Raw genomic sequence first — 45,611 nt, 5'->3', positions numbered from 1 at the left:
GGTGCTGCGGCGCCGCCGCGGCCGCGCTGCTCCTCCCTGCGGCGGCCGCCGCGACGACCGGCCGGAGCGCACCGGTGCTGCTGCTGCTGGCGGGGGCGCTCGGGCTGGAGCGCTGCGCCGCCGCCGTGGCGCTGCGGGTGCCGGGGCGGGAGCCCGTCGACGAGGTGGTGCGCGCGGCCGGCGTCGTGCTGGTCGCCGTGGCCGGGTGGGCGCTCGTCGTCCTGGTCGTGGCGGACCCGGTGGCCCTCCGGCCCGGCGGGGGGCCGGCGCTGCTCGTGGCGGCCGGCGCGGGGGCCGTGCTCGGGGGGCTGGTCCTCGCGGGATTCCTGCGCCCGGGCTGGGCCGCGCTGGTGGCCGGCGCCGCCGCGAGCACCGCGGCCGCGGTGCTGGGGGCCGTCGGGGCGCTGACCGATCGGCCCGGCGCGGGGGCCGCAGCGGCCCTGCTCGGCTGGGCCGCGGTGCTGTGGTGGGCTCCACAGGAGCCGATGCTGCGCACGTGGGAGCGCTCGGAGGAGCTGCGTCCGCCCGGTGGCCGGCGGGCGCGCGGATAAGCTGGGGGCGATGAAACTCCTCGAAGCCCTCTCCCCCGAGCTCGGCACCCCGGGCCGTCCGTACTACCGCGGCGACTTCGCCTCCAACCCGCTGTCCGGGGACGAGGTGTACGAGGGGTTCCTCGGCTGGATCGCCTCCCGGGACATGGAGCTCTATCCCGCCCAGGACGAGGCCGTCCTGGAGTTCGCGAGCGGGTCCAACGTGATCCTCGCGACCCCGACCGGGTCCGGGAAGTCGACCGTGGCGGTCGCCGCCCACTTCGCCGGCCTCGCCACCGGGCAGCGCTCCTACTACACGGCCCCGATCAAGGCCCTGGTCTCGGAGAAGTTCTTCTCCCTGGTGGAGATCTTCGGCGCCGAGAACGTCGGCATGGTCACCGGGGACTCCGCCGTCAACGCGGACGCCCCCATCGTGTGCTGCACCGCGGAGATCCTCGCCAACGTGGCCCTGCGCGAGGGCCGGGACGCGGACGTGGGCCCCGTGGTGATGGACGAGTTCCACTTCTACTCCGACCCGCAGCGCGGCTGGGCGTGGCAGGTGCCGCTGCTGGAGCTGCCGCAGGCGCAGTTCCTGCTCATGAGCGCCACCCTGGGGGACGTCTCCCGCTTCGAGAAGGACATGACGGAGCTCACCGGGCGGCCGACGACGACGGTCTCCTCCGCCGAGCGCCCGATCCCGCTGCACCACTACTGGTCCGAGGACCCGATCCACGAGGCGCTCGAGGAGCTGCTGCGCACCAACCAGGCCCCGGTCTACGTGGTGCACTTCTCCCAGCTGCAGGCCATGGACCAGGCCCAGAACCTGATGTCCGTCAACGTGCTGTCCAAGGAGGAGAAGGAGCGGATCGGGGAGCTCATCGCCGGGTTCCGCTTCTCGGCCGGCTTCGGCAAGACGCTCAACCGGCTGGTCCGCCACGGCATCGGGGTCCACCACGCGGGGATGCTGCCCAAGTACCGCCGGCTCGTGGAGCAGCTCGCCCAGACCGGTCTGCTCAAGGTCATCTGCGGCACGGACACCCTCGGGGTGGGCATCAACGTGCCCATCCGCACCGTGGTCATCACGGCCCTGTCCAAGTTCGACGGCGAGCGCACCCGCCGGCTCAACGCCCGGGAGTTCCACCAGATCGCCGGGCGGGCCGGGCGGGCCGGCTACGACACCGCGGGCACCGTGGTGGTCCAGGCGCCCGAGCACGTCATCGAGAACACCAAGGCCATGAAGAAGGCCCACGCCAAGTTCGGCGACGACCAGAAGAAGCTGCGCCAGGTGGTGAAGAAGAAGCCGCCGCAGGGCTTCGTCTCCTGGGGGAAGCCGACGTTCGAGACCCTCGTGGCCGCGGAGCCCGAACCCCTGAGCTCCTCCTTCACCGTGACCCACTCGATGCTGCTCAACCTGCTGCAGCGGCCCGGGGACCCGGTGCTGGCCGCCTGGCACCTGCTCACGCACAACCACGAGACGCGGCAGCGCCAGCGCGCACTGCTCAAGCAGGCGATCGGGATCCTCAAGGAGCTGCGGGCCGCCGGCGTCGTCGAGAAGCTGGACGCCCCGGACGAGGAGGGCCGCACCTGGCGGCTGACCGTGGAGCTGCAGGAGAACTTCGCCCTGAACCAGCCGCTGTCCCCCTTCGCCCTGGCCGCTTTGACGCTGCTCGACCGCGAGGCCCCCGGCTACGCGCTCGACGTCGTCTCCGTCATCGAGGCCACCCTCGAGAAGCCGCGCCAGGTGCTCAACATGCAGGAGAAGAAGGCCCGCGGGGAGGCCGTGGCCGCGATGAAGGCGGAGGGGCTGGACTACGAGGAGCGGATGAAGGAGCTCGAGGAGGTCAGCTACGCCAAGCCCCTCGAGGAGCTGCTGACGCAGGCCTTCGAGACCTACCGCACCGGGGCCCCGTGGGTGGCCCAGTTCGAGCTGACCCCGAAGTCGGTGGTCCGGGACATGTACGAGCGGGCGATGACCTTCGGCGACTACGTGCAGTTCTACGGCCTGGCCCGCTCCGAGGGGATCCTGCTGCGCTATCTCTCGGACGCCTACAAGGCCCTGCGCCAGACGGTGCCGCTGGACCTGCTGCGCGAGGACCTCGAGGACCTGGTCGAGTGGCTGGGCGAGCTCATCCGGCAGACCGACAACTCGCTGCTGGACGAGTGGGAGAAGCTCGCCGCCGGCGAGGAGTCCCCCATGGGCACCTCCGCGGACTCCCTGGAGGAGCTCATCGACGAGCAGCCCCCGGTGATCACGGCCAACCCGCGGGCGTTCCGGGTCATGGTCCGCAACGCGCTGTTCCAGCGGGTGGAGCTGTTCGCCGACGAGAAGGACAAGGTGCTCGGGGCCCTGGACGGCGCGCACGGCTGGGACCGGGACCGGTGGGCGGACGCCATGGACGCCTACTTCGACGAGCACGAGGACATCTACACGGACCCCCAGTCCCGGGGCCCCGGCCTGGTGCGCATCGACGAGCGGCCCGAGGGCCTGGACGGGTACTGGACCGTGGTGCAGGTCTTCGACGACCCCGACGGCCACCACGACTGGGGGATCAACGCCCGCATCGACCTGCGCGCCTCCGACGAGGACGGCTTCCCCGCCGTGCTCGTGGACAACGTGGGGCCGGTCACCGAGACGGGGCGCTGACCGCCCGCACCGGTCCCCGGACCGGAGGAGGCCCCCGTCCGCGCGAGCGGACGAGGGCCTCCGTGGTCGGGCGCCGGGTCAGGAGGAGCGGCCGGTGCTCCCGCCCCGCGGGGCGTCCGGCGTGGTGGTGCCGGCGGCGTCCTGCGTCTCGACGTGCTCGCCGTGGATCGCCTCGGCCTCCGGGGCCGGGACCACGTCGGGCTCGGGGCCCACCCCGGTGCGCTCGAACTCCCGGTGCTTGCCGCGGGCGCGGTCCAGCAGCTCGTGGAAGTGCTTCTCGGACTCGAGCAGCTCCTCGCGGTGCTTGTCGGAGATCTTCGGCATCTGCCGCTGATACTTGGCGGCCTTGTCCGCGAGCTTCTGGCGCTCCTCCGGGGAGGCGTCCTGGGGCAGGGTGACGTACTGCTCGGCGACGGTCTGGAGACCGTTGAGCACCCGCAGCGCCCGGCCCTTGGGGCTGAACAGCGAGGCGAGGACCGTGACGACCAGCACGCCCACGATCACGGTGAGGGACAGGGCGATGCTCACCTCGACGACCTCCACGTGCTCGCCGTTGTTGATGAACGGCAGGTTGTTCTCGTGCAGGGCGTGCAGGATGAGCTTCACGCCGATGAAGCCCAGGATGATGGCCAGGCCCCAGGAGAGGTAGATGAGCCGGTCCAGCAGCCCGTCGATGAGGAAGTACAGCTGGCGCAGGCCCATCAGCGAGAACGCCACGGCGGTGAACACCAGGTAGGTCTGCTGGGTCAGGCCGAAGATCGCCGGGATCGAGTCCAGGGCGAAGAGGACGTCCGTGCCGCCGATCGCGACCATCACCAGCAGCATCGGGGTCATCGCCCGCTTGCCGTTCTGGATGGTGAAGAGCTTGTCGCCGTCGTAGTGGTCCGTGGTGTGGATGAAGCGCTTGGCCAGGCGGACCACGAAGTTGTCGGCCTCGTCGTGCTGGGAGTCCGAGAGCTCGCCCTTGATCAGCGACCCGGCGGTGAGCAGCAGGATCAGGCCGAAGAGGTAGAACACCCAGGCGAACTGGTTGATCAGCCCGGCGCCCACGAAGATCAGGGCGGTGCGGGCGATCAGCGCGAAGGTGATGCCGAAGAGCAGCACCTTCTGCTGGTCCTCCCGCGGCACCTTGAAGGACGCCATGATGATGAGGAACACGAAGAGGTTGTCCACGGACAGCGCCTTCTCCGTGATGTACCCGGCGTAGTACTCCCCGGCGTAGCGACCACCCCACTCGATCAGGACGAACAGGCCGAACAGGAGGGCGAGGCCCACGTAGATCGCCGACCAGATCGCGGCCTCCTTCAGCTGGGGCTCGTGCGCCTTGCGCACGTGGAACACGTAGTCGAAGAGGAGCAGGCCGAGGATGGCCGCGATCGTGACGATCCAGACGGTGAGTGAGACTTCCATGATTCTGCTTTCGGGGGTCGGGTACGGGACAGCCGTAAGTCTCTCCGCCGAGCGCGCCGCACCGTTCGGGTGCGCCGCGCTGGGACCGGCCGCTGCGTCCGGCCGGGTCCGGGGACCCGACGTGCTGACGTCCACAGCGCTGAGGGATACTCCCCTAGGCTGGGCTCAGTCTATACAGCCGTCCGGGCGGAACCATGCGCAGGGCCCGTGCCGCCGGTCGGCGGTACGGGCCCTGCGCACGTCTCACCGGTCCCGCTGGACCGGACACCCCGGAGCCGGCGGGCTCAGCGCCCGTCCGCCCGGCGGGGGTCCGACGACGCCGTGCCGCTCTCGGTCCGGTGCTGCTCGACCGACTTGCCGGTGCGCTCGGCGAGGTCCGGCAGCTCCACGGAGGACCGCTCGGCGGCCGCCACGGCGGCGTGGTACTTCAGCACGAGGTCCGCCTGCACCGCCCGCATCTGACCGGTGCTCGTGTCCTCGCCCGGGCTGCGATACGTCTCGATGGCCCGGTGCAGCTCCGCCGCCGCGTGGGCGGAGCGGCCCTTGGGGCTGAGCATCGACGCGACCGTGGCGACCGCGATGATGGCCACGATCACGCCCAGGGACACGAACGTGGGGATCTCCGGGGCCCAGGCGATGTGCTCGCCGCCGTTGATGAACGGCACCTCGTTCTCGTGCATGGCGTGCAGGATGAGCTTGACCCCGATGAACGCCAGGATCAGCGACAGGCCGTGCTTGAGGTAGATGAGCCGCTCCATGAGCCCGCCGAGCAGGAAGTAGAGCTGGCGCAGGCCCATGAGCGCGAAGATGTTGGCGGTGAAGACGATGAACGGGCTCTGGGTGAGCCCGAAGATCGCCGGGATGGAGTCGAAGGCGAACATCAGGTCGGTCACGCCGATGGTCACGAACACCACGAGCATCGGGGTGAACACGCGCTTGCCGGCCACCGTGGTGCGCAGCTTGTTCCCGTCGTAGTGCTCCGTCATGGGCACCACGGTGCGCAGGCGGCGGATGAGCCCGTTCTCCTCGGCCTCGTCCTCGCCGTCGTCCTTGGCCTGCTGGTAGGCGGTCCAGAGCAGGAAGACGCCGAACAGGTAGAAGACCCAGGAGAAGTTCGCGATGATCGTGGCGCCCAGCAGGATGAACACCCCGCGCAGGACCAGCGCGATGATGATGCCCACCATCAGCACCTCCTGCTGGTACTTCCGGGGCACGGAGAAGCGGGCCATGATCACGATGAACACGAACAGGTTGTCGATGCTGAGGCTGTACTCGGTGATCCAGCCCGCCACGAACTGGGTGCCCTGCTCGGCGCCGGCGAAGACGAACATCAGGCCCGCGAACACCAGGGCGAGGGCCACGTAGACGCCCACCCAGGTGCCGGCCTCCTTCATGGAGGGTTCGTGCGGGCGCTTGGCGACCATGATCAGGTCGAAAAGAAGGATGCAGCCGAGAACGACGAAGGAGCCGATCTCGAACCACGCGGGTAGCTGTGTGTGCACGCGAGTTCTTTCGCTTGGAGATGGGTGAGCCCGCGGGCCGGCGTCGTCCGTGGAGCGGGGCGGACCGGGGCATCACGATGAGCCGCAAGTCTCTCCACCGCTCCTGGCGGGCTCCGGGCCCGGATGCCGAGGTGCGGCCGCTGCGACCGGCCCGGCTCCGTTGCCCGGCGTGCTGACGATCGCAGCGCTGAGGGATACTCCCCTACGCGGGGAGCACTCTACCCCAACCTGGGAGAACGCCGGGAACCGGTGTCACCGCGGGTCGCGGTCCCGGCGGGACGGGCTCAGGCGTGCCCGGCCTGCTGCATCTGCCGCAGCTCCTTCTTCAGGTCCGCGAGCTCGTCGCGGATCCGCCCGGCGAGCTCGAACTGCAGCTCGGCGGCGGCGGCCTGCATCTGCTCGGTCATCTGCGCGATGAGGTCCACCAGGTCCTCCGCCGGGGCGGCGGCGACCCCGTCCCGGCGCAGCTTCTGCTCCGCGGCCGCCACCGCGTCCCGACCGCCCCGGCCCGCGGTCGGGGCGGTCTTCTTCCCGGCGGCCGCCCGCCGGGCCAGCAGCTCCTTGGTGTCCTCCTCCTCGCGCTGGAGCTGGTCGGTGATGTCGGCGATCTTCTTGCGCAGCGGCTGCGGGTCGATCCCGTGCTCGGTGTTGTAGGCGACCTGGATCTCCCGGCGCCGGTTGGTCTCCTCGATGGCCGTGGCCATCGAGTCGGTGATCCGGTCGGCGTACATGTGCACCTGGCCGGAGACGTTGCGGGCGGCGCGGCCGATCGTCTGGATCAGGGAGGTCGTGGAGCGCAGGAACCCCTCCTTGTCCGCGTCGAGGATCGCCACGAGGGAGACCTCGGGCAGGTCCAGGCCCTCGCGGAGCAGGTTGATGCCCACCAGGACGTCGAACGTGCCCATCCGCAGCTCGCGCAGCAGCTCCACGCGCCGGAGGGTGTCGACGTCGGAGTGCAGGTACTGCACCCGCACCCCGTGCTCCATGAGGTACTCGGTGAGGTCCTCGGCCATCCGCTTGGTCAGGGTGGTGACGAGCACCCGCTCGTCGCGCTCCACCCGCACGTTGATCTCGTCGAGCAGGTCGTCGATCTGGCCCTTGGTGGGCTTGACGATGACCTCGGGGTCCACGAGCCCGGTGGGCCGGATGATCTGCTCCACGTAGCCGTCCGCCTGGGACAGCTCGTACTTGCCCGGGGTGGCGGAGAGGTAGACGGTCTGGCCGATCCGCTCCAGGAACTCGTCCCACTTCAGCGGCCGGTTGTCCATCGCGGAGGGCAGCCGGAAGCCGTGCTCCACGAGGGTGCGCTTGCGGGACATGTCGCCCTCGTACATGCCGCCGATCTGGGGGATCGTCACGTGGGACTCGTCGACCACCAGCAGGAAGTCGTCCGGGAAGTAGTCGATCAGGCAGTGCGGCGCCGAGCCGCGCGGGCGGCCGTCGATGTGCAGCGAGTAGTTCTCGATGCCGTTGCAGTAGCCCATCTGCTCCATCATCTCGAGGTCGTACGTGGTGCGCATGCGCAGCCGCTGGGCCTCGACGAGCTTGTTCTGCGACTCGAGCTCCTGCAGCCGGGCGGCGAGCTCGTCCTCGACGGACTTCACGGCCCGGGCCATCCGGTCCGCGCCGGCCACGTAGTGGGAGGCCGGGAAGACGTACATCTCGGTCTCCTCCCGGATGATCTCCCCGGTCAGCGGGTGGAGGGTGTAGATGGACTCGATCTCGTCGCCGAAGAACTCCACGCGGATGGCGTGCTCCTCGTACATCGGGATGATCTCCACCGTGTCCCCGCGGACGCGGAAGGTGCCGCGGTGGAAGTCGACGTCGTTGCGCGCGTACTGCATGTTCACGAACCGGCGCAGCAGCTCGTCCCGGTCCATCTCCTCGCCCTGGCGCATGGTGACCATCTGGGCGACGTACTCCTCCGGGGTGCCCAGGCCGTAGATGCAGGACACGGTGGCGACGACCACGACGTCGCGGCGGGTCAGCAGGGCGTTGGTCGCGGAGTGCCGCAGCCGCTCGACCTCCTCGTTGATCGAGGAGTCCTTCTCGATGAAGGTGTCCGTCTGCGGGACGTAGGCCTCGGGCTGGTAGTAGTCGTAGTAGGAGACGAAGTACTCGACCGCGTTGTTCGGCAGCAGCTCACGCAGCTCGTTGGCCAGCTGCGCGGCGAGCGTCTTGTTCTGCACCATCACGAGGGTGGGCCGCTGGACCCGCTCGATCAGCCACGCGGCGGTCGCCGACTTGCCGGTGCCCGTGGCGCCGAGCAGGACCACGTCCTTCTCCCCCGCCTCGATGCGCGTGGCCAGCTCCTCGATGGCCCGGGGCTGGTCGCCCGCGGGGACGTAGTCGGAGATGACCTCGAAGGGTGCGACCACACGGTTGATCTTCTGCGCCAGGCTCATGGATCCAGGCTACGCTCCGCCCCGGACACGGAGAGCGGGTTCCTCCGGAGGCGATCAGCCGGCACCCGGGACGCCGTAGGCTCTCCCTCACGTGCCCCAGGACGACTCCGCCGCGCGGGCGGACCGGGCGCGCGGACAGGGGGACAGCGTGACCGACAACCTGCGGCGGACCGGCAGCCACCAGGACCGGTTCCTGGGCGAACAGGACCTCACCACCTGGCGGACCCGCCTGGGGCGCTTCCTCGTCCGGTGCGTCCGACGGCTGGCCCGGTGGCTCGGACCGCACGCGGCGGTGCTCGTGCCGCTGGTGATCGGACTGGGCGTCGCGGTGACCATGACGGTCGCCTCCGCGGAGGTCTACGAGGCCGTCATGGACCAGGACGACGCCGCGGCGCTGGACCGGCCCCTGCTGCAGGCCGCGATGACGGTCCGCTCGCCGTGGCTGGACACCTTCGTGACCGCCTACACCCACGTGGGCGGGGTGATCGGCATGCCGATCCTGGCGGCGGTGGCCATGGTCTGGCTCGCCCTCAGCCGGCGGTCCTGGACCCCGGTGCTGCTGGTGACGGTGGCCGCGGCCGGTTCGCTGCTGATGACCGTGGCCGGCAAGCCCCTGATCGGCCGGGCCCGTCCGGACCTGGCCGACGCGGTCCCGCCCTACGAGTACTCGGCGTCCTTCCCCAGCGGCCACTCCCTGAACTCGTTCGTGATCGCGGGCACCGTGGCCTACCTGCTGGTCCTGCGGCAGCGCACCCGCGTGGCCCGCGTCCTCACGGTCGCCGCCGCCGCGGCCTTCGCGGTCAGCATGGCGCTGAGCCGGGTGTACCTGGGCCACCACTGGTTCACCGACGTGCTCGTGGCCCAGACCCTCGGAGCGGCGTGGCTGGCCCTGGTCATCACGGCGCACCGGCTCCACCTCACCGTCCGGCGCCGCGGCCCCGCCTCCCCCGACTCCTGACGGGCGGCGCCCGGACCCGGTCGGGTCCGGGACGGGCTCACATGCGCTGGTACTTCGCGCGGACCACCAGGTACAGCCCGTAGCAGATCAGCCCCACCGCCACGGCCCCGAGGAGCCACGTGCCGAACGGCTGCCCCTGCAGGGACTTGAGGGCGCCGTCCAGGCCGGTCGCCTCCTCGGGGTCGTGCTGCAGGGTGGCCACCACGAAGAGCGCGCCCAGCACCGCCAGGGCCACCCCCTTCGCCACGTAGCCGGCCACCCCGAGCGCGACCACCGCCGAGCCGGTCCCGCCCGGGGGCAGACCCTTGAGCGTCTGCGTGAACGTGCGGGTCACGCCGCGGTAGACGAAGTAGCCGCCGGCGACGACCAGCCCCAGCCCCACGGCCACGAGCAGCACGGTGCCGGCGGGATGGGCCATCAGCCGGGCGCTGATCGACTGCGTGGACCGGCTGCTGTCGCTCGACCCGCCCAGGGCGTAGGTGCCGAAGACCGCGCCGATCGCACCGTAGACCACGGCCTGGCCCCCGCTCTTGAGCCGGTGCTTGAGCTTCTCCCGGTCCGAGCGCTGCGTCGCGCCGAAGACGGCCTCGCTGAGCAGGAACACCGCCAGGGCCGCGCAGCCCAGGAAGCACGCCCACAGCAGCACGGTGCCGCCCGGGGTGCCGGCGAGCGCGGCCACGGCCCCCGACTGGTCCGCCGACCCGGACCCGCCACGGGCCACCCGGAGGGCGATCACCCCGATCATCGCGTGCAGCAGGCCCGCGGCCACGAAGCCGGCCCGGGCCGCGAGGACGAACCCGCGCGAATCCGTGGCATCGTCGGCGGCATCGGCCGCCCTGGTCGCCCGGCGTCCGAGCTCGCCCATGGTTCCTCCCGAGGATAGGGCTTCATCGTGCGCCCCGCGGCGGCTCCTGTCCACGCCGCCCTTCGACGGACACCGGGCAGCCGGCGTGCCGGGCGCCCGCGCCGGATGCCTGCGCGGACACTCGCCACGGACGACGCATGACCGACGATTCCTTGACGGATTAGTTAATACTCTTTACTTTTAGGGCGTCCGATCCGCTTCTCCCCCACCCCTCTCCCACCCCTCCGCCGCCTCAGCCGCTCCCGGGCACCGATTCCGGGCCGGGCCGCGCCCCTCGCCGGCCGTGACGCCTCCACCCGCCGTGACGCCCCTGAAAGGATTCCCCCATGACTCCACCGTCCGCACTGTCCCCCCGGTTCGCCCCCGCCGCACGCCGCCTCGTGGCCGGGGCCGCGGCCCTGGCCACCGCGGTCTCCGCCGGCATGGTCACCGCCCTGCCCGCTCGGGCCGACCAGGCGACCCCCGCCGTCGTGGACTCGACGGTCCACGACGGCCGGTACCTCAGCCTCACGTTCGACGACGGACCGGACCCCGTCAGCACGCCGGCGCTGCTCGCCGTGCTGAAGAAGCACCACGTCAAGGCGACCTTCTGCCTGTGGGGCGAGCACGTGCAGCAGCACCCCGAGGTGGTCCGCCAGATCGCCGCCGACGGGCACCGGCTGTGCAACCACACCATGCACCACGACGACATGGCCGACCGGGACGCGGACGCGATCCGCCAGGACCTCGAGCAGACCAGCGCGGCCATCCGCGCCGCCGTGCCGGGAGCGCGCATCGACTACTTCCGGGCGCCCTACGGCAGCTGGGGACGGACGCCCGAAGTCGCGGCCGAGCTGGGGATGCAGCCGCTGGGCTGGCGGCTCACGATCGGCGACTGGGCGCCTCCGGGCACGGCCGAGCTGGTGCGCCGCATCGAGGAGGGCGTCACGCCCGGGGCCGTGGTCCTGCTGCACGACGGCGGCGGCGACCGCAGCCAGACCGTCGAGGCCGTGGACCAGGTGATCCCCCGGCTCCAGGCCGAGGGCTGGCGCTTCGACAAGCCCGCCCGGCGGGGTTAGGCCCGCCGGGCGGGCGGTCGGTCCGTCCGCAGGCGCCCGGACCCCCGGCTCCACGTCGTCCGGGCGCCGCCCCCGGCGCTCTGACGACGGCCGGTGCCGCTCACGGCGCCGATCGGCCGGCACCGGACGCGGTGGGGCGCGGTGGCCGGGCGCCGTCTACTGCTGGAAGGCGGCGTCGAAGGAGGCGCCGGCGGGACCGAAGTCAAATCGCTTCAGGAAGGCGAGCGCCTCGGGCGCGCCCTGGAGGCGGTCCATCCCGGCGTCCTCCCACTCCACGGAGATGGGCCCGTCGTAGCCGATCGCGGTGAGGGCCCGGAAGCTGTCCTCCCAGGGCACGTCGCCGCGCCCCGTGGAGACGAAGTCCCAGCCCCGGCGGGGGTCTCCCCAGGGCAGGTGCGAGGACAGGATGCCGTTGCGCCCGCCGCCCATCCGCATCTTCGTGTCCTTGCAGTCCACGTGGTAGATGCGCTCGGCGAAGTCGGAGATGAAGGCGACCGGGTCGATCTGCTGCCACAGGAAGTGGCTGGGGTCCCAGTTCAGCCCGAAGGCCTCACGGTGCCCGACGGCCTCCAGCGCCCGGTGGGTGGACCAGTAGTCGTAGGCGATCTCGGACGGGTGCACCTCGTGGGCGAAGCGCACGCCGCACTCGTCGAAGACGTCGAGGATGGGGTTCCACCGGTCCGCGAAGTCCTGGTAGCCGGCGTCGATCACGTCCCGGGAGACCGGGGGGAACATCGCGACGTACTGCCAGACGGAGGACCCGGTGAAGCCGACCACCGTGTCCACGCCGAGCCGGCGCGCCAGCCGCGCCGTCAGCTGCATCTCCTCGGCCGCGCGGGCGCGCACCCCCTCGGGGTCGCCGTCGCCCCAGACCCGGGGTCCCACGATGGCCCGGTGCCGGAAGTCGATGGGGTCGTCGCAGACGGCCTGGCCCTTGAGGTGGTTGGAGATGGCCCAGACTCCCAGCCCGTGGCGTTCCAGGATCGCCAGCCGGTCCTGGACGTACGCGTCGTCGTCCCACCGCCAGGCGTCGAGGTGCTCCCCGGACACGGCGATCTCCAGGCCGTCGTAGCCCCAGCCGGCGGCGAGCTCGGCGACCTGCTCGAGCGGGAGGTCGGCCCACTGGCCGGTGAACAGGGTGTAGCGGTGTCCCATGGCAGTCCTCGGTGTCGTGGAGAGGCGGTCTCCGGTGGATCGGGCGGCGGTGGTGGGTTGGTGGTGGTGGGTCGGGGGTCAGAGCCGGACGGTGGCGCCGTCCCGGGCCGCGCTGTCCGTCACGGCGTGGAGCACCCGCTGCACGGCCAGACCGTCGTCGAAGTCGGGCGCGGCCGGGACCCCCGTGTCGATGGCGTGCAGGAAGTCGGCGGCCTGGCTGGTGAACGTGTGGTCCCAGCCGAGGGTGTGCCCGGGCGGCCACCACGCCCCGATGTAGGGGTGGGAGTCCTCGGTGACGAGGATCCGGCCGTAGCCCTGGACGTCTCCCGGGACGGTGGTGTCGAAGAACTGCAGCTCGTTGAGCCGTTCCAGGTCGAAGCGCAGGCCCCCGCGCGAGCCGTAGACCTCGATCTGGAGGGCGTTCTTGCGGCCGGTGGCGCAGCGGGAGACCTCCAGGCTGACCACCGCCCCGGAGGCGGTGCGCAGGGTGGCCCAGGCGGCGTCGTCGACCGTGACGGGCTCGGTCCCGTCCGGGCCCTCGCGGGTCGCCACGAACGTGTCGGTCGTCCCGGAGACGGACGTGACCGGGGAGCCCAGGAGGAAGCGCACCTGGTCGACGGCGTGCGAGGCGAGGTCCCCGAGGGCCCCGGACCCCGCGGTCTCCCGCCGGAGACGCCAGGTCATGGGCGCGCGCTCGTCGGCGAGCCAGTCCTGCAGGTAGCTGGCCCGCACCTGCCGGACCTCGCCCACCCGCCCGTCTGCGATCATCGTGCGCGCCAGTGCCAGTGCCGGGACCCGGCGGTAGTTGAAGCCCACCATGGCGTGCACCCCGCGGGCCCGGGCGGCGGCCGCGGCGGCCGCCATGCGCTCGGCCTCGGCCACCGTGTTGGCCAGCGGCTTCTCCACGAGCACGTGCTTGCCGGCGTCGAGGGCGGCCACGGCCATGTCGGCGTGCAGGTGGCCGGGGGTGCAGATGTCGACGACGTCGACGTCGGGCCGCTCCAGCACCGACCGCCAGTCCGTGCCGCTGTCCTCCCACCCGTACCGCCGCGCGGCCGCGGCCACGTGCCCGGCGTCCCGGCCGACCAGCACCCGCTGCGCGACGCGCGGCACGGGATAGAAGGCGTTGACGTTGCGCCACGCGTTGGAGTGGGCCTTGCCCATGAAGGAGTAGCCGAGCACGGCCACGCCCAGGACGGCCGGTGCGGGACCCCGGTCGGTGCGGGCGGCCGGCTCGGGTGCGGGGCTGGTCATGGGTGTCCTCCTCGGGTCCGGTCACGGGCGGCGCGCAGGAACGCCAGGCCCTGCTCCGCGAGCTGGTCCTGGGTCGGGGCCAGCGCCCGCCAGACCGCGGCGGCGGTGGCGATGCTGGCGTTGTGCGCGGTGAAGCTCTCGATGTTCAGGGCGCCGGTGTAGCCGACGGCGTCCAGGGCGTCGAAGATGCCCGTCCAGTCGGTCTGGTCCTCGCCGGGGGCTCCGCGGTCGTTGCCGCAGACCTGCAGGTGCACCAGGTGCTCCCCGGCCGCGCGGACGGCCTGGGCGGAGGAGCGTTCCTCGAGGTGCAGGTGGTAGGTGTCCAGGGCCAGGCCCACGCCGTGCCCGAGCAGCGGGCCGAGGGCCTCGAGGGCCTGTGCGGTGGTGTTGAGCAGCGAGGTCTCGTACCGGTTGAGCGGTTCGATGCCCAGGACCACGCCGGCGGCCTCGGCCTCCGCGGCGAGCGGGGCCAGGTTGCGGCGCAGCTGCGCGTAGGCCTGCTCCCGTTCCGCGGCGTCCATCCGCCACAGCCGTCCCGTGTGGGAGTAGAACGGGCCGCACACCGCGGGGGCGCCGACGTCGTGGGCCAGCTGGATGCAGGCGCTGAGGTAGCGCTGGGTCCGCAGCACCACGTCGTCGTCGGCCAGCACCAGCTCCCGCCCGGGGGCCATGGCGCCCACGATCCACGGCCGCAGCCCGGCGAGCGCCTCCCGCACCGTCCCGGCGGTGAAGTCGCCCTCGTGCTCCAGGGGAAGCTCGACGGCCTCGAAGCCCAGGTCCGCGATCTTCGCCAGGAGCGGGGGCAGGTTCGCGTCGGTGAGCGGGGACTCCCACACCCAGGTGTTGACGCCGATCGGGCGGTGCATGGGCGGCTCTCCTTCCAGTGCGGTGTGGTGGGTGGGCGCCGCGCCCGCCGCCGGAGGGCCCGGGGGCCTCCGGCGGCGGACGGGGCGGCCGTCGCGCGGCTCAGGGGATGACCCGGTCCCGCCACACCTCGGGGTAGCCCGGCAGGTCCTCGCCGCCGAACTTGGCGTAGTGGCCGTCCGGCATCCCCTCGTTGTCGGCCAGGAAGCCGGCCCGCTGGTCCTCGGTGATGGGCTCCTGCGGCAGGACCCACTCGGCGGGCACCTCCTCGCCGGCGAAGATCTGCTCGAGGGCCAGCAGCGGGGTGCGCCACTGGAAGTTCGAGTACACCGGGGCGATGCCGGTCAGGCCGGTGTCCTCCCACTTGCGCAGGAAGCTCATCTCGTCCTCGCCGGTCATCACGGGGTAGTCCGCGCCGGCGTCCTCGAAGGCCTCGATGGCGGCGACGGCGCCGTCACCGGCGTCCATCCACACGCCCTGCACCTCGCCGGTGGCGAGCTCGTCGGAGATGATCTTCTTGATCTCGGTGGGGTCGGCCCCGGTGAAGTAGTCCGTGGCCTCGATCCCGTTCTCCTCGAAGATCTTCTCGGCGGCCGCCCAGCGCTGCTCCAGCACGTCGACACCCGGCAGGATGCGCAGCGCCACGACCTTGTCGCCCTCCTGGAGGTTGTCCACCAGGAAGTTCGCCGAGTCGATGCCCCAGGCGAAGCCGCCGATCGGGTGGATGAACGTCGTGGCGCAGTCGGTCTCCACCCCGCGGTCGAAGACCACCACCGGTTTGCCGGTCTCGCAGGCGCGCTCGACCGCCGGGGTGAGGGCGGCGGTCGAGTTGGGCGAGATGATGAACGCGTCGCAGCCGCCCTCGGCGATGAAGTAGTCGATGTCGGCGATCTGCGTGTTGTCGTCGTCCTGCGCGTCGCGGGTCTCCATCTCCGAGATCACCCCGGACTCCTGGAGCACCTTCAGCTGCTCGTTCATGGTGATCCAGCCGGTCTGGCGCCACGGGTTGGAGATGGAGGCGTTGGAGAAGCAGACCTTCTGCGGCCCCTCCGCGGCGTACTGCGCGGTCGGGGTCATCTCCCCTTCGATGTACTGCCTCCAGGGCTGCTCGGGATCGCCCTGGAAGTCGGCCGACCGCTGTGCGGACTGCTCGTCGTACTCGGCCTGGTCGAACCACTCGTCACCACCTTCCGGGGCGGGCGTCGCGGCCGCCTGCTCGGCGCCCTCGGCGCCCTCGGTGGCCGGTGGGTTCTCGATCGATGAATCGGTGGTGCAGGCGGTCAGCCCCAGCAGCGCTGCCGCTGCCACCACGGTGACCTGTGACTGGATGCTTCGGCGCATCATGTTCCTTCCTCGTCGGTGCCCGGGGCGGGCTGTGCTGCGATGGCACGCTGTGGAGCGCGGGCCGGGTCCGCGCGGCCGCGCCGGCGGCGCTGCCACGTCCGGGTGCCCGCGGCGACCGCGACGATGATGATCACGCCCTGCACCGTGTCCCGCCACGTGGACTGGACGCCCAGGAAGTTCAGGAGCGCGAAGAGGGTCTCGAGGGCGAAGGCCCCGGCGGCCGCGGACAGGACCCAGCCGCGCCCGCCGCCCAGGACGACCCCGCCGAGGACCACGGCGGTGATGGCCGTGAACTCGTAGCCCCGCCCCACGGAGGGGTGCACGCCGGCGTAGCCCACCAGGATGATCCCGGCCACAGTCGCGGCCAGGGAGGAGAGCATGAACGCCCGGGTCCGCACCCACCAGACCCGGGCCCCGGTCAGCGCGGCAGCCCGCGGGTTGTCGCCCACGGCGATGAGCGTCCGGCCGTAGGGGCGGCGCATGAGCCAGAAGGCGGCGGCGGCGATCACCGTCACCAGGACCACCGGATAGGGCAGGACCTCCAGGACCGGGACGTCCTCGATGCCCCCGCGGCCGATCTGCCGGAAGCTGTCCGCGGGGTTGCCGGTGGCGGCGCCGCCGGTCCAGTAGAGCACCAGCCCCAGCAGGGCGAGCATGGTGCCCAGGGTCACGATGAAGCTCGGGACCTTCAGGAGCGTGGTGACCAGGCCGTTGACCAGTCCCACCAGGGCGCCGAGGACGAGCATGAGCACCAGGACGGGCACCACCCGGCTGTCGTCCTGGCCGATGAGGTTGCCGGCCACGAACACCTGGGCGGTGACCACCGACCCCATGGACAGGTCGAACTCCCCGGAGACGATCACGAAGTACTGGCCGATGGCGGCGATGGCGATCGGCGCCGTGCGGCCGACGAACCGGATCAGCGAGCCGGGTTCCCCGAAGGACGGGTTGACGGCGATCGCCGCGGCGAGCAGCAGCAGCAGGAGCACGAAGACCGCTCCCCCGGGCGTCCGCAGGGCGCGCAGCACGCGCTCGTGCCGGGGTGCGCGGTTCTGCTGCAGGACGGCGGCCCGGTCCGTGACGGCGGCGCTCATGCCGGGACCTCCTGTCCGCCGCGGGCGTTCTGGTGCTCGTCGAAGCGGGGGGTCCGGCGGGCCACCCTGCGCCGGGCGTACACGGCGACGGCGACCACGATGACGATCCCGCGGACGACGTCCTTGAGGAACGGGTTGATCTGCATGACGCTCATGATGTTGTCGATCATCGCGAAGATCAGCACGCCGCCCAGCGTCCCGACCAGCGAGCCCTTGCCGCCCGAGAGCAGCGTCCCGCCGAGGACGACGGCGGCGATCGAGAGCAGGTCGTAGCCGCCCTGGGATCCGATCGTCGGGCTGCCCACCCCGAGCCGCGCCGCCAGCAGCAGTCCCGCCAGGCCGGCCATCGTGGAGCAGATGACGTGGGCGGCGACGATCGGGGTGCCGGTCTGGATCCCCGACATCCGGGCGACCCGGATGTCCCCGCCGACGGCGTACATGTGGTGGCCCAGGCGGGTGCGCGTGAGCATCAGCAGCACGACGGCGGCGCAGGCCAGCATGATCAGCGTGGAGACCGGGACGGGCCCGATGCCGGTGGCGCCGACCAGCCGGAAGGCCACGGGGGCCTGTCCCGAGCTGCCCTTGTAGTTGGTGGCGAGATAGCCGCTGACGATCAGTCCGGTGCCCAGCGTGGCGATGAACCCGTGGACCTTCAGCCCGGACACGACCAGTCCGTTGACCAGGCCGATGCCCGCCGAGACGAGCAGTGCCACGGCCACGCCGAGCAGGATGTTGCCGGGCTGCCCGGCCATGATCCCGGCCGAGAGCAGGCTGGCAAGGCTGATGACGTAGGGGACGGACAGGTCGAGGCTGCCCACCAGGATCACGAGCGTCTGGCCGATCGCGATGAACCCCAGGACGCTGGTCCCGGTGAGGATCGCCGAGACGTTGCCCGCGCTGACGAAGCTGCGCCCGGCGGCGCCGACCAGCATCGTGCCGGCGAGGAAGGTCAGCAGCACCACGAGGTAGACGATGTGGGTGGACGTGAGCCGGGAGAACGCGGTCATGGTGCGGCCCCCTCCGTCCGGGCGCCGGTGGCCAGCTGGAGCACTTGTTCCTCCGTGGAGTCGGGCGGGAGCTCACCGGAGATCCGGCCGTCCCGCATGACGAGGATGCGCCCGGACATGCCCAGCACCTCCGGCAGCTCGCTGGAGACCATGAGGATGGCCCTGCCCTCGGCGGCGAGCTGGCGCATGAGGTGGTAGACGGCGATCTTGGCGCCCACGTCGATCCCGCGCGTGGGCTCGTCGAGGAGCACGACGCGGGGGTCCACGGCCAGCCACTTGGCCAGCACCACCTTCTGCTGGTTGCCGCCCGAGAGGTACTGGACCTCCTGGTCCAGGTCCCGGGCCACGACCTCGAGGGAGGACAGCACCCCGGGGGCGGCCCTCCTGGCCTCGGCGGTCCGCCGCGGGAAGACGGAGCGGATGACGCCCAGGACGTTGTCCAGGACCGACTGGTCGAGGCTCAGCCCCTGGGACTTGCGGTCCTCCGTGATCAGCGCGATCCGTTGCCGGACGGCCTGGCGGGGCGAGGAGGCGGTGTACGGCCGCCCGTCCAGCTCCATCCGCCCCCGGGTGAAGGGGTGCACGCCGAAGACGGCCTCCACCAGTTCCGTGCGCCCGGACCCCTGCAGCCCGGCGACCCCCACGATCTCCCCCGCCCGCAGCGTCAGGTCGATGGCGTCGAGCTGGTCGTTGCCGCCGTCGTCGACCCTCAGGAGCACCCGGCCTGTATCCGTCCCGGGCTCCGCGTCCGGGAAGTAGGCGGAGATCGGCCGGCCCACCATCATGCGCACCAGGGAGGCGTCGTCCATGGCGGAGGCCGGCTCAGTGCCCACGACCCGGCCGTCCTTGAGGACGGTGATGGTGTCGCAGAGGTCGAAGATCTCCCGCAGCCGGTGGGACACGTAGAGGATGGCGGTGCCGCGCGCCCGGAGCCGGCGGATGATCGCGTACAGCAGCTCCACCTCCGGGCCCGCGAGCGCCGCGGTCGGCTCGTCCATGGAGATGATGCGGGCGTCGTAGCTGATGGCCTTCGCGATCTCCACGATCTGCTGCTGCGCCACGGACAGCGAGCTCACCGTGGTGGTGGGCCGGATGCTGGTGACGCCCAGGTCCTCGAGCAGCTCGCTGGTCCGCGCGTTCATGGCCCGCCTGTCCACCAGCAGGCCGCTGCGCGGCTCGCGGCCGAGGAACACGTTCTCCGCGACCGTGCGGTCGGGCAGCAGGTTGAACTCCTGGAACACCGTCGACAGCCCGGCCGCGTGTGCCTGTGTCGGGTGGTGGAACTCCACGGGGGCGCCGTCGATCTCCACGGTGCCCGCGTCCCGGTCGTGGACCCCGGCGAGGACCTTCATCAGGGTCGACTTCCCGGCGCCGTTCTCGCCCACCAGGCCGTGCACCTCGCCGGCGTACAGCTGCAGCCCCGCGTCCTGGAGCACCGGCACCCCGAAGAAGGACTTCGACAGGCCGGTGACCCGCAGCACCGGGGAGCTCGCACGCTCGTTCATGCGGTCACTGTGACATGCACCACGAACTTCTGTCGACAGTCCGGCAAAAGTTGGTTTGTGTGCATGCGATTGTGACGCGCTTGACCCCCCTAAGAGGCCGTGCTCTACTGACAAAGTGCTGAAGAGTCCACCGCAGACGCCCTCATCGCGGCCGGCGGCCTCGCCCGCTCCCGGGGCGAGCGAGGTCTTCCAGCTGCTGCGCGACGGCCGTCCGAGGACGCGGGCGGAGCTGGCCCGGCTGACCGGGCTGGCGCGCTCCACCGTGGCGTCGCGCGTGGACACCCTCATGGCGCTGGGCCTCGTCACCCCCGACGGAGGAGCCGCCTCGACCGGCGGCCGCCCGCCGTCGCTGTTCGCCCTCAATCCCGGCGCCCGGGTGGTGGTCGGCGCGGACTTCGGCGCCACGCACGCCCGGGTGATCCTGGCGGACCTCTCCGGCCGGGAGCTCGCCGAGGAGCGCCAGGCACTGGCGATCGACGAGGGACCCGACGCGGTCCTGGGCTGGCTCGTGCGCACGGTCGCCCTGCTGCTCGAGCGCGGGAACCGTCCGGTCTCGGAGCTCGCCGCCATCGGCATCGGGCTGCCCGGGCCCGTCGAGCACCGCACGGGCCGGCCGATCAACCCCCCGATCATGCCCGGCTGGGACCGCGCCGACGTCCCCGCCCTCGTGCAGACCCGGTACGACGTGCCCGTGCTGGTCGACAACGACGTCAACATCATGGCCCTGGGCGAGCGGAGCTTCTTCTGGCCCGAGACCACCGAGCTGATGTTCGTCAAGGTGGCCACGGGCATCGGCGCCGGGATCATCTCCGGCGGGGCGCTGCAGCGCGGGGCCCAGGGGACCGCCGGGGACCTCGGCCACGTCCGCGTGCCGCGCGGCGGCGAGGTCCTCTGCCGCTGCGGCAACACCGGCTGCCTCGAGGCGCTGGCCGGGGCGCCCGCGCTGGTGGCGGCGCTCAACGCGCAGTCCGCCGGTGAGCTCGGCACCAGCCAGGACGTGGTCGACCTCGTCCGCTCCGGCGACGCCCGGGCCGTCCAGGCGATCCGTCAGGCCGGCCGGGACATCGGTGACGTCCTGGCCACCTGCGTGAACCTCATCAACCCGTCCGCGATCGTGATCGGCGGCAGCCTCGCCCAGGCCGGTGAGCACCTGCTGGCCGGGATCCGCGAGGTCGTCTACCGGCGGTCCCTGCCCCTGGCCACGGAGCACCTGCGGGTCGCGCCCTCGGTCGCCGGGGACCGGGCCGGGGTGATGGGGGCGACCGTGATGGCCGTCGACCACGTCCTGTCCCCCGAGTCCATCGAGGCCGCCTGCGCCGCCCTGACCACGGGCTGAGGACCTCCGCGGCGCAGCGTCACGGGGCCAGCCCCCAAGCCCGAGACGACGGACCGAGGCCTTGCTCGGCGCCCCGGAACCGGGACTGCGACCCCACGAGACCCGTACCGGGCAACCTGCCATTCCGGCGGCGTCCTCTCTGCGCACCGAGAACGCCGCCCTGGGCCTCCCCGCCCCGTGCTGCACGAATATCGTCCGACGACCTGGCGGAACGGGTGACCGAACTGGTTCTCCGTCGAGCTCGGCACTCATCGCTGTCACGAGCGGCCGGCGCGTGCAGAACGGGCGGGGCGCCTCCGTGAGGCGCCCCGCCCGTTCTGCGGTGCATGCGGTTCAGTTGCGTGCGCTGCCGGTGTTCGTGCCCTCTCCGGAGTCGTCGCGATGGTAGAGGTACTCGTTGCCGTGCTGGTCCTTCTCCACGTAGAAGTGCTCCTGCACCTCCTGGTACCACTGCTTGGCGGCCTCGCTCATGTGCTGGCCCTCCTGGCCCTGGGCGAGGCGGTCCCCCGGCCCGTAGACCCGCATCGCGATGGCGTTGAGCCGGTCGAGGATGCGGTGCGGCTGCTCCCCGTCCCGTGCGGTGGCCTGCTTCTTCTTCACCATGGCGTCCCCCGATGCCGATGTGATGGTGGTCACCATTCTACCGCCGGGGCAGAAAGGAAGCGGGCGGCCCTCCGGCCGGTATCGCCGGTGGGCCGCCCTTCGTATCGCGCTCCGGAGGGGCTACTCGATGTCGCGGATCTTCTTGAGGGAGCCGGTCGTGGTGCGGTACTCCCGGACGTAGTCGGGCTGCTCCGGGTGGTCGATGCTCGGGGCGTTCTCCGGCTCCGAGCCGTGCACGTAGTCCGGCGCCACCACGAACTCCTCGTCCACCGCGCCGTCACTGCTGCGGCGGTGGAACTCCTCCGGGGGCAGCACCCGCCGCCACTGGCGGGTGGGCAGGACGCCGATCTCGCCGGCGTCCTCGCGCAGGGCCCTCAGGAGCGAGTAGATCATCAGGTAGCCCAGCACGAAGAAGGGCAGGCCGATGAGGATGGCCACGTTCTGCAGGGCCGCCAGTCCCGTGGTGCCGGTGGCGGTCAGCAGGATCGCGGCGATCAGGCCGATGGCCACGACCCAGAACACCCGCTGGTGGACCGGGGCCTCCTCCTCGTGGCCGCTGCCCATGGTGTCCATGACCAGGGCGGCGGAGTCGATCGAGGTGATGAAGAACAGCACCACGATGAGCACGCCCACCGCGGAGGTCACCGTGGAGAACGGGAAGTTCTCCAGGAAGACGAACATCGCCCCGGGGATGTCGCCCTCGTCGACGACGGCCTCGACCAGTCCCCCGCCGCCGTTGAGCTCGATGTTGAACACGCCCATGCCGAAGATCCCGAACCAGATCACCGAGAACAGGGTGGGGAACGCGAGCACGCCGGAGACGAACTGGCGGATGGTGCGGCCCCGGGAGATGCGGGCGATGAAGATGCCCACGAACGGCGACCACGTGATGGTCCACGCCCAGTAGAAGACGGTCCAGCCGCTCTGCCACCCGGTGTCCGCGAGCGTGTCGTTCCAGAAGGCGAGCGCCGGGAGCATCGAGAGGTAGGTGCCGGCGGACTCGACCATGCCACGGAGCATCATCACGGTGGGCCCCGAGATGAGGATGAACACGAGCAGGCCGATCGCGATGAGAATGTTGGTGTTCGACAGCCGCTTGATGCCCCGGTCCAGTCCCAGGGCCACGGACACCGAGGCCACCAGGCTCACGGCGGCGATGATGAGGATCTGGGAGAGGGCGGACTCGGAGATGCCGAAGAGCCGGGCCAGGCCGCTGTTGATCTGCATGGTGCCCAGCCCGATGGAGACCGCGACGCCGAAGAGGGTGCCCACGATGGCGAGGATGTCGATGCCCCGGCCCACGGGGCCGTGGATGCGCTCGCCCAGCAGCGGCTGGAACATGGAGCTCACCCGCGGCGGCAGGTTGCGCTTGTACATGAAGTAGCCGAAGGCCAGGGCCGGGAGGGTGAAGATCGTCCAGGTGTGCAGTCCGAAGTGGTACAGCGTGAAGCCCATGGCCTCGGTCGCCGCCTCCATGGACTCGGGCACCACGCCCTGCCGCGGCGGGTTCGCGAAGTGGTTGACCGGCTCGGCGACCGCCCAGAACATCAGGATCGTCCCGATCCCGGCGGCGAAGAGCATGGAGAACCAGGACAGGTTGGTGTGCTGGGGGCGTTCGTCGTCGGCCCCCAGACGCACCTGCCCGAAACGGCTGATCATCAAATAGATGAGGAACAGCAGGAAGACGGTCACCCCGAGGATGTAGAACCAGCCGAGCTGGTCCATGACCCAGGCGGAGCCCTGCGCGAAGAAGGCGTCCATCGGGTCGGTGAACACCAGGGTCAGGACCACGAAGGCGATGATGATCAGGGCGGAGCCGAAGAAGATGGCGGGACTGGTCCGCAACCGCAGGGCATCGTGCAGTGAGTTGAGCATCGGAGAGCTTCCCCGGCCGCCGGCCACGTCGAGCGGACCGCCGCCGTGTCTGGACGACGTGCTTCGGTCGCCCTCGACCCTACCCGGATGTGACGCAGAGTTACAGGCGGCGGGGACGGGCCGGGGACGGCAGGCGGGGCTCGACGTGCCACTCCCACCAGGCGTCCACCCGGTCGAGCAGCCGCTGGACCGAGTCGTCGTTGGCCAGCACGGTGTCCGAGACCGCGGCCCGCTCCTCGTCCGTGGCCTGGGCCGCGATGCGCGCCCGGGCGTCCGTCTCCGTCATCGCACGGTCCTCGACCATCCGGCGCACCCGCTCCTCCACGGGGGCCTGCACGGTGAGCACGTGGTCGAAGCGCTCGTGCTGGCCGGTCTCCACCAGCAGCGGGATGTCCTCCACGAGCACCGCGTCCTCGCCGGCAGCGGCGGCCAGCCGTTCGGCCTCCGCCCGCACCAGCGGGTGGACGATCGCGTTGAGCCGCTGCCGGGCCTCCGGGTCCCCGAACACCAGGGCGCCCAGGGCGGCGCGGTCCAGCCGCCCGTCAGGGGTCAGCACCGAGGGTCCGAACTCCTCGACGATCCCCTCCAGACCGGGCTGCCCGGGTTCCTGCAGGGCCCGGGCGATGGCGTCGGCGTCGATCACCGTGGCGCCGAGCTCCGTGAGCCGCCGGGAGACCGTCGACTTGCCCGAGGCGATCCCGCCCGTGAGTCCGATGGTCAGCATGCGGCCATGGTAGCCGCCGGGCGCGGACGGGAGCGCGCGCCTCCCCGGCGGCCGCGACGGCGGTCAGCACGTCCGGGGGCGTGCCCGACCCATGCGGGCATTGCTCCCGCAGCCGGCGGAACCCGCGGCCCGCCGGGGCGAGCTCCGCCGCCGCGTCGGCGGCGCGGGGCACGTTCCGCCCCGGCGCGGGCCCGTCCGCTCGGTGCCCTCCACCGATCCGGGCAGCAGCAGCGGCCCCGTCGAGGGAGCGCCGGGGCCGCCCTAGAGTGGGGAGCATGGACCCGGACCCCCTGCTCAGTCGCGCCACCGGCTACACCACGCTCGCCGCGGGGACCGAGGCGGTGGCGGAGCTGGAGATCAAGCGGTCCCGGTTCCTGGCCGTGCTCCGCCGGGCCGGCACCGAGGCCGAGGCCCGGGCCCTGGTGGAGGAGCTGCGCCGGAGCTTCCACGACGCCCGCCACCACTGCTCCGCGTTCGTGCTGGGCCCGGACCGGGACGTCCAGCGCTCCTCGGACGACGGGGAGCCGGCCGGCACCGCCGGCCTGCCCATGCTGGAGGCGCTGGTGCTGCGGCGCACGGGCACGGCCGCGGGCGGCGCCGACGTCACCGACCTCTCCGACGTCAGCGCGGTGGTGGTGCGCTGGTTCGGCGGCACCCTGCTCGGCGCCGGCGGACTGGTGCGCGCCTACTCCGACGCCGTGTCCCAGGCCCTCGACGGGGCGCAGCTGGTCCGCCGCCGGCGGCAGCGCCTCTACCGCCTGCCGGCCTCGCACGCGGACGCCGGCCGGATCGAGAACGAGCTGCGGGCCACCGGCCTCACCGTGCTGGGCACCTCCTACGGGGCCGCGGGCGCCGAGCTGGGCCTCGCCCTGCCCGACGACGACGCCGCCCTCGCCGCGGCGCACTCCCGGGTGGCCGCGCTGACCGGCGGCGCCGGGGTCCTGCACCCGGACGGCGTGGACTGGGTCGACTCCCCCGACGCTCCCCCGGCCTGAGCACTCCGCGGCGGACCCGGCCGTGGGACCGGGACGGCCGGGCCCGGGGCGGGACCGCCGGGTCGCATCGGTGGCGTCCGGGGCCGGTTCCGGCCGAGCCGCGGCAGCCGCTGCCGGAGCGTGACCGCGCGGGAGCGTGACCGGGCCGGAGCATGACCGCGCCGGTAGCGGCCGCGTCCGGACACGGGGACGGCCCCCGCCCTGGACAGGGCGGGGGCCGTCGGAGCGCAGTGCGGGACTGCCTACCGGTGCCGGTCGACTCAGGCGCCGGTGAGCTTCTCGCGCAGCGCGGCCAGGGCCTCGTCGGAGGCCAGGGTGCCGGAGTCGGCGGGAGCCTCGGAGGAGTAGCTGGTCGGAGCCGGCGCGGAAGAGGAGGACGAGGAGGACGAGGAGCTCGTCGTGCCGCCGGCGGCCGCCTCGGCGTCCTCGGCGATCGACTTGCGGACCTGCTCCTTGTGGGCCTCCCAGCGGGCCTGGGCGTCGGCGTACTGCTGCTCCCAGGCGGCGCGCTGCTCCTCGAAGCCCTCGATCCACTCGTTGGTCTCGGGATCGAAGCCGGCGGGGTACTTGTAGTTGCCCTGCTCGTCGTACTCGGCGGCCATGCCGTACTGGGCCGGGTCGAACTCGGTGGAGTCCGGGTCCACGCCCTCGTTGGCCTGCTTGAGCGACAGCGAGATGCGGCGGCGGTCCAGGTCGATGTCGATGACCTTGACGAACAGCTCGTCGCCCACGGAGACGACCTGCTCGGCCATGTCCACGTGGCGCTGGGCCAGCTCGGAGATGTGCACCAGGCCCTCGATGCCGTCCTCGACGCGCACGAACGCACCGAAGGGAACGAGCTTGGTGACCTTGCCCGGCACGACCTGGCCGAGGGCGTGGGTGCGGGCGAACAGCTGCCACGGGTCCTCCTGGGTCGCCTTCAGCGACAGGGAGACACGCTCGCGGTCCATGTCCACGTCGAGGACCTCGACGGTGACCTCCTGGCCGACCTCGACGACCTCGGACGGGTGGTCGATGTGCTTCCAGGACAGCTCGGAGACGTGCACCAGGCCGTCGACGCCGCCCAGGTCCACGAAGGCACCGAAGTTGACGATCGAGGAGACCGTGCCCGTGCGGACCTGGCCCTTCTCGAGCTTGTGCAGGAAGTTGGAGCGGACCTCGGACTGGGTCTGCTCGAGCCAGGCACGGCGGGACAGGACCACGTTGTTGCGGTTCTTGTCCAGCTCGATGATCTTGGCCTCGATCTGCTGGCCGATGTACGGCGCGAGGTCGCGCACGCGGCGCATCTCGACGAGGGAGGCGGGCAGGAAGCCGCGCAGGCCGATGTCCAGGATGAGGCCGCCCTTGACGACCTCGATGACGGTGCCGGTGACGACGCCGTCCTCCTCCTTGACCTTCTCGATGTCGCCCCAGGCGCGCTCGTACTGAGCCCGCTTCTTGGACAGGATCAGGCGGCCTTCCTTGTCCTCCTTGGTGAGGACCAGAGCCTCGACCTCATCACCCACGGTCACGACCTCGTCGGGGTCGACATCGTGCTTGATGGACAGCTCGCGGGACGGGATGACGCCCTCGGTCTTGTAGCCGATGTCGAGAAGGACCTCGTCGCGGTCGACCTTGACGACGGTGCCCTCGACGAGGTCGCCGTCGTTGAAGTACTTGATGGTCGCGTCGACAGCGGCGAGGAAGTCCTCCTCGGACCCGATGTCGTTGACGGCAACCTGCGGGGTGGTGGTGGTCATGTAGTAGGGGCTCCGATGTGGATAGGTTCTGATCAGTCGGAACGGCACCTGCCGGCCGGCCGCGGCCGCTCCGAAGGACTGTTGGACAGGGTGCGTGCACAGCACGCACCGGCTCAGTCTACGGATGCGCCGAAAAGGAAGCAACACGCGCCCGCGCGGGCGGCGCCGGTCAGAACTGCGTGACCCCGTAGGGGGCGGTCGGCGTCTCCATGAAGTCCTGCAGGTCCCGCAGCGCGTCCTCGTCCCGGGCGACGATCAGTCCGGCCTGGGCCAGGGTGCTGGCCTTGACCGCCCCGAGGTACAGGGAGCCCAGCACGTCCACCCGCATCGCCACGTCGGCCCCGTCGGGCAGCTGCACCGCGGGCACGGACCGGCCGGCGTCGTCGTCGGCGGTGCGGGGACGGTCGGCGACGCGCTCCACCACGGGGCGCCCGCTGGTGGTGTCCAGCGCCCACAGGCCGTCGGCGTAGCCCATCGAGTCCACCAGGGAGATCACGATCCGCCCGCGCACGGTGTACGGGCGGGCCTCGAGGGCGGCGGCCGGGTCCAGGACCCGGACCCAGACCTTGTCCGACTCCGAGGTGACCCGGTACTGCGCGCGGTCGGTCATCGCCCACACCAGCGGGTCCTCCACGGGGGCCCGGCCGAAGCGGACCCGGTCCACGAGGTCCAGGGAGGTGACGAACTCCCACAGGGCGATCGACACGTCCGGGGAGGCGCCCACGAGGTCGAGCACGGTGAGGGTCAGCGGGTAGGAGGTGTTGGGCTCGAACCGGTAGGTGACGTAGCCGTCCGGGCGCATCGCGTCGTCGTAGTGCACGGCGCAACGCACCTCAGGGTCGGCCTTCTGCGGGGTGATGGCGTACTCCCCCGTGTACTCCGGCCAGTGGTAGGCCACCCGGCTCACCGACCCGTGCGAGCTCTCGTGGAAGCGCTGGAAGAGCACGGGGGCCAGCTGGCGCACGGCCTCCCCGTCGGCCATCTCCACGGTGCCCACCGTGGGGGCCTTCAGCTGCAGCCGGGTGGTGGCGTCGACGCTGACCTCGCGGTTGAACGTGGCGGCGCCGAAGCCGAACCGCCCGTAGATGGTCGCCTCCGTGGCGGTGAGCAGCGCCACGGGGTAGCCGTCCCGCTGCGCGCGGTCGAGGTCGCCGGTCATCAGCCGGCGCAGCAGGCCCCGGCGGCTGTGGGTGGGGCGCACCGTGACCTCGGAGATCAGCCGTGCGCGCAGCAGCCGGCCGCGGCCCACGTTGAGGGAGCCCTCCCACGAGGTGAAGGTCGCCACGGGTCGCCGGGTGGGCAGCGCCGCCTCGGGCACCGCGTGCGGATAGGCGGCCCGCAGCCGGACCCGCTCGGCGTGCATCCAGGACAGGGTGCGCTCGAGGGTCTCCTCGGTGGGCTCCGCCTGGTGGAAGCCCTGGCGGATTGCCCGGACCCACTCCACCGCGGCGGGGTTCCCCGCGGTGCCGCCGGGGCCCACCCCGAACTCCGCGAAGGTGTAGTCGTGCCCGCCGGCCGAGTAGGACTCGGTCACGGTGCCCGGGGTGGTCGGCGGTGTCGGTGCCTCGTGCGTCAGGTCCATGTCGTGTCCTTCGTCGGCGGTGCGGAGCAGGCGGTCGGGCGGAGCGGTCAGTGGGCCGCCTCGTGCCAGGACCGCCCGGCGCCCACGTTGACCTCCAGCGGCACCGCCAGCTCGGCGGCCCCGCCCATCTCCTCGCGCAGCACCTGCTCCACGGCGGCCGTCTCCCCGCGCACGACCTCGACCACGAGTTCGTCGTGGACCTGCAGGAGCACCCGGGAGGACAGGCCCTCGGCGGTGAAGCGGCGGTCCACGCCCAGCATCGCCTTCTTGATGATGTCCGCGGCCGAGCCCTGGATCGGGGCGTTGAGGGCGGCGCGCTCGGCCATGGCCCGCAGCTGCCGGTTGTCGCTGGAGAGGTCCGGGAGGTAGCGGCGGCGGCCGTCGATCGTGGCGGTGTAGCCGTCGGCGCGGGCCTGCTCCACGACCCCGCGCAGGTAGTCCCGCACGGCGCCGAACCGGGTGAAGTAGTCGCTCATCAGGGTCCGTGCCTCGTCCACCGGGATCCGCAGCTGCTTGGAGAGCCCGAAGGAGCTCAGCCCGTAGACCAGCCCGTAGCTCATGGCCTTGACCTTGGAGCGCATCGCCGCGGAGACCTCCTCCGGGGCCACGCCGAAGATCTTCGAGCCGACGAACCGGTGCAGGTCCTCGCCGTTGCGGAACGCCTCGATGAGCGCCTCGTCCCCGGACAGGTGCGCCATGATGCGCATCTCGATCTGCGAGTAGTCGGCGGTCAGCAGCTGCTCGTACTCCCGGCCCGTCCCGGGGTGCCCCACCACGAACAGGGCGCGGATGCGCCGGCCCTCCTCGGTGCGCACCGGGATGTTCTGCAGGTTGGGGTTGGTGGAGGACAGCCGGCCCGTGGCGGCGACGTTCTGCATGTAGGTGGTGTGCACCCGCCCGTCCTCGGCGATGGCCTTCTGCAGGCCCTCGACGGTCTGCCGCAGCTTGTTCGCGTCCCGGTAGGCCAGCAGGCTCGCCAGGAAGCGGTGGCCCTTGGAGTCGGGGTCGGTGCGGGTGAGCAGCTCCGCCACGGCGTCGGCGTCGGTGGTGAAGCCGGACTTGATCTTCTTGGTCCTCGGCAGCCCCAGCTCCTCGAACATCACCTGCTGCAGCTGCTTGGTGGAGCCCAGGTTCACGGGCTCGGCGATCTGGGCGTGGGCCTCCTGCTTGGCCTGCTCGATCACCCGGGCGAAGTCGTCGAGCAGGACCTGCACGCCCTCGGGGTCCACCGCGATCCCGGCCAGCTCCATCCGGCCGAGCACGACCGCCAGCGGCAGCTCCAGGTCGGTGAGCAGGCCGGTCTGGTGCGTCTCCGCGAGCTTGTCCAGCAGGTGCTCGGAGAGCTGGGTGGTGGCCACGGCCAGCTCCGCCTCCCGGCGCAGCACGGCCGGGTCCGGCCAGGGCCGCTCCTCCAGGGTCAGCTCCTGCTGGCCCTGGGCGGCGGGGCCGGTGTCCTCCGCGGCGGCCACCGTCAGGCCGAGCCGCTCCTCGAGCAGCGCCGGCAGCTCGTAGCTGCGCCGCGCCGGCTGCAGGAGGTAGGCGGAGAGCTGCGGGTCGTCCACCACGCCCTCGAGCACCAGCCCGCGTACGGACAGGGACTTCCAGACGTCCTTGACCCCGTCCACGATCTTCGCCCGTCCCGCGTCGGCGAGCCACCCGGCCAGGGCGGCCTCCAGTGCCGCGTCCGCGGCGGAGAGGTCGAGGAACACGGCGGAGGGGGCGTCCCCGCCGCGGGCCAGGACGACCCCGGAGAGCTCGCGGGCCCCCGGCAGCTCGGGGTCGTCCGCGCAGTGCAGGGCGCGCAGGACCACGGGCGAGTTCCCTGCGGCGAGCCAGTCCTGCAGCTCCTCCCCGGTGCCGGGCCGGGCCACCTCGCCGAGGCCGAGGTCGGCGGGCGGGGCGCTCTCGTCCTGCGGCCGGCCGAACGCGTCGAAGAGCCGGTTGCGCAGCCCGTCGCCGAACTCGAGGTCGTCGAAGACCTCGCCCACGGCCTCGGCGTCGGGCACGGGCAGCCCGGCGTCGGCGAGGTCGACGTCGAGGCCGAGGTCGGTGACGAGCCGGTTGAGCCGCCGGTTGCGCTCCACGGCCGCCCGGTGCTCGCGCAGCGCCTCGCCCTTCTTGCCCTTGATCCGGTCCGCGTGCTCGAGCAGCGAGGGCACGTCCCCGTAGGCGAGGATCCACTTGGCCGCGAAGCCGGCCCCCACCCCGGGCACCCCGGGGAGGTTGTCGGCCTGCTCCCCGGTCAGCGCGGCGAGGTCGGGGTAGTGCTGCGGCGGGACCTTGTACTTCTCCACCACCGCGGCGGCGTCCATGTGCTTGAGATCCGAGGGGGTGCGCCCGGGGTAGACCACCGTGACGTGGTCGTCGATCATCTGGAAGGCGTCCCGGTCCCCCGAGAAGACGAGGACCTCGTAGTCCTGCTCCGCGCCGCGGCGGGCCAGGGTCGCCAGGACGTCGTCGGCCTCGTGGCCCTCCGCGGTGACCACGGGCACCCCGAGTGCCTCGAGGATCCGTCGGATCTGCGGGACCTGGCCGTGGAACTCCTCGGGCGTCTCGTCCCGCCCGCCCTTGTACTCCCCGTACTCCTGGGAGCGCAGCGTGGGGCCCTCGAGGTCGAAGGAGACGACCAGGTGCGTGGGCTTCTGCTCGCGGACCAGCTTCACCAGCGTGTTCACGAAGCCGTACACGGCCTCGGTGTGACGCCCGTCGGAGGTGACGAAGGCGGGCCCGCCGCCGTACTCGGCGGCGCGCGAGAGCGCGAAGAACGCCCGGAAGGCCAGGGAGTGGCCGTCGACCAGCAGCAGCTTCCGCTCCGGCCGGGAGACCGGCCGGGGGATCTCGACCTCGACCGGGTGGTCGGTCTCGGCCCCCACGGTCACCGTGCGCACGCCGGCCTCGGAGCTGCTGTCGGTCAGGATCTGCTGCGTCGTTTCACTCACGGACCCATCCTAGGGCCCGGGCCGGACGGGCTCCGTGTACCGCAGCGTGCCGCTCAGGCGACCTGGTTGATGATCGCCTCGGCGACCTCGCGCATGGACAGCCGCCGGTCCATGGAGGTCTTCTGGATCCAGCGGAAAGCCTCGGGCTCGGTCAGCCCCATCTTGGTGGTCAGCAGGGACTTCGCCCGCTCCACGAGCTTGCGGGTGGCGAACTGCTCCTTCATGTCGGAGACCTCGCGCTCCAGCGCCGCGATCTCCTCGAAGCGCGAGATCGCGATCTCGATCGCCGGCACCACGTCGTCGACGGTGAACGGCTTGACCACGTAGGCCATCGCGCCGGCCTCGCGGGCCCGCTCGACGAGCTCGCGCTGGCTGAAGGCCGTGAGCAGGACCACCGGGGCGATCCGCTCCGAGGCGATCTGCTCGGCGGCCGTGATCCCGTCCAGGACCGGCATCTTCACGTCCATCAGGACCAGGTCCGGGCGGTGCTCGCGCGCCAGCTCGACGGCTCGCTGGCCGTTGTCGGCCTCGGCCACCACGTCGTAGCCGGCCTCCCCGAGCATCTCCACGATGTCGAGGCGGATGAGGGTCTCGTCCTCGGCCACCACCACCCGGCGGGGCGGGCGCAGGGACGTCCCGGCGTCCTCCTCGGGAAGGGCGCTGTCCCGGTCCTCGGGCTCCTCCGCCGGGGCGGGTTTCGGCTGCTCCGTCACGCTGACTCCTTGCCTGCTGGTGGGGCGGTCCCGCGGCGGGCGGGACCGCGGACTCCGGGTGCACGGGTGGCCCGTGGCCGCCCGGCACGGCACGTGCCGTCCGATCGGTCCCAGCCTATAACTGTTGTACGCTGGTCGAGCGCAGGAGCAGCCCCTCGACGGGGCCGCGGGGACTGCGACCACGGGCCCAAGTGGCGGAACTGGCAGACGCGCCGCACTCAAAATGCGGTTCCTCGGAGTGTGGGTTCGAGTCCCACCTTGGGCACGAGCACCCCGGACCGGCGGTCCGGGGTTTTTTCGCGCCCCGGACCGCCGGTCCCGCGCCGGTTCCCGCGCGGTCCTCGCTCAGGCCCCGGCGGGACGCTCGCGCAGCAGGTTGGTGACCCGGGCCGTGGACAGCCGCCGCCCCTGCTCGTCGGTCATGACGACCTCGTGCACGGTCATCGTGGCGCCCAGGTGCAGCGCCGTGCAGGTCCCGGTCACCGTCCCGGCGGCGATCCCGCGCTGGTGCGTCGCGTTGATGTCGACCCCCACCGCGAAGCGCTCCGGGCCGGCGTGCACGCTCGCGGCCGAGGAGGCCAGGGTCTCGGCCAGGACGCAGTGCGCCCCGCCGTGCAGGATCCCGCCGGGCTGGGTGTTCGGCTCCACCGGCATCGTGGCGACCGCGCGCCCGGGCGTGAGCTCCGTGAACCGGATGCCCATCGCCCGGGCGAGACCGCCGATCCCGTGCCCGGGGAACCCCGCGTGCAGCTCCTCGGGCACTCCGTGGGCACGGAGATCCCGGGCGTGCTCCTCCGGGTCGAGGCGCCCGCTCAGGACTCCCGCCACGGCCCCACGCGCTCACGCCGCCGCTGGCCGCTCAGCAGCTCGCCGGCGTCCTTGACGTCGCCCACCCGGTGCACCTTCACGAGGTTGGTGGTGCCGGCGACCCCGGGGGGCGAGCCGGCGCAGATCACCACGAGGTCGTCCTCCCCGGCCAGGCCCTGCTCCTGCAGGTGGAGGTCCACCTGCCGGGTCATGTCGTCGGTGTGGTCGACCTTCGCGACCTGGATCGGCTGGACGCCCCACAGCAGGGACATCAGGGCGGTCACCAGCGGCTCGGGGGTGAACGCCAGGATCGGGTGCGGCGGGCGCAGCCGGGAGAGCCGGCGGGCGGAGTCCCCGGACTGGGTGAAGGTGCAGATGTAGCTGACGTCGAGCTGCCGGGCGATCGTGACCGCCGCGCGGGTCACCGCGCCGCCGCGGGTGCGCGGCTCCGTGCCCAGCGCCGGGACGCGCTCGAGCGCCTGGGACTCGGTGGCCTCGATGATCCGGGCCATGGTCTGGATGGTCTCGATCGGGTACTTGCCCACCGAGGTCTCCCCGGAGAGCATCACGGCGTCCGCGCCGTCGAGCACCGCGTTGGCGCAGTCGGAGGCCTCCGCACGGGTGGGGCGCGGGCTGTCGATCATCGACTCCAGCACCTGGGTGGCGACGATCACGGGCTTGGCCCAGCGGCGGGCGAGCTCGATGGCGCGCTTCTGCACGATCGGCACCTGCTCCAGCGGCAGCTCCACGCCGAGGTCGCCGCGGGCGACCATGATGCCGTCGAACGCGTCGATGATCTCGTGCAGGGAGTCCACCGCCTGGGGCTTCTCGATCTTGGCGATCACGGGCAGGCGGCGGCCCTCCTCGTCCATGATCTCGTGCACCCGCACGATGTCCTTGGCGTCGCGCACGAAGGACAGGGCGATCAGGTCCACGCCGCGGCGCAGGGCCCAGCGCAGGTCGTCCTCGTCCTTGTCGGACAGCGCGGGGACGTTCACGGCCACGCCGGGCAGGTTGATGCCCTTGTTGTTGGACACCGGCCCGCCCACGACCACCTCGGCGGTCACGGTGGTGTCCGAGACGGCGGTGGCGCGCAGGGCGACCCGGCCGTCGTCGATGAGCAGGGGGTCGCCCACGTTCACGTCGCCGGGCAGGCCCTTGTGGGTGGTGGAGCACAGCTCCGCGGTGCCCTCGACGTCCTCGACCGTGATGGAGAACTCGTCGCCGGGCAGCAGCTCGTGGGGGCCGTCGGCGAAGCGGCCGAGGCGGATCTTGGGGCCCTGCAGGTCCGCGAGGATCGCGACGGTCTGCCCAAGGTCCTCGGAGGCCCGGCGCAGGTTCTCGTAGGACGCGTCGTGGACGGAGTGGTCGCCGTGGCTCATGTTGAGCCGGGCCACGTTCATGCCGGACCGGATCGCCTGGGAGAGGTTCTCGTAGGAGGAGATGGCCGGGCCGATCGTGGCCACGATCTTTGCTCGTCGCATGTGTGCCGCCTTGGGTTGTGGGGTGCCACCGCGGGTGGACGCACAAGAAAGAACGACCGGGACGCCGCGCGGGCGCGGCGGAGCTCCCGGCCGCTCTGCCTGGTTGTCCTGCCCCGGAGCGGGGAGGTCCTTCCCAGCCTACCAACGCGGCACGTGGTGTCGAGGCCGCCGCTCCCCCGGCACCCGTCCGCCGACGACGAGGCGCGGCCCGCACCCCGGGTGGGGGGGTGCGGGCCGCGCCGTGGTCCGGGCCGTGGGCCCTACATGCTGAGGTCGATGGCCCGGTCCGTGGGGGCCACCGGCGCCGGCAGCCGGGTGGAGCCCAGGAGGTGGCGCTCGACGGCGGCCGCGCAGGCCCGGCCCTCGGCGATCGCCCAGACCACCAGGGACTGGCCCCGGCCCGCGTCGCCGCAGGAGAACACCCCGTCCACGTTGGTCATGTACTGGTCGTCGCGGGCCACGTTGGTCCGCCCGTCCAGCTCCGCGCCGATCTGCGCGGTGATGTCCTCGGACTCGTTGCCGGTGAAGCCCAGCGCCAGGAACACCAGGTCCGCGGGCAGGACCTTCTCCGTGCCCTGCTTCGGGGCGCGGCGGCCGTCGGGCAGGTACTCGGTCTCGGCGACCTTCAGCCCGGTCAGCTTCCCGTTCTCACCCACGAACTCCACGGTCGAGGCCAGGTAGGTCCGCTCGCCGCCCTCCTCGTGGGAGGTGGAGACCTCGAAGACCCTCGGCATCATCGGCCACGGGTCGGCGTCGGAGCGGTCCGCGGCGGGCTTGCGCCCGATCGCCAGGGACGTGATCGAGGCGGCGCCCTGGCGGTTGGCGGTGCCGATGCAGTCGGAGCCGGTGTCACCGCCGCCGAGCACGATGACGTGCTTGCCCCGCGCCGAGATCTGCCCCTCGACCTCGTCGCCGGCCACCACGCGGTTGGCCTGCACCAGGTAGTCCATCGCGAAGTGCACGCCCTCGAGGTCGCGGCCCGGGATCGTCAGGTCGCGCGGGAGGGTGGCGCCGGTGGCGACCACGACCGCGTCGTAGCGGCGCTTGAGCTGGTCCCAGGTGATGTCCTTGCCGATCTCCACGCCCGGGCGGAAGCGGGTGCCCTCGGCGCGCATGACGTCCAGGCGGCGGTCCAGGACCTCCTTCTCCATCTTGAAGTCGGGGATGCCGTAGCGCAGCAGCCCGCCGATCCGGTCGTCGCGCTCGTAGACGGCGACGGTGAACCCGGCCTGGGTCAGCTGCTGGGCCGCCGCGAGCCCGCCGGGCCCGGAGCCCACGACCGCCACGGTCTTGCCGACCAGCCGCTGCGGGACGAACGGCTTGATGATGCCCTCGTCGAAGCCCATCTCGCCGATCGAGTACTCGATCTGCTTGATGGTCACCGCCGGCTGGTTGATCCCGAGCACGCACGAGGACTCGCACGGGGCCGGGCAGACCCGCCCGGTGAACTCCGGGAAGTTGTTGGTGGCGTGCATGCGCTCGACCGCCTCGGCGTCGAGCCCGCGCCACACCAGGTCGTTCCACTCCGGGATCAGGTTGCCCAGGGGGCAGCCCTCGTGGCAGAAGGGGATGCCGCAGTCCATGCACCGGCCGGCCTGCTTCTGCAGCACCCCCCGGTCCTGGGCCTCCTGGACCTCCTTCCAGTCCATGATCCGGACCGGCACCGGCCGCTTGGGGCGGTCGACGCGCTCGGTCACCTTCAGAAAACCGCGCGGATCAGCCACGGGTCGTCACCTCCAGGATCTTGTGCCAGGCCTCGTCGCCGTCGGGGTCCTGCCCCCGCGTCGCGGCCTCTTCGCGGATGCCCTGCACCGCGGCGTACTCCCGCGGCAGGACCTTGGTGAACCGGCCCAGCGTGGCCACCGGATCGGCCAGCAGCCGGTCCGAGAGCTCGGAGCCGGTCTCCTCGCCGTGCTTCGTGATCAGCGCGAGCACCGCCTCGGCGTCGGCCTCGTCCAGCGGCAGCAGCTGGAGCTCGCCGCTGTCCCGGGCCTGCTTGTTGACGGAGGTCTCGGCCAGGTCGATGACGTAGGCGACGCCGCCGGACATGCCGGCGCCGAAGTTGCGCCCGGTGCGGCCCAGCACCAGGGCGGTGCCGCCGGTCATGTACTCGCAGCCGTGGTCCCCGATGCCCTCGACCACCGCGGTGGCCCCGGAGTTGCGCACCAGGAATCGCTCGCCCACGGTGCCGCGCAGGAAGATCTCCCCGCCCGTGGCGCCGTAGCCGATCACGTTGCCGGCGATGACGTTCTCCGAGGCCTCGAACACGGCGTCCCGCTCGGGGCGCACGATGATCCGCCCGCCCGAGAGGCCCTTGCCGGTGTAGTCGTTGGCGTCGCCCTCCAGTCGCAGGGTGATGCCCTGCGGCAGGAACGCGCCGAGCGACTGCCCGGCCTGGCCGGTGAGCGTCACGTCGATGGTGTCGTGGGCGAGCTCGTCCGTGCCGAAGGTGCGGGTCACCACGTGCCCGAGCATCGTGCCCACCGCCCGGTCGGTGTTGATGATGTGCTGCTGGATCCGGACGGGCTCCCGCTTCTCCAGGGCGGCCCGGGACAGGCGGATCAGCTCGTTGTCGAAGTGCTTCTCCAGCTCGTGGTCCTGGCCGCGCATGTTGCGCACGGCGGCGCCGCGGTGCTCGAGCACCGTGGAGTGCAGGATCGGGGACAGGTCCAGCCCGTGGGCCTTCCAGTGGTCGATCGCGGCCTTGGTCTCCAGGACCTCGGCGTGCCCGACGGCCTCCTCGATCGAGCGGAACCCGAGCTGGGCCAGGTACTCCCGGACCTCCTCGGCGATGAACTCGAAGAAGTTGACCACGTGCTCGGCCTTGCCGGTGAAGCGCCGGCGCAGCTCCGGGTTCTGCGTGGCCACGCCCACCGGGCAGGTGTCCAGGTGGCACTTGCGCATCATGATGCAGCCCTCGACGATCAGCGGGGCCGTGGCGAAGCCGAACTCCTCCGCCCCGAGCAGCGCCGCGATCACCACGTCGCGCCCGGTCTTCATCTGCCCGTCCGCCTGGACGACCACCCGGTCCCGCAGCCCGTTGAGCATCAGCGTCTGCTGGGTCTCGGCGAGGCCGAGCTCCCAGGGGGCGCCGGCGTGCTTGAGCGAGTTCAGCGGGGCCGCGCCGGTGCCGCCGTCGTGCCCGGAGACGAGCACCACGTCGGCCTTGGCCTTGGTGACCCCGGAGGCCACGGTGCCGATGCCGATCTCCGAGACCAGCTTCACGTGCACCCGGGCCCGCGGGTTGGAGCGCTTGAGGTCATAGATCAGCTGCGCCAGGTCCTCGATCGAGTAGATGTCGTGGTGCGGCGGCGGGGAGATCAGCGACACCCCGGGGGTGGAGTGGCGCGTCCGGGCGATCCAGGGGTAGAGCTTCTGGGCCATGAGCTGGCCGCCCTCGCCGGGCTTGGCGCCCTGGGCCATCTTGATCTGGATGTCGTCGGCGTTCGTGAGGTACAGGCTCGTGACGCCGAAGCGGCCGGAGGCGACCTGCTTGATCGCCGAGCGGCGCTCCGGGTCGAGCAGCCGCTCCACGTCCTCGCCGCCCTCGCCGGTGTTGGACTTGGCGCCGAGCCGGTTCATGGCGATCGCCAGCGTCTCGTGCGCCTCCTGGGAGATGGAGCCGTAGCTCATCGCACCGGTCTGGAAGCGCTTGACGATCGAGCTGACCGGCTCGACCTCCTCCAGCGGCACCGGCCGGCGGTCCGAGGAGAAGCCGAGCAGCCCGCGCAGGGTCAGCAGCTTCTTGGTCTGGTCGTCCACGAGCTTCGTGTAGGACTTGAAGATGTCGTAGCGGCCGCTGCGGGTGGCGTGCTGGAGCCGGAAGACGGTCTGCGGGTTGAACAGGTGCGGCGGGCCGTCGCGGCGCCAGTCGTACTCCCCACCGGTCTCGAGGTCGCGGTAGGGCTCGGTCACGCCGTCCGCGGGGTAGGCCCGGCGGTGGCGGGAGGCGGTCTCCTCGGCGATGACGCCGAGGCCGATGCCGCCGATCTGGGTGTGGGTGCCGGTGAAGTAGTCGTCCACCAGCTCCCGGGACAGGCCGAGGGCCTCGAAGACCTGGGCGCCGCAGTAGGAGGACACCGTGGAGATGCCCATCTTGGACATGATCTTCTGCACGCCCTTGCCCAGGGCCTTGATCAGATTCTGCACGGCGTGCTCGGTGGTGATCCCGGTCAGGTCGCCCGAGCGGACGAGCTCCTCGGCGGACTCCATCGCCAGGTACGGGTTCACCGCGGACGCGCCGTAGCCGATGAGCAGCGCCACGTGGTGGACCTCGCGGACGTCGCCGGCCTCCACGATCAGCGCCACCTTGGTGCGGGTGGCCGAGCGCAGCAGGTGGTGGTGCACCGCGGAGGTCAGCAGCAGCGAGGGGATGGGTGCCCACGCGCCGTTGGAGTCGCGGTCCGAGACGATGACGTACTCCACGCCGCGGGCCACGGCCGCGGAGACCTTCTCGCAGATCTCGGCGATCCGGGCGCGCAGGGACTCGGCCCCGCCGTCGGGCCGGTACAGGCCGCGCACCTTCAGGGCGGCGGGCATCCCGTCCTCGCCCTCGATGTGCAGGAACTGGTCCAGCTGGTCGTTGTCGATGACCGGGAAGTCCAGGGCGATCTGGCGGGTGCGCACCCGCTCGGTGGTCAGCAGGTTGCCGGAGGGCCCGACGGAGCCGCGCAGGCTGGTGACCAGCTCCTCGCGGATCGCGTCCAGCGGCGGGTTGGTGACCTGCGCGAAGGACTGCACGAAGTAGTCGAACAGCGTCCGGGACTGCTCCGAGAGCACGGCGATCGGGGTGTCGGTGCCCATGGCGTAGATGGGCTCGGCGCCCTTGGCCGCCATCGGGCCCACGATCATCTTCAGCTCCTCCTGCGTGTACCCGAAGGTCTTCTGGCGCAGGGTGATCGAGGAGCGCGGGTGGACCATGTGCTCGCGCTCGGGCAGGTCGGTGATGTCGACGATGTTGCCGTCGGCCCACTCCTCCCACGGCGCCGCGGAGGCGATCTCGGCCTTGATCTCGGCGTCCTCGACGATCCGCCCGCGGGCGGTGTCGACGAGGAACATCGTGCCCGGGGACACCCGGCCCTTGCGCACGACCTTGCGGTCGCCGATGTCGACGACGCCGACCTCGGAGGCCAGCACGACGAGCCCGTCGTCGGTGACCCAGAACCGGCCCGGGCGCAGGCCGTTGCGGTCCAGCAACGAGCCGACCTGCACGCCGTCGGTGAAGGCGACCGCGGCGGGGCCGTCCCACGGCTCCATGAAGGAGGCGTGGTAGCGGTAGAACGCCTTGCGGGCCGGGTCCATGGTCTCGTGGTTCTCCCAGGCCTCCGGGATCATCATCATCATGGCCTGGGTGACGGGCCGGCCGGAGAGCACCAGCAGCTCGGCCACCTCGTCGAGGGACTGCGAGTCGGAGGCGCCCTCGGAGCAGATCGGGAACAGCTCCTCGGGGCTGCGGCCCAGCAGCGGGGACTTCAGCTGCGACTGGCGGGCGCGCATCCAGTTGCGGTTGCCCTTCACGGTGTTGATCTCGCCGTTGTGCGCCAGGGTGCGCATGGGCTGGGCCAGCGGCCAGGAGGGGAACGTGTTGGTGGAGAAGCGCGAGTGCACGATCGCCAGCTCGGTGGCGAACCGCTCGTCGGCCAGGTCCGGGTAGAACGGCTCCAGCTGCTGGGTGGTCAGCATGCCCTTGTAGACGATGGTGCGCGAGGACAGGGAGGGGAAGTACACGCCGGCCTTGTTCTGGGCGCGCTTGCGCAGCCGGAAGGCCTTCTGGTCCAGGCGGCGGCGGGCGGCCTCGTCCTCGGGCGCGGGGGCCGGCTCGGCCACGAAGAGCTGGACGAACCAGGGCATGACCTCGCGCGCGGAGCGGCCCACCACGGACTCGGCGACGGGGACCGGGCGCCAGCCCAGGACCTGCAGCTCCTCCGAGGCGGCGATCTCCTCGAGCGCGGCCTGGATCTTGTCCGCGTGCGCCCCGCCGTGCGGCAGGAACGCGGTGCCCACGGCGTAGCCGCCCAGGGGCGGCAGCTCGAAGTCCACGACCGCCCGGAAGAACGCGTCGGGCAGCTGGGTGAGCAGCCCGGCGCCGTCCCCGGTGCCCTCGTCCCCGCCCACGGCACCGCGGTGCTCCAGGTTGCGCAGGGCAGTCAGGGCGGCGTCGACGATCTCGTGGCTGGGGGCGCCGTTGAGGGTCGCGACCACGGCGAGCCCGCACGCGTCCTTCTCCTCGTCCGGGTGGTAGAGGCCCTGCTCCGCGGGCGCGTTCGAGAACTGCTCGAACGGCGACGTCGCCTGGTCCTCGGCGATCTCGGCCGGGTCGGCCGGACGGGGGTCCGTGCCGTGCTGGTCGGAATTGTCACCGGGGGTGCCGGCGGGGGTAGAAGTCATGACAGACGTCTCCTCACCATGAGATGTGGTCAGCAGGAGCGGCCCCCGCAGCAGAGCTCCGGTCGGGAGGTGCCGCCGGTTCGTGAGCTGCCGCCGGCGTCCTCGAGCGGTGGTCGAGGTGGTGCCGGGCGGCGGAAGGGCCCCGTTCCAGGAAGGTCCGACGTTGGACGCTCTGGCGTGCGCAGGAGCGGAAGGCGTGGTTGGCCCGTCCCCGGTCGTGCGCCAATGAAATCTAGCACTCCGATGTTACAAGTCTGAAAACTCCCGGACCCTCCGTGGTATTGCGGGGCTGATCCGGGGCATCAGGTCCGGGCCGCCTGCGCGGCGCCGTCCCGGGCCCTCCGGCGGCGCACGGTGACCGCCGCGAACAGCACCAGTCCCAGCAGCACCAGGCCCAGCGAGGTCCACACGTGCACCCGCAGCCCCAGCACCATCAGGGAGGGGTCGATCCGCAGGAACAGCTCGATCAGCATCCGGCCGATCCCGTAGTGGACCAGGTACAGGGCGAACAGCCGGCCCCCGTCCAGGCGGAACCGCCGGTCCAGGGCCAGCAGCAGCACCACGCCGGCCAGGTTCCACAGGGACTCGTAGAGGAACGTGGGGTGGAAGAGGGTGTCGGCGGGCAGCCCGGCGGGGAAGTTGGCGCCGGCCGGGTCGATCTCCAGACCCCACGGCAGGGTCGTGGGCCGGCCGAAGAGCTCCTGGTTGAACCAGTTGCCCCAGCGCCCGATCGCCTGGGCGAGGAGCAGCCCCGGGGCCGCGGCGTCGGCGAACACGGCCAGGGAGACCCCGTGCCGCCGGCACACCCACCACGCGGCGGCCGCGCCGAAGGCCACCGCGCCCATGATGCCGAGCCCGCCCTCCCAGATCCGCAGCGCATCCACGGGGTCCGCTCCCGGGCCGAAGTATCCCGCCGGGTCGGTGATCAGCACGTGGTAGGCCCGGGCGCCGACGATCCCGGCGGGCACCGCCCACATCACGACGTCCCACACGATCTCCGGGTCCAGGCCGCGGTCCTTCCAGCGGCGCAGGGTCAGCCACATGGCCGCGGCGATCCCGGCGAGGATGCACAGGGCGTAGGCGTGCACCGTCAGCGGGCCCAGCGAGAAGCCCGACCAGTCCGGGGAGGGGATGCCGGCCCGGACGGGGACGCTCAGCAGGACGGGGGAAGCGGCGCTCAGCAGCATGGGATGGGGCCTCGGCTCGTCGGGACGTGGGGAGGGGCGGGGACCCGGTCCGGGCCGCTCCGCCCCGTCACGCTATCAGGCCAGACCCGCCAGTTCCCGGGCCAGGGCGCCCACGGCCTCGGGGCCGCCGTCGGCCAGGGCCTTCACGAGGGCGGTGCCCACGATGACCCCGTCCGCGTAGGCCCCGATCTCCTCCACGTGGGCCCGGCGGGAGACGCCCAGCCCGACGCACACGTGCTGGGCGCCGGCGGCGCGGGTGTCGGCCACCAGCTGCTCGGCGACATCGGAGACCGCGTCCCGGGCCCCGGTCACGCCCATCACGGAGACGGCGTAGACGAAGCCGCTGGCGGCCTTGGCCACGAGGTCCAGGCGCTCGCGCGAGGAGGAGGGGGCGGCCAGGAAGACCCGGTCCAGGCCGTGCGCCTGGGAGGCGGCGAACCACTCGGCGGCCTCGTCCGGGATCAGGTCCGGGGTGATGATCCCCGCTCCCCCGGCCTCGGCCAGCCGCTCGGCGAAGGCGTCCACGCCCATCTGCAGGACGGGGTTCCAGTAGGTCATCACCACCGGCACCGCGTCGGTGCGCTCGGCGACCGCGCGAACCACGCGGAAGACGTCGGCGACCCGGAAGCCGTTGGCCAGGGCCGTCGTCGTCGCGTGCTGGATGACGGGCCCGTCCATGACCGGGTCCGAGTAGGGGATGCCGATCTCGATGACGTCCGCGCCGTTGCGGCCCAGGGCTACCGCCGCCTCCACGGACTCCTCGACCGTGGGGAAGCCCGCGGGGAGGTAGCCCACGAGCGCGGGCCGGCCCTGCTCCCGGCAGGCCGCGAGGCGTGCGGTGAGCCGGGAGTCGGGGTTGCTGCCCAGGCCGGGGGGCAGGATGCGGGAGGCCAGGTCGGCGCCGGCGCCGGGGTGGGTGGTGCTCACAGTCGCTCGCCCTTCTCGCCGAGCTCCGCCTCGGCGCTGTCGTCCGGGAGCATCCCGAACCATTCCGCGGCCGTGGCCACGTCCTTGTCGCCGCGCCCGGAGAGGGAGACGACGATGATCTTCTCGGCGGCGGCCTCCGCGCCGAGCTCCTCGACCCAGCGCCGGCCGATCTTCAGCGCCCCGGCGAGGGCGTGGGACGTCTCGATCGCGGGGATGATGCCCTCGGTGCGGCACAGCAGCTGGAACGCCTGCATCGCCTCGGTGTCGTTGATCGCCTCGTAGCGGGCCCGCCCGATGTCGTGCAGGTAGGAGTGCTCCGGGCCGACGGCCGGGTAGTCGAGCCCGGCGGAGATGGAGTGGGACTCCAGGGTCTGTCCGTCCTCGTCCTGCATCAGGTACGTCCTGGCGCCGTGCAGCACCCCGGGCCGGCCCAGGGAGATGGTGGCCGCGTGCCGGCCGGTCTCCACGCCGTCCCCGCCGGCCTCGAGGCCGTAGAGCTCCACGGAGGGGTCGTCCAGGAAGCCGTGGAAGATGCCGATGGCGTTGGAGCCGCCGCCCACGCAGGCCGCCACCGCGTCCGGCAGGCGCCCGGCCCGGTCCAGGACCTGGGCGCGGGCCTCCTCCCCGATCTGCTCGTGGAAGTAGCGCACCATCGCGGGGAACGGGTAGGGGCCGGCCGCGGTGCCCAAAAGGTAGTGGGTGTGCTCGACGGAGGCGACCCAGTCCCGCAGGGCCTCGTTGATGGCGTCCTTGAGCGTGCGGGAGCCGTTGGTCACGGGCACCACGGTGGCGCCGAGCAGCTCCATCCTGGCCACGTTGAGGGCCTGCCGACGGGTGTCCTCCTCCCCCATGTACACCACGCACTCCATCCCGAACAGCGCGGCCGCGGTCGCGGAGGCGACCCCGTGCTGGCCGGCGCCGGTCTCGGCGATCAGCCGGGTCTTGCCCATCCGGCGGGCGAGCAGGGCCTGGCCGAGCACGTTGTTGATCTTGTGCGAGCCCGTGTGGTTGAGGTCCTCGCGCTTGAGGAAGACCCGGCACCCGGCCTCGGCGCCGAAGCGGTGGGCCTCGGTGAGCAGGGAGGGGCGCCCGGAGTAGTCGCGGGAGAGCCGCAGGAACTCCGCGGTGAACTCGGGGTCCGCCTTGGCCTTGTCGAAGGTGTCCGTCAGCTCGTCGAGGGCGGCGACCAGGGACTCGGGCATCCAGCGCCCGCCGAAGTCCCCGAAGTAGGGGCCCGGGGCCTCGCGCAACGACGCGGCCCGCGCGGCGACGGACTCGGCCTCGGCGTCCGGGACGTGCCGGCGGGCACGGGCCGCGGCACCGGCGGTGCGGTAGCCGGCGATGGCGGCCGCGGCGTCGGCGCTGCGCACGAGCGCCTCGCCGACCAGCACGGCCTTCGCCCCGTGGGAGGCGTACAGCTCGACCTGCTCCTCGCCCTCCACCCCGGACTCGGCCACGAGCACCGCGTCCTGCGGCAGCAGGCCGGCCAGGCGGCCGAAGGTCTCGACGTCGGTGTCGAGCGTCTTGAGGTTGCGCACGTTCACGCCCACGATGCGGGCGCCCACCGCCACGGCGCGCTCGATCTCCTCGGGGGTGTGCGTCTCCACGAGGGCGTGCATGCCCAGCTCGTGGGTGAGGTCCAGGAAGCGGCGCAGCTGCTCGTCGGTGAGGGCGGCCACGATCAGCAGCACCAGGTCGGCGCCGTGCGCCCGCGCCTCCCAGATCTGGTACTCATCGACCGTGAAGTCCTTGCGCAGCACCGGCACCCCCACGGCCGCCCGCACGGCGTCGAGGTCGGCCAGGGAGCCGTTGAAGCGGCGCTGCTCGGTGAGCACGGAGATGACGGAGGCCCCGCCGCGCTCGTAGCCGGCGGCGAGCAGGGCGGGGTCGGCGATCGGGGCCAGGGCGCCCTTGGACGGGCTGGAGCGCTTGACCTCGGCGATGATCTGCACGGCGTCCGCGCTCGGCCCGCGCAGCGCGGACTCGGCGTCCAGCGCCGGCGGCCGCTGGGCGGCGGCGGCGCGGAGCTCGTCGAGGCCGACACGCTCCCGGCGCTCGGCCAGGTCGGCGCGGACGCCCTCGATGATGGCGTCCAGGACCGTCCCGGTGCTCTGTTGCGACATGGATTCCTGTCCTCTCGGCGGCGGCGGCCGCCTCTCTGCGTGCTGCGGGGACCGGGCCGGTGACCCGGCCGCGCCGGGAGGCCGGACCCTGGGGGAGCGCCCGGCCGTGGCCGGTGCTGCGCGGGGCCGGGCCCTGCCGGCGCCGGCTCAGCTCTGGTGGTTGCGGGCCTCGTGCTTGCGCTGCTCGGAGCCGGCTCCGTGGCCCATGGAGCGGAGCACGGCCCCGGCGATCAGGCCGACGACCACGAGGCCGATGCCGACGATCAGCACGGGGGTGTTGCCCACGGTGAAGCCCACGACGCCGACGATGACGCCCACGGACATGATGCCGATGGTCACCCAGGCGGCCAGGGTGTTGCCGTGCCCCACGAAGCCCGTGTGGTCGAGGACGATCTCGTTGCCGTTTGCCATGTTCCTGCACTCCCGATTTCCCTGCCGGGGCCGGCCGGCCCCGCTCGCCGGGCCCCGGCGGGGCGCGGCGGTTGCTGACAGTCTGTCTCGCTCCATTGTGCCACCCCGCGGCGGGGGACGCGCGCGCCGCGGGGCCGGGCGCGGTGCCCGGCGCGCCCGGGCGGCGGGCACGGTAACACCCTGG

Annotated in this window: 30 protein-coding genes, 1 tRNA gene and 2 pseudogenes; 7 read left to right on the top strand and 26 right to left on the bottom strand. The window is 72.2% G+C overall.

All coding sequences use genetic code 11. From position 1 onward, the window contains the following. A pseudogene (locus ABL57_RS22395) lies at nucleotides 1-551 on the top strand (hypothetical protein); the annotation flags it as partial. Between the two features lie 10 nt (nucleotides 552-561). Further along, entirely contained in the window at nucleotides 562-3,174 is a 2,613-nt protein-coding gene (locus ABL57_RS13415; protein WP_047803984.1) for an RNA helicase, read from the top strand. Between the two features lie 78 nt (nucleotides 3,175-3,252). Here ABL57_RS13415 and ABL57_RS13410 read toward each other — a convergent pair whose 3' ends face one another. From ABL57_RS13410 to uvrB, 3 genes and pseudogenes are all read right to left on the bottom strand, one after another. Continuing rightward, nucleotides 3,253-4,584 (bottom strand): TerC family protein, encoded by a 1,332-nt coding sequence (locus ABL57_RS13410; protein WP_047803976.1) that lies wholly within the window; start codon nucleotides 4,582-4,584, stop codon nucleotides 3,253-3,255. A gap of 485 nt (nucleotides 4,585-5,069) precedes the next feature. Beyond that, nucleotides 5,070-6,086: pseudogene (locus tag ABL57_RS13405) on the bottom strand (TerC family protein); the annotation flags it as partial. Nucleotides 6,087-6,370: 284 nt separating this feature from the next. Further along, nucleotides 6,371-8,491, bottom strand: coding sequence for an excinuclease ABC subunit UvrB (gene uvrB, locus ABL57_RS13400; RefSeq protein WP_047803974.1), 2,121 nt, complete (start codon nucleotides 8,489-8,491; stop codon nucleotides 6,371-6,373). 91 nt (nucleotides 8,492-8,582) lie between these two features. Between uvrB and ABL57_RS13395 the strand changes: the two genes are divergently transcribed. After that, nucleotides 8,583-9,449, top strand: a complete 867-nt coding sequence (locus tag ABL57_RS13395; protein WP_371212483.1) for a phosphatase PAP2 family protein — start codon at nucleotides 8,583-8,585, stop codon at nucleotides 9,447-9,449. Nucleotides 9,450-9,486: 37 nt separating this feature from the next. Here the strand turns inward: ABL57_RS13395 and ABL57_RS13390 are convergent, their stop codons facing one another. After that, nucleotides 9,487-10,314 carry a DUF1206 domain-containing protein gene (locus tag ABL57_RS13390; protein ID WP_047803973.1) on the bottom strand — a complete coding sequence of 276 codons (828 nt, stop codon included), beginning with the start codon at nucleotides 10,312-10,314 and terminating at the stop codon, nucleotides 9,487-9,489. A gap of 326 nt (nucleotides 10,315-10,640) precedes the next feature. Between ABL57_RS13390 and ABL57_RS13385 the strand changes: the two genes are divergently transcribed. After that, nucleotides 10,641-11,372 (top strand): polysaccharide deacetylase family protein, encoded by a 732-nt coding sequence (locus tag ABL57_RS13385; protein WP_082157443.1) that lies wholly within the window; start codon nucleotides 10,641-10,643, stop codon nucleotides 11,370-11,372. A 156-nt stretch (nucleotides 11,373-11,528) separates the two neighbouring features. On the opposite strand, the gene ABL57_RS13380 is transcribed toward ABL57_RS13385, so the two are convergent. The 7 genes from ABL57_RS13380 to ABL57_RS13350 form a co-directional block, all read right to left on the bottom strand. Then, a complete protein-coding gene (locus tag ABL57_RS13380) occupies nucleotides 11,529-12,527 on the bottom strand; it encodes a sugar phosphate isomerase/epimerase (protein ID WP_047803972.1) in 999 nt (332 codons plus the stop codon). Between the two features lie 78 nt (nucleotides 12,528-12,605). Further along, nucleotides 12,606-13,781 carry a Gfo/Idh/MocA family protein gene (locus tag ABL57_RS13375; RefSeq protein WP_047803971.1) on the bottom strand — a complete coding sequence of 392 codons (1,176 nt, stop codon included), beginning with the start codon at nucleotides 13,779-13,781 and terminating at the stop codon, nucleotides 12,606-12,608. Next, nucleotides 13,778-14,647, bottom strand: a complete 870-nt coding sequence (locus ABL57_RS13370; protein WP_047803970.1) for a sugar phosphate isomerase/epimerase — start codon at nucleotides 14,645-14,647, stop codon at nucleotides 13,778-13,780. Before ABL57_RS13370 ends, ABL57_RS13375 begins: the two co-directional genes overlap by 4 nt. A gap of 100 nt (nucleotides 14,648-14,747) precedes the next feature. Further along, on the bottom strand, nucleotides 14,748-15,986 hold the full coding sequence (locus tag ABL57_RS13365; protein WP_047803969.1) for a substrate-binding domain-containing protein: 1,239 nt from the start codon (nucleotides 15,984-15,986) through the stop codon (nucleotides 14,748-14,750). Continuing rightward, nucleotides 15,986-17,083, bottom strand: coding sequence for an ABC transporter permease (locus tag ABL57_RS13360; RefSeq protein ID WP_047803968.1), 1,098 nt, complete (start codon nucleotides 17,081-17,083; stop codon nucleotides 15,986-15,988). The genes ABL57_RS13365 and ABL57_RS13360 overlap by 1 nt, the downstream gene beginning before the upstream one ends. Further along, entirely contained in the window at nucleotides 17,080-18,090 is a 1,011-nt protein-coding gene (locus ABL57_RS13355) for an ABC transporter permease (RefSeq protein ID WP_047803967.1), read from the bottom strand. Before ABL57_RS13355 ends, ABL57_RS13360 begins: the two co-directional genes overlap by 4 nt. Next, nucleotides 18,087-19,595, bottom strand: coding sequence for a sugar ABC transporter ATP-binding protein (locus ABL57_RS13350; RefSeq protein WP_047803966.1), 1,509 nt, complete (start codon nucleotides 19,593-19,595; stop codon nucleotides 18,087-18,089). The genes ABL57_RS13355 and ABL57_RS13350 overlap by 4 nt, the downstream gene beginning before the upstream one ends. A gap of 115 nt (nucleotides 19,596-19,710) precedes the next feature. Between ABL57_RS13350 and ABL57_RS13345 the strand changes: the two genes are divergently transcribed. Beyond that, a complete protein-coding gene (locus ABL57_RS13345; RefSeq protein WP_047803965.1) occupies nucleotides 19,711-20,931 on the top strand; it encodes an ROK family transcriptional regulator in 1,221 nt (406 codons plus the stop codon). 333 nt (nucleotides 20,932-21,264) lie between these two features. Here the strand turns inward: ABL57_RS13345 and ABL57_RS13340 are convergent, their stop codons facing one another. From ABL57_RS13340 to coaE, 3 genes are all read right to left on the bottom strand, one after another. Next, the gene (locus ABL57_RS13340; RefSeq protein WP_238986059.1) at nucleotides 21,265-21,567 is read right to left on the bottom strand and encodes a hypothetical protein; all 303 of its coding nucleotides are present in this window, start codon (nucleotides 21,565-21,567) and stop codon (nucleotides 21,265-21,267) included. An 87-nt stretch (nucleotides 21,568-21,654) separates the two neighbouring features. Beyond that, the gene (locus tag ABL57_RS13335) at nucleotides 21,655-23,409 is read right to left on the bottom strand and encodes a BCCT family transporter (RefSeq protein ID WP_047803963.1); all 1,755 of its coding nucleotides are present in this window, start codon (nucleotides 23,407-23,409) and stop codon (nucleotides 21,655-21,657) included. A 100-nt stretch (nucleotides 23,410-23,509) separates the two neighbouring features. Then, nucleotides 23,510-24,133, bottom strand: coding sequence for a dephospho-CoA kinase (gene coaE / locus ABL57_RS13330; protein ID WP_047803962.1), 624 nt, complete (start codon nucleotides 24,131-24,133; stop codon nucleotides 23,510-23,512). 275 nt (nucleotides 24,134-24,408) lie between these two features. Between coaE and ABL57_RS13325 the strand changes: the two genes are divergently transcribed. Continuing rightward, nucleotides 24,409-25,128 carry a YigZ family protein gene (locus tag ABL57_RS13325; RefSeq protein ID WP_047803961.1) on the top strand — a complete coding sequence of 240 codons (720 nt, stop codon included), beginning with the start codon at nucleotides 24,409-24,411 and terminating at the stop codon, nucleotides 25,126-25,128. 260 nt (nucleotides 25,129-25,388) lie between these two features. Here the strand turns inward: ABL57_RS13325 and rpsA are convergent, their stop codons facing one another. The 4 genes from rpsA to ABL57_RS13305 all read right to left on the bottom strand — a co-directional run bounded on the left by rpsA (nucleotide 25,389) and on the right by ABL57_RS13305 (nucleotide 32,017). Beyond that, nucleotides 25,389-26,867, bottom strand: a complete 1,479-nt coding sequence (gene rpsA / locus ABL57_RS13320) for a 30S ribosomal protein S1 (RefSeq protein ID WP_047803960.1) — start codon at nucleotides 26,865-26,867, stop codon at nucleotides 25,389-25,391. 169 nt (nucleotides 26,868-27,036) lie between these two features. Beyond that, nucleotides 27,037-28,449, bottom strand: a complete 1,413-nt coding sequence (locus ABL57_RS13315; RefSeq protein WP_047803959.1) for a GNAT family N-acetyltransferase — start codon at nucleotides 28,447-28,449, stop codon at nucleotides 27,037-27,039. Nucleotides 28,450-28,496: 47 nt separating this feature from the next. Then, on the bottom strand, nucleotides 28,497-31,388 hold the full coding sequence (gene polA / locus ABL57_RS13310) for a DNA polymerase I (RefSeq protein ID WP_047803958.1): 2,892 nt from the start codon (nucleotides 31,386-31,388) through the stop codon (nucleotides 28,497-28,499). A 53-nt stretch (nucleotides 31,389-31,441) separates the two neighbouring features. After that, on the bottom strand, nucleotides 31,442-32,017 hold the full coding sequence (locus tag ABL57_RS13305; protein WP_047803981.1) for an ANTAR domain-containing response regulator: 576 nt from the start codon (nucleotides 32,015-32,017) through the stop codon (nucleotides 31,442-31,444). 269 nt (nucleotides 32,018-32,286) lie between these two features. Between ABL57_RS13305 and ABL57_RS13300 the strand changes: the two genes are divergently transcribed. Then, nucleotides 32,287-32,366: transfer RNA gene (locus tag ABL57_RS13300), tRNA-Leu, on the top strand. Nucleotides 32,367-32,446: 80 nt separating this feature from the next. Here the strand turns inward: ABL57_RS13300 and ABL57_RS13295 are convergent. The 8 genes from ABL57_RS13295 to ABL57_RS13260 all read right to left on the bottom strand — a co-directional run bounded on the left by ABL57_RS13295 (nucleotide 32,447) and on the right by ABL57_RS13260 (nucleotide 45,427). Then, nucleotides 32,447-32,929 carry a PaaI family thioesterase gene (locus ABL57_RS13295; RefSeq protein WP_238986058.1) on the bottom strand — a complete coding sequence of 161 codons (483 nt, stop codon included), beginning with the start codon at nucleotides 32,927-32,929 and terminating at the stop codon, nucleotides 32,447-32,449. Next, nucleotides 32,914-34,392: a pyruvate kinase gene (gene pyk / locus ABL57_RS13290; RefSeq protein ID WP_047803957.1), complete on the bottom strand. Its 1,479-nt coding sequence runs from the start codon at nucleotides 34,390-34,392 to the stop codon at nucleotides 32,914-32,916. Before pyk ends, ABL57_RS13295 begins: the two co-directional genes overlap by 16 nt. Before the next feature lie 260 nt (nucleotides 34,393-34,652). Further along, entirely contained in the window at nucleotides 34,653-36,116 is a 1,464-nt protein-coding gene (locus ABL57_RS13285; protein ID WP_047803956.1) for a glutamate synthase subunit beta, read from the bottom strand. Further along, entirely contained in the window at nucleotides 36,109-40,779 is a 4,671-nt protein-coding gene (gltB, locus tag ABL57_RS13280; protein ID WP_238986057.1) for a glutamate synthase large subunit, read from the bottom strand. Before gltB ends, ABL57_RS13285 begins: the two co-directional genes overlap by 8 nt. A gap of 302 nt (nucleotides 40,780-41,081) precedes the next feature. After that, nucleotides 41,082-41,966 (bottom strand): prolipoprotein diacylglyceryl transferase, encoded by an 885-nt coding sequence (gene lgt, locus ABL57_RS13275; RefSeq protein WP_047803955.1) that lies wholly within the window; start codon nucleotides 41,964-41,966, stop codon nucleotides 41,082-41,084. Nucleotides 41,967-42,041: 75 nt separating this feature from the next. Continuing rightward, nucleotides 42,042-42,860, bottom strand: a complete 819-nt coding sequence (trpA, locus tag ABL57_RS13270) for a tryptophan synthase subunit alpha (RefSeq protein ID WP_047803978.1) — start codon at nucleotides 42,858-42,860, stop codon at nucleotides 42,042-42,044. Nucleotides 42,861-42,889: 29 nt separating this feature from the next. Next, complete coding sequence (trpB, locus tag ABL57_RS13265) at nucleotides 42,890-45,016, bottom strand: tryptophan synthase subunit beta (protein WP_047803954.1); 2,127 nt, start codon at nucleotides 45,014-45,016, stop codon at nucleotides 42,890-42,892. A gap of 147 nt (nucleotides 45,017-45,163) precedes the next feature. Then, on the bottom strand, nucleotides 45,164-45,427 hold the full coding sequence (locus tag ABL57_RS13260) for an HGxxPAAW family protein (protein WP_047803953.1): 264 nt from the start codon (nucleotides 45,425-45,427) through the stop codon (nucleotides 45,164-45,166). Between the last annotated feature and the right edge of the window lie 184 nt (nucleotides 45,428-45,611).

It is taken from the genome of Kocuria sp. SM24M-10 (genome assembly GCF_001027955.1).
Lineage (GTDB): Bacteria > Actinomycetota > Actinomycetes > Actinomycetales > Micrococcaceae > Kocuria > Kocuria oceani.
The sequence above is the reverse complement of the archived record's forward strand: the minus strand, read 5'-3'. Positions and strand labels throughout refer to the sequence as shown.

Coding starts and splice junctions, on each gene's coding strand:
- ABL57_RS13415 (WP_047803984.1), top strand. CDS start 562: ATGAAACTCCTCGAAGCCCTCTCCCCCGAGCTCGGCACCCCGGGCCGT.
- ABL57_RS13410 (WP_047803976.1), bottom strand. CDS start 4,584: ATGGAAGTCTCACTCACCGTCTGGATCGTCACGATCGCGGCCATCCTC.
- uvrB (WP_047803974.1), bottom strand. CDS start 8,491: ATGAGCCTGGCGCAGAAGATCAACCGTGTGGTCGCACCCTTCGAGGTC.
- ABL57_RS13390 (WP_047803973.1), bottom strand. CDS start 10,314: ATGGGCGAGCTCGGACGCCGGGCGACCAGGGCGGCCGATGCCGCCGAC.
- ABL57_RS13385 (WP_082157443.1), top strand. CDS start 10,641: ATGACTCCACCGTCCGCACTGTCCCCCCGGTTCGCCCCCGCCGCACGC.
- ABL57_RS13380 (WP_047803972.1), bottom strand. CDS start 12,527: ATGGGACACCGCTACACCCTGTTCACCGGCCAGTGGGCCGACCTCCCG.
- ABL57_RS13375 (WP_047803971.1), bottom strand. CDS start 13,781: ATGACCAGCCCCGCACCCGAGCCGGCCGCCCGCACCGACCGGGGTCCC.
- ABL57_RS13370 (WP_047803970.1), bottom strand. CDS start 14,647: ATGCACCGCCCGATCGGCGTCAACACCTGGGTGTGGGAGTCCCCGCTC.
- ABL57_RS13365 (WP_047803969.1), bottom strand. CDS start 15,986: ATGCGCCGAAGCATCCAGTCACAGGTCACCGTGGTGGCAGCGGCAGCG.
- ABL57_RS13360 (WP_047803968.1), bottom strand. CDS start 17,083: ATGAGCGCCGCCGTCACGGACCGGGCCGCCGTCCTGCAGCAGAACCGC.
- ABL57_RS13355 (WP_047803967.1), bottom strand. CDS start 18,090: ATGACCGCGTTCTCCCGGCTCACGTCCACCCACATCGTCTACCTCGTG.
- ABL57_RS13350 (WP_047803966.1), bottom strand. CDS start 19,595: ATGAACGAGCGTGCGAGCTCCCCGGTGCTGCGGGTCACCGGCCTGTCG.
- ABL57_RS13335 (WP_047803963.1), bottom strand. CDS start 23,409: ATGCTCAACTCACTGCACGATGCCCTGCGGTTGCGGACCAGTCCCGCC.
- coaE (WP_047803962.1), bottom strand. CDS start 24,133: ATGCTGACCATCGGACTCACGGGCGGGATCGCCTCGGGCAAGTCGACG.
- ABL57_RS13325 (WP_047803961.1), top strand. CDS start 24,409: ATGGACCCGGACCCCCTGCTCAGTCGCGCCACCGGCTACACCACGCTC.
- rpsA (WP_047803960.1), bottom strand. CDS start 26,867: ATGACCACCACCACCCCGCAGGTTGCCGTCAACGACATCGGGTCCGAG.
- ABL57_RS13315 (WP_047803959.1), bottom strand. CDS start 28,449: ATGGACCTGACGCACGAGGCACCGACACCGCCGACCACCCCGGGCACC.
- pyk (WP_047803957.1), bottom strand. CDS start 34,392: ATGCGACGAGCAAAGATCGTGGCCACGATCGGCCCGGCCATCTCCTCC.
- gltB (WP_238986057.1), bottom strand. CDS start 40,779: ATGACTTCTACCCCCGCCGGCACCCCCGGTGACAATTCCGACCAGCAC.
- lgt (WP_047803955.1), bottom strand. CDS start 41,966: ATGCTGCTGAGCGCCGCTTCCCCCGTCCTGCTGAGCGTCCCCGTCCGG.
- trpB (WP_047803954.1), bottom strand. CDS start 45,016: ATGTCGCAACAGAGCACCGGGACGGTCCTGGACGCCATCATCGAGGGC.
- ABL57_RS13260 (WP_047803953.1), bottom strand. CDS start 45,427: ATGGCAAACGGCAACGAGATCGTCCTCGACCACACGGGCTTCGTGGGG.